This is a genomic window from Tepidimonas alkaliphilus (genome assembly GCF_007556595.1).
Taxonomy (GTDB): domain Bacteria; phylum Pseudomonadota; class Gammaproteobacteria; order Burkholderiales; family Burkholderiaceae_C; genus Tepidimonas; species Tepidimonas alkaliphila.
Genome location: NZ_VJNB01000013.1, coordinates 1 through 54,685 on the forward strand (window position 1 = coordinate 1; position 54,685 = coordinate 54,685).

At 70.4% G+C, this 54,685-nt stretch carries 44 protein-coding genes, 1 tRNA gene and 2 pseudogenes; 23 read left to right on the forward strand and 24 right to left on the reverse strand.

The annotated features are described in order from the left end of the window. Positions 1–175 precede the first annotated feature (175 nt). A complete protein-coding gene (gloB, locus tag Talka_RS10595; RefSeq protein ID WP_143891335.1) occupies positions 176–955 on the reverse strand; it encodes a hydroxyacylglutathione hydrolase in 780 nt (259 codons plus the stop codon). A 27-nt stretch (positions 956–982) separates the two neighbouring features. On the opposite strand from gloB, the gene xerD reads away from it, so the two are divergent. Then, the gene (gene xerD, locus Talka_RS10600) at positions 983–1,891 is read left to right on the forward strand and encodes a site-specific tyrosine recombinase XerD (RefSeq protein ID WP_425472679.1); all 909 of its coding nucleotides are present in this window, start codon (positions 983–985) and stop codon (positions 1,889–1,891) included. Between the two features lie 54 nt (positions 1,892–1,945). Here the strand turns inward: xerD and Talka_RS10605 are convergent, their stop codons facing one another. Further along, complete coding sequence (locus tag Talka_RS10605) at positions 1,946–4,018, reverse strand: glutamine--tRNA ligase (protein ID WP_143891299.1); 2,073 nt, start codon at positions 4,016–4,018, stop codon at positions 1,946–1,948. Positions 4,019–4,158: 140 nt separating this feature from the next. On the opposite strand from Talka_RS10605, the gene Talka_RS10610 reads away from it, so the two are divergent. Both Talka_RS10610 and Talka_RS10615 read left to right on the forward strand, forming a co-directional pair. Further along, positions 4,159–4,560, forward strand: coding sequence for a hypothetical protein (locus Talka_RS10610; RefSeq protein WP_185970137.1), 402 nt, complete (start codon positions 4,159–4,161; stop codon positions 4,558–4,560). 116 nt (positions 4,561–4,676) lie between these two features. Further along, entirely contained in the window at positions 4,677–5,504 is an 828-nt protein-coding gene (locus Talka_RS10615) for an undecaprenyl-diphosphate phosphatase (RefSeq protein WP_143891301.1), read from the forward strand. On the opposite strand, the gene Talka_RS10620 is transcribed toward Talka_RS10615, so the two are convergent. The 4 genes from Talka_RS10620 to Talka_RS10635 all read right to left on the reverse strand — a co-directional run bounded on the left by Talka_RS10620 (position 5,467) and on the right by Talka_RS10635 (position 15,675). Continuing rightward, complete coding sequence (locus Talka_RS10620; RefSeq protein ID WP_143891302.1) at positions 5,467–6,351, reverse strand: alpha/beta hydrolase; 885 nt, start codon at positions 6,349–6,351, stop codon at positions 5,467–5,469. The genes Talka_RS10615 and Talka_RS10620 overlap by 38 nt on opposite strands. A gap of 95 nt (positions 6,352–6,446) precedes the next feature. Continuing rightward, on the reverse strand, positions 6,447–8,375 hold the full coding sequence (gene recD, locus Talka_RS10625; protein ID WP_143891303.1) for an exodeoxyribonuclease V subunit alpha: 1,929 nt from the start codon (positions 8,373–8,375) through the stop codon (positions 6,447–6,449). Beyond that, positions 8,372–12,148: an exodeoxyribonuclease V subunit beta gene (gene recB / locus Talka_RS10630; protein ID WP_143891304.1), complete on the reverse strand. Its 3,777-nt coding sequence runs from the start codon at positions 12,146–12,148 to the stop codon at positions 8,372–8,374. Before recB ends, recD begins: the two co-directional genes overlap by 4 nt. After that, on the reverse strand, positions 12,145–15,675 hold the full coding sequence (locus tag Talka_RS10635; RefSeq protein ID WP_185970138.1) for an exodeoxyribonuclease V subunit gamma: 3,531 nt from the start codon (positions 15,673–15,675) through the stop codon (positions 12,145–12,147). Before Talka_RS10635 ends, recB begins: the two co-directional genes overlap by 4 nt. An 81-nt stretch (positions 15,676–15,756) precedes the next feature. Between Talka_RS10635 and greB the strand changes: the two genes are divergently transcribed. Continuing rightward, positions 15,757–16,323: a transcription elongation factor GreB gene (gene greB / locus Talka_RS10640; protein WP_143891306.1), complete on the forward strand. Its 567-nt coding sequence runs from the start codon at positions 15,757–15,759 to the stop codon at positions 16,321–16,323. Positions 16,324–16,338: 15 nt separating this feature from the next. Here greB and Talka_RS10645 read toward each other — a convergent pair whose 3' ends face one another. From Talka_RS10645 to Talka_RS10660, 4 genes are all read right to left on the reverse strand, one after another. Next, complete coding sequence (locus Talka_RS10645; protein ID WP_143891307.1) at positions 16,339–18,627, reverse strand: RelA/SpoT family protein; 2,289 nt, start codon at positions 18,625–18,627, stop codon at positions 16,339–16,341. Between the two features lie 66 nt (positions 18,628–18,693). Then, a complete protein-coding gene (gene rpoZ, locus Talka_RS10650; protein ID WP_143891308.1) occupies positions 18,694–18,897 on the reverse strand; it encodes a DNA-directed RNA polymerase subunit omega in 204 nt (67 codons plus the stop codon). Positions 18,898–18,923: 26 nt separating this feature from the next. After that, positions 18,924–19,559, reverse strand: coding sequence for a guanylate kinase (gene gmk, locus Talka_RS10655; protein WP_143891309.1), 636 nt, complete (start codon positions 19,557–19,559; stop codon positions 18,924–18,926). Positions 19,560–19,566: 7 nt separating this feature from the next. Beyond that, positions 19,567–20,478: a YicC/YloC family endoribonuclease gene (locus Talka_RS10660; protein WP_185970139.1), complete on the reverse strand. Its 912-nt coding sequence runs from the start codon at positions 20,476–20,478 to the stop codon at positions 19,567–19,569. A gap of 67 nt (positions 20,479–20,545) precedes the next feature. On the opposite strand from Talka_RS10660, the gene Talka_RS10665 reads away from it, so the two are divergent. The 6 genes from Talka_RS10665 (at position 20,546) to Talka_RS10690 (ending at position 27,495) form a co-directional block, all read left to right on the forward strand. After that, positions 20,546–21,553, forward strand: a complete 1,008-nt coding sequence (locus Talka_RS10665; RefSeq protein ID WP_143891310.1) for a serine/threonine-protein kinase — start codon at positions 20,546–20,548, stop codon at positions 21,551–21,553. Further along, positions 21,550–22,323 (forward strand): ribonuclease PH, encoded by a 774-nt coding sequence (gene rph, locus Talka_RS10670; protein WP_143891311.1) that lies wholly within the window; start codon positions 21,550–21,552, stop codon positions 22,321–22,323. The genes Talka_RS10665 and rph overlap by 4 nt, the downstream gene beginning before the upstream one ends. Continuing rightward, on the forward strand, positions 22,320–22,949 hold the full coding sequence (locus tag Talka_RS10675) for a non-canonical purine NTP pyrophosphatase (protein ID WP_143891312.1): 630 nt from the start codon (positions 22,320–22,322) through the stop codon (positions 22,947–22,949). Before rph ends, Talka_RS10675 begins: the two co-directional genes overlap by 4 nt. Further along, positions 22,946–24,184, forward strand: a complete 1,239-nt coding sequence (gene hemW, locus Talka_RS10680; protein ID WP_143891313.1) for a radical SAM family heme chaperone HemW — start codon at positions 22,946–22,948, stop codon at positions 24,182–24,184. Before Talka_RS10675 ends, hemW begins: the two co-directional genes overlap by 4 nt. Positions 24,185–24,238: 54 nt before the next feature. Then, positions 24,239–24,925: a CBS domain-containing protein gene (locus Talka_RS10685; RefSeq protein WP_143891314.1), complete on the forward strand. Its 687-nt coding sequence runs from the start codon at positions 24,239–24,241 to the stop codon at positions 24,923–24,925. Positions 24,926–25,002: 77 nt separating this feature from the next. Then, positions 25,003–27,495 (forward strand): DUF349 domain-containing protein, encoded by a 2,493-nt coding sequence (locus Talka_RS10690; protein WP_143891315.1) that lies wholly within the window; start codon positions 25,003–25,005, stop codon positions 27,493–27,495. On the opposite strand, the gene Talka_RS10695 is transcribed toward Talka_RS10690, so the two are convergent. The 4 genes from Talka_RS10695 to Talka_RS10710 form a co-directional block, all read right to left on the reverse strand. Continuing rightward, on the reverse strand, positions 27,473–28,369 hold the full coding sequence (locus tag Talka_RS10695; protein ID WP_143891316.1) for a M90 family metallopeptidase: 897 nt from the start codon (positions 28,367–28,369) through the stop codon (positions 27,473–27,475). The two genes, Talka_RS10690 and Talka_RS10695, sit on opposite strands and share 23 nt — an antisense overlap. Before the next feature lie 24 nt (positions 28,370–28,393). After that, entirely contained in the window at positions 28,394–29,209 is an 816-nt protein-coding gene (locus Talka_RS10700; protein WP_342781068.1) for a UDP-2,3-diacylglucosamine diphosphatase, read from the reverse strand. Next, complete coding sequence (locus Talka_RS10705) at positions 29,206–29,715, reverse strand: peptidylprolyl isomerase (RefSeq protein WP_246100664.1); 510 nt, start codon at positions 29,713–29,715, stop codon at positions 29,206–29,208. The genes Talka_RS10700 and Talka_RS10705 overlap by 4 nt, the downstream gene beginning before the upstream one ends. A 167-nt stretch (positions 29,716–29,882) precedes the next feature. Then, positions 29,883–30,452 carry a tetratricopeptide repeat protein gene (locus Talka_RS10710; RefSeq protein WP_143891318.1) on the reverse strand — a complete coding sequence of 190 codons (570 nt, stop codon included), beginning with the start codon at positions 30,450–30,452 and terminating at the stop codon, positions 29,883–29,885. 88 nt (positions 30,453–30,540) lie between these two features. Here Talka_RS10710 and cysS point away from each other — a divergent pair, with 88 nt between their 5' ends. The 4 genes from cysS to tilS all read left to right on the forward strand — a co-directional run bounded on the left by cysS (position 30,541) and on the right by tilS (position 34,704). Continuing rightward, the gene (gene cysS, locus Talka_RS10715) at positions 30,541–31,917 is read left to right on the forward strand and encodes a cysteine--tRNA ligase (protein ID WP_143891319.1); all 1,377 of its coding nucleotides are present in this window, start codon (positions 30,541–30,543) and stop codon (positions 31,915–31,917) included. Continuing rightward, positions 31,914–32,609, forward strand: coding sequence for a DNA-3-methyladenine glycosylase family protein (locus Talka_RS10720; protein WP_143891320.1), 696 nt, complete (start codon positions 31,914–31,916; stop codon positions 32,607–32,609). The genes cysS and Talka_RS10720 overlap by 4 nt, the downstream gene beginning before the upstream one ends. A gap of 84 nt (positions 32,610–32,693) precedes the next feature. Next, positions 32,694–33,671 carry an acetyl-CoA carboxylase carboxyltransferase subunit alpha gene (locus Talka_RS10725; RefSeq protein WP_143891321.1) on the forward strand — a complete coding sequence of 326 codons (978 nt, stop codon included), beginning with the start codon at positions 32,694–32,696 and terminating at the stop codon, positions 33,669–33,671. Then, positions 33,616–34,704 (forward strand): tRNA lysidine(34) synthetase TilS, encoded by a 1,089-nt coding sequence (gene tilS / locus Talka_RS10730; protein WP_143891322.1) that lies wholly within the window; start codon positions 33,616–33,618, stop codon positions 34,702–34,704. The genes Talka_RS10725 and tilS overlap by 56 nt, the downstream gene beginning before the upstream one ends. Here tilS and Talka_RS10735 read toward each other — a convergent pair. Further along, entirely contained in the window at positions 34,625–34,825 is a 201-nt protein-coding gene (locus tag Talka_RS10735; protein WP_143891323.1) for a DUF2905 domain-containing protein, read from the reverse strand. The two genes, tilS and Talka_RS10735, sit on opposite strands and share 80 nt — an antisense overlap. Positions 34,826–34,888: 63 nt before the next feature. Here Talka_RS10735 and Talka_RS10740 point away from each other — a divergent pair, with 63 nt between their 5' ends. Further along, the gene (locus tag Talka_RS10740; RefSeq protein WP_143891324.1) at positions 34,889–36,172 is read left to right on the forward strand and encodes an aspartate kinase; all 1,284 of its coding nucleotides are present in this window, start codon (positions 34,889–34,891) and stop codon (positions 36,170–36,172) included. A 64-nt stretch (positions 36,173–36,236) separates the two neighbouring features. Next, positions 36,237–36,330: transfer RNA gene (locus Talka_RS10745), tRNA-Ser, on the forward strand. Between the two features lie 155 nt (positions 36,331–36,485). Here Talka_RS10745 and Talka_RS10750 read toward each other — a convergent pair. The 7 genes from Talka_RS10750 to Talka_RS10780 all read right to left on the reverse strand — a co-directional run bounded on the left by Talka_RS10750 (position 36,486) and on the right by Talka_RS10780 (position 42,827). Next, entirely contained in the window at positions 36,486–37,250 is a 765-nt protein-coding gene (locus Talka_RS10750; protein WP_143891325.1) for a hypothetical protein, read from the reverse strand. Next, positions 37,247–38,590 (reverse strand): AAA family ATPase, encoded by a 1,344-nt coding sequence (locus tag Talka_RS10755; RefSeq protein ID WP_185970140.1) that lies wholly within the window; start codon positions 38,588–38,590, stop codon positions 37,247–37,249. The genes Talka_RS10750 and Talka_RS10755 overlap by 4 nt, the downstream gene beginning before the upstream one ends. Continuing rightward, positions 38,577–39,431: a DUF7146 domain-containing protein gene (locus Talka_RS10760; protein WP_246100665.1), complete on the reverse strand. Its 855-nt coding sequence runs from the start codon at positions 39,429–39,431 to the stop codon at positions 38,577–38,579. The genes Talka_RS10755 and Talka_RS10760 overlap by 14 nt, the downstream gene beginning before the upstream one ends. A 21-nt stretch (positions 39,432–39,452) precedes the next feature. Next, complete coding sequence (locus Talka_RS10765) at positions 39,453–39,719, reverse strand: helix-turn-helix transcriptional regulator (protein ID WP_143891327.1); 267 nt, start codon at positions 39,717–39,719, stop codon at positions 39,453–39,455. A 1,543-nt stretch (positions 39,720–41,262) separates the two neighbouring features. Next, complete coding sequence (locus tag Talka_RS10770) at positions 41,263–41,910, reverse strand: hypothetical protein (RefSeq protein ID WP_143891328.1); 648 nt, start codon at positions 41,908–41,910, stop codon at positions 41,263–41,265. Positions 41,911–42,002: 92 nt separating this feature from the next. Then, on the reverse strand, positions 42,003–42,278 hold the full coding sequence (locus Talka_RS10775; RefSeq protein WP_143891329.1) for a hypothetical protein: 276 nt from the start codon (positions 42,276–42,278) through the stop codon (positions 42,003–42,005). Between the two features lie 18 nt (positions 42,279–42,296). Then, complete coding sequence (locus tag Talka_RS10780) at positions 42,297–42,827, reverse strand: hypothetical protein (protein ID WP_143891330.1); 531 nt, start codon at positions 42,825–42,827, stop codon at positions 42,297–42,299. A gap of 1,076 nt (positions 42,828–43,903) precedes the next feature. Here Talka_RS10780 and Talka_RS12020 point away from each other — a divergent pair. The 6 genes from Talka_RS12020 to Talka_RS10805 all read left to right on the forward strand — a co-directional run bounded on the left by Talka_RS12020 (position 43,904) and on the right by Talka_RS10805 (position 52,464). After that, a complete protein-coding gene (locus tag Talka_RS12020) occupies positions 43,904–44,467 on the forward strand; it encodes an integrase core domain-containing protein (protein ID WP_221933885.1) in 564 nt (187 codons plus the stop codon). A gap of 33 nt (positions 44,468–44,500) precedes the next feature. After that, positions 44,501–44,851, forward strand: a complete 351-nt coding sequence (locus Talka_RS11940) for a hypothetical protein (RefSeq protein WP_185970141.1) — start codon at positions 44,501–44,503, stop codon at positions 44,849–44,851. 76 nt (positions 44,852–44,927) lie between these two features. Then, positions 44,928–47,159: a TonB-dependent receptor family protein gene (locus Talka_RS10790; protein WP_143891331.1), complete on the forward strand. Its 2,232-nt coding sequence runs from the start codon at positions 44,928–44,930 to the stop codon at positions 47,157–47,159. 17 nt (positions 47,160–47,176) lie between these two features. Beyond that, positions 47,177–51,568 (forward strand): cobaltochelatase subunit CobN, encoded by a 4,392-nt coding sequence (gene cobN, locus Talka_RS10795; RefSeq protein ID WP_143891332.1) that lies wholly within the window; start codon positions 47,177–47,179, stop codon positions 51,566–51,568. A gap of 34 nt (positions 51,569–51,602) precedes the next feature. Beyond that, positions 51,603–52,142, forward strand: a complete 540-nt coding sequence (locus Talka_RS10800) for a MotA/TolQ/ExbB proton channel family protein (RefSeq protein WP_143891333.1) — start codon at positions 51,603–51,605, stop codon at positions 52,140–52,142. A gap of 10 nt (positions 52,143–52,152) precedes the next feature. After that, positions 52,153–52,464, forward strand: coding sequence for a DUF2149 domain-containing protein (locus Talka_RS10805; RefSeq protein WP_143891334.1), 312 nt, complete (start codon positions 52,153–52,155; stop codon positions 52,462–52,464). A gap of 47 nt (positions 52,465–52,511) precedes the next feature. On the opposite strand, the pseudogene Talka_RS10810 reads toward Talka_RS10805, so the two are convergent. Further along, positions 52,512–53,583, reverse strand: a pseudogene (locus Talka_RS10810) (IS30 family transposase). A gap of 72 nt (positions 53,584–53,655) precedes the next feature. Between Talka_RS10810 and Talka_RS10815 the strand changes: the two are divergent. Further along, positions 53,656–54,339, forward strand: a pseudogene (locus tag Talka_RS10815) (transposase); the annotation flags it as partial. A 105-nt stretch (positions 54,340–54,444) separates the two neighbouring features. On the opposite strand, the gene Talka_RS11945 reads toward Talka_RS10815, so the two are convergent. Next, a partial coding sequence (locus Talka_RS11945; protein WP_221933886.1) for a hypothetical protein occupies positions 54,445–54,685 on the reverse strand: 241 nt, incomplete at its 5' end.

Below are 54,685 nucleotides of genomic sequence, written 5' to 3' on the forward strand. Positions count from 1 at the left end.
GCAGGGGGGGGCGGGGGGGGGTGAGACCGCTGGTTTCGGCGTCGGCGTGGTGGGCACAAGGGTATGCGCGCAGCCGGCCAGGCTGATCGCCGCGGTGGCCAGCAGGGCCAGAAACCAAGATCGTGGCATGGAGAAAAATCAAACGAAACGGGTTAAGAACGCGATCTCCGCGCAGCTAGCGCCAGCTGTCTTTCCAACGGCGCAGCGCCGCGAAATGATCGACGTCGGTGAGCAAGGGGGCTAACCCCTGTTTTCGGAGCGCGGCGCGCACCGAGGGTTCCCGCGTGCGCAGGAACGGGTTGACGGCGCGCTCGCGCGCCATGGTGGACGGCAGCGTCGGCTCGCCGCGCGCACGGCGCGCCTCGGCCTCGGCGCGCACGGCGGCAAGGTGCGGGTTGTCCGGCTCCACCGCCGCGGCGAAGCGCAGGTTGGCCAGCGTGTACTCGTGCGCGCAGCAGACCTGCGTGTCGTGCGGTAGTGCCGCCAGCCGGTCGAGCGAGGCCAGCATCTGCGCCGGCGTGCCCTCGAACAGGCGCCCGCAGCCGGCGGCGAACAGCGTGTCGCCGCAGAACAGCCAGCGCCGCGCGTCGTCCGCCGCCGGCTCGTTGACGTAGGCCACGTGCCCGGCCGTGTGGCCCGGCACCGCCAGCACCCGCCAGCGCCGCCCGAGCAACTCCAGCGCGTCGCCGTCATCGACCGGCTCGGTCTCGACCGGCAGCCGCTCGCGCCGCGGGCCGACCACGCGGCAGCCGCTGGCAGCCTGCAGCGCCGCCGCGCCGCCAGTGTGGTCGCCGTGGTGGTGCGTGATCAGGATGCCTTCCAGCGCGAGCCCGCGTTCGGACAGCGCCTGTTGCACCACCGCAGCGTCGCCGGGATCGACGACCCACGCCCGCGCGCCGTCGTGCAGCAGCCAGATGTAGTTGTCGGCCAGGGCCGGCAGCGGCTCGACCCGCAGCGCCGGCGCGCACGCTACCATCGTCATATGGCGATGATACCGGGCGACGAGGCGCTGGTGGACCGCTTTGCCGACGCGCTGTGGCTGGAGGAGGGGCTGGCGGAGCGCACGCTGGCGGCCTACCGCGGCGACCTGAAGGCGCTGGCGGGCTGGCTGGCGGCGCAGCGCGGGCGTGGCCTGCTGGCGGCGGAGGCGGCGGATTTGCACGCCTACCTGGCCGCGCGCCTGCCGGACAGCCGCGCCACCAGCAGCAACCGGCGCCTGAGCGCCATGCGGCGCTTCTACCGCTGGGCGCTGCGCGAGCGGCTGATCGCGCGCGACCCCACGCTGCCGTTGCCGTCGGCGCGCACCCCGCTGCGCGTGCCCAAGACCCTGACCGAGGCGCAGGTGGAAGCGCTGCTGGCCGCGCCGGACGCCGGCACGGCACTCGGCCTGCGCGACCGCGCCATGCTGGAGCTGATGTACGCCAGCGGCCTGCGCGTCAGCGAGCTGGTGGGCCTGCGGCTGTTCGAGCTGAGCCTGCCGGATCAGGTGCTGCGCGTCACCGGCAAGGGCGCCAAGGAGCGGCTGGTGCCGTTCGGCGACGTGGCGGCGGACTGGCTGCGCCGCTACCTGGCCGAGGCGCGCCCGGCGCTGCTGGCGGGCCGCGCCAGCGACGACCTGTTCGTCACCGAACGCAGCGGCGCGGCGATGACGCGCGTGATGTTCTGGAAGCTGGTCAAGCGCTACGCGGCGCAGGCCGGCATCCGCGCGCCGCTGTCGCCGCACACGCTGCGGCATGCGTTTGCCACCCACCTGCTGAACCACGGCGCCGACCTGCGCGCGGTGCAGCTGCTGCTGGGCCACGCCGACATCGGCACCACGACCATCTACACCCACGTGGCGCGCGAGCGGCTCAAGGCCCTGCACGCGCGCCACCACCCGCGCGGGGCGTGAGGCGGCGCGGCCCCGCCGTGGCCCAACGTCGTTTGCGCCGCGGCCGGGCCGCCCTCAGCGCCCGCCCCAGCCGTCCTTCAGCGTGGCGATGCGGTTGAACACCGGCCGCCCCGGCTGGTGGTCGAGGCGGTCGGCGACGAAGTAGCCGTGGCGCTCGAACTGGAAGCGCTGCTCCGGCGCGGCCTCCCCCAGGCCCGGCTCGACGTAGCCGTGCACGACGCGCAGGCTGTCGGGGTTGAGCAGCGCCTTGAAGTCCTTGCCGCCGGCGTCGGGCTGCGGGTCGGTGAACAGGCGGTCGTAGAGCCGGATCTCGGCGGCCACCGCCTCGTCCGCGCTGACCCAGGTGATCACGCCCTTGACCTTGACCGCATCCGCCCCCGGCGTGCCGCTCTTGGTGTCGGGCACCAGCCGCGCCAGCACGGCGGTGACGCGGCCGTCGGCGTCCTTCTCGCAGCCGGTGCACTCCACCACGTAGCCGTACTTCAGGCGCACGCGGTTGCCGGGGTAGAGGCGGTGGTAGCCCTTCGGCGGCTGCTCCATGAAGTCCTCGCGCTCGATCCAGACGCGCGGGCCGAGGTGAAACGCCCGCTCGCCCCAGCCGGGGTGGTGGGGGTGCACGGGAGCGCGGCACGGCTCGCGGTGGCGCTCGTCGCCGAACACCTCGGCCCAGTTGGTCAGGCGCAGCTCCAGCGGCTCCAGCACCGCCATCGCGCGCGGGGCCTGCTCCTCCAGGTCGTCGCGCAGCGCCACCTCCAGCGTGCCGTAGTCGATCCAGCCGTTGGCCTTGCTGACGCCGGTGCGCTCGCAGAACAGCCGGATCGCCGACGGCGTGTAGCCGCGGCGGCGCAGGCCGGCGATCGTCGGCAGGCGCGGGTCGTCCCAGCCGCGCACGATGCCTTCGTCCACCAGCGCCTTGAGCTTGCGCTTGCTGGTGACGACGTAGGTCAGGTTCAGGCGCGCGAATTCGTACTGGTGCGGCAGGTCGAACGGCTCCGGCTCGTAGGCGGTGAGCGCCTCGGCCAGCAGCGGCGTGAACTGGTGCAGTTCCCCCAGCAGCAGGTCGAAGAAGGCGTCCAGATCGCGCAGAACGGCGTCGCGGTCGTGCTCCCAGCGCTCGAACAGCGCGGCCATGCGGCGCTCGGCCTCGGTGTTGGGCCCCAGGCGCGCGGCGGCGTTGTGACAGCGCAGCGCGAATTCCTTGGCCGCCTCCACGCCCTGCGCGCGCAGGCCCTCGATGCGCGCGCGCGCGCGGGCAAAGTGCGGCGCGCGCAGCAGCGGCACCAGCCGCGCCAGCAGCCAGTCGTAGAACGGGCGCTGGTCCTCGAACTCCAACGTGCAGATGCTGTGGGTGATGTTTTCCAGCGCGTCCTCGATCGGGTGCGCGAAGGTGTACATCGGGTAGACGCACCAGCGCGTGCCGGTGTGGTGGTGCGCGGCGTGCTTGATGCGGTAGATGGCCGGGTCGCGCAGGTTGAGGTTGGGGCTGGCCATGTCGATCTTGGCGCGCACCACCATGGCGCCGTCGGGGTGCCGGCCGGCCAGCATCTCCTCCCAGCGGCGCAGGCTTTCCTCCACCGGGCGGTGGCGCCACGGGCTTTCGGTGCCGGGCTCGGTCAGCGTGCCGCGCGTGGCGCGCAGCTGCTCCGGCGTCTGCTCATCCACGTAGGCGTGGCCAGTCTCGATCAGGTAGCGCGCGGCGCGCGCCATCGTCTCGAAGTAGCCGCTGGCGTAGTAAAGGTGCTCGGTGCCGTGCGCGTGCCAGCTCCAGCCGAGCCAGCGCACCGCCTCCAGAATCGCATCGACATACTCCTGCTCCTCCTTCTCAGGGTTGGTGTCGTCGAAGCGCATGTGGCACACGCCGCCGTACTCCTGCGCCAGGCTGAAGTTGATCCAGATGCTCTTGGCGTGGCCGATGTGCAGGTAGCCGTTGGGCTCGGGCGGAAAGCGCGTGCGGATGCGCGCCGGGTCGGGCCCGCCGCGCGCGTGGTGGTCGGCGTCGCCCGGGCTGCCGCCCCACGGCCGGCGCTGGTGGCGGCCGGCGGCCAAATCGCGCTCGATGATCTGGCGCAGGAAATTGCTGCTGGCGGCGATGTGATGGGAGTGGAGGTGCGGGGCGTGCTCGCTCATGCGCCGATTGTAGGAGCTGGCTCGGGGCGCTTGGCGGAAATGCGCCGGGCGAGTGCGCCCGCCGTTTGGGCGTTACGGTCGGTTACAGACGTCACACCGCGGTGGCACCTGCAAGGCCCCAAGCGTGCTGCAATGCAGGCATGAAAGCTCCAACCTCTTTGTTGAAGCGCGGGCTGGCTGCGCTAGGGTGCGTGATGGCCGCGGCCTCGGCCACGGCGGGCGACTTGGTCTGGTCGGTGGGCATCCACCAGCCGGGGGTGAGCGTTCAAGTCGGCAACGCGCGCCCGGTGGTGGTGACACCGCCCGTGGTGGTGACGCCGCCGGCGGTGGTGGTGCCGCCGGCGCCGGTGGTCTGGGGGGCGCCCCCGGTGGTGTGGGCGCCCGCAGCGCCGGTGGTGATTGTCAAAGAGCCGCGTCCGCGCAAGCCGCATCCGCATCACCGGCATCCCTATGCCTACGGTTGGGGGCCGGCAGGCTCCGCCGTCGTCTGGGGCGCCGCGCCGGGTTGGCACGGCCCGCGCGCTTGGCGTGACGACGACTAAGCGGTCAAGCAACCGCCCGCTGCCAGCGCGCAGCGCCGCGCAGGCCGCATCCGGTCGCCCGGAGTTGGCGCGTGCATGCCGGCTAAACTAAATCGGTGTCAAGCGACCTGCGCGTCATGGATTTCCTTTTGCTGCTCAAAGCCGCCCTGATGGGGGTGGTGGAGGGCTTGACGGAATTTATTCCTGTTTCTTCGACGGGCCACCTGATCCTGGCGGCGGCGTTGCTAAACCTGCCAGATGAGCGCACCAAGGTGTTCGAGGTGGTGATCCAGACCGGCGCGATCTTGGCGGTCGTGGGGCTGTATTGGCAGCGGCTGCTGGCCACGCTGACCGGGTTGCCCACGCAGCGTCCGGCGCAGCGCTTCGCGGCCAACGTGCTGATTGGTTTTTTTCCGGCGGCGCTGGCGGGTTTTCTGTTCATCGGGCCGATCAAGGCGTATCTCTTCAACGCCTGGGTGGTGGCGGCGGGCTTCGTCGCCGGCGGCGTGGTGATGCTGGCCGTGGAGGCGTGGCAGCGCCGCCGCTCGCCGCGGCTGGACGACGTGGATGCGATCGGCTGGCGCGATGCGCTCGGCGTCGGGCTGATCCAGTGCCTGGCGCTGATCCCGGGGGTCAGCCGCTCCGGCGCCACCATCATCGGCGCGATGGCGCTGGGCTTCTCGCGCCGCGCCGCCACGGAGTTCAGCTTCTTTCTCGCGGTCCCGATGCTGTTCGGCGCCGCGGCCTACGATCTCTACAAGCACCGTGCGTTGCTGAGCGCCGCCGACGCGCCGTTCTTCGCGGTGGGGCTGGTGGTGTCGTTTGCCTCGGCATGGGTGTGCGTGAAGTGGCTGTTGCGCTATGTATCCACTCACACCTTCGTGCCGTTCGCGTGGTACCGCATCGGCTTTGGCGCGTTGATCGCGCTCAGCGGCTGGCTAGGCTGGGTGGACTGGACGCCATAAAATTCCGCAGTGCGCGGTCGATCGCCTCGGCGGTGGCCTGCGGCAGCTCCATCGGGAACAGGTGCGTGCCGGGCAGGAACTGCAGCCGCGGCGACGGCGTGCGGCCGCACAGCTTGTGCGTCAGCGTCAGGCCCACGCGGCGCATCTCCTCCGACTCGGTGCCGCCGATGAAGGCCACCGGGCAGCGCAGCGGGTGACGGCGCAGCAGCCGATCCAGGTGGTGCGGCAGGGTGTTGTAGATGGCGGTCTCGACGTCGCGGTCGAAGCTGAGCACCCGCTGCACGCTGCCATCCGGGCCGACCTCGTCGTGGGTGCCGTGGGCGACGTAGTCCTGCAGCACGCGCGGATCCCAGCGCGCGAACGCCCGCTTGTGGCGGAAGTGCTCCAGCGCCTCGGCGGCGCTGGCCCAGCGGTTGCGCCGCTTGCGGCTGATGCGCCCGGGCGAGACGGCGCCGATCAGCCGCGTGTGCTTGGCGGCGGCCAGCGCGCGCGCCTTCCAGCCGCCCAGCACCGGAGAGTCCAGCATTACCACGCCGCGCACCGGCGTGCCGCCCAGCTGCGGGTGCAGCGCCGCGGTCATCAGGCTGAGGAACCCGCCGAGCGAATGCCCGACGAGGAACAGCGGCTCGCCCTGGGGTTGCACCTGCTGCGTCACGAAGTCGGCCAGCTGGCGCACCAGGTGCGGCCAGTTGCTGGTGACCGGGTAGCGCGGGTCGTGGCCGAACTTCTCCAGCGCCTCGACGCGCCAGCCGCGCGCGCGCAGCGCCTCGAACAGCACGCGGTAGGTGCCGGACGGAAAGCTGTTGGCGTGCGAGAAGACGATGAGGGGCGTTGTGGCGGGAATCATCGGTGGCAGGCAGCGCAGCCGTGGCTGGGGCAACGGGCGCCGTGTGGGTGGCATGGCCAACTCACCAGCGAACGATCGTTCGCTTATTCTGCCGCTTATGGTAGCGCCCGACGTAGCGCGTCGCGCAGGGCGCTGTCGCGTTCGGTGCGCCGCCGCAGCGCCGCGCGCAGCGTCGCCTCGCCGCCCGGCAGCACGAGCGTGAGCCGCTCGCGCGCGCGCGTCAGGCCGGTGTAGAGCAGCTCCCGCGTCAGGATGGGGCTGTCGGCCTCCGGCGGCAGCACCAGCACCACGTGGTGGAATTCGCTGCCCTGCGCCTTGTGCACCGTCAGCGCCCAGGCGCTCGCGGTGTCGGCGAGTTGCCCGGCGGCAACCCACTGCACGCCGCCCGGCCGCTGCGGCGACGGCAGCGCCAGGCGCCAGCGGCGCGTGCCATCGGCGTGCGGCCGCGCCAGCAGCAGGCCCAGGTCCCCGTTCATGACGCCCAGGCGCGGCTGGTTGCGCGTGACCAGCCACGGCTGGCCGCTGCAGCCATAGGGGCCGACGGGGGCGTGCGGGGCCAGGCGCGCGGCCTCCGCCTGCAGGCGCGCGTCCAGCCCCTCCACGCCCCACGGCCCGCGCCGCAGCGCCGCCAGCACCTGCAGCCGCGCCTGGCCCTGCAGCAGGCCGGCGGCCCAGGCGTCGGGGTCGCCGTCCGCCGGCGGCTGCGCCGCCGCCTGCAGCCATGGGGCCACCGCTGCGCGCCAAGTGTCCAGCCAGCCATCGGCGGCCTGCGCGCCGAGGTGGACGCCGACGCCCTCGCCGGGGTCGCGCAGCAGCGCCTGCACGGCGTCCTCGTCGCCGTCGCGCACGGCGGCGGCCCAGCGGCCGATGGCGCCGCCGGCGTCGAAGCGGTGGCTGCGGCGCAGCATCGCCACCGCCTGGTCCAGCGCGTCGCCGCCGGCGTCGATCCATTCGGTCGGCGGGGCCTGCCCGGTGGTGGCGGTGAGCCACGCGCCCGTTTCGGGGCGCCAGCGGCCCTCGCGCGCGTGCGCGCACAGCTCTGCCAGCACCGCGCCGGCCTGCACCGAGGCGAGCTGGTCACGGTCGCCGAGCAGGACCAGCCGCGCCTGCGGCGGCAGCGCGCGCAGCAGCGCGTGCAGCAGCTCCAGATCGACCATCGACGCCTCATCGACCACCAGCGCGTCCAGCGGCAGCGGCTGGCGCTCGTCGTGGCGCGCGCCGCTGCCGTCGGGCCGCTGGCCCAGCAGCGCGTGCACGGTGACGGCGCGGCGTGGCAGGTGCGGCTGCAGCGTCGCCCACGGCAGCGGCAGCGCCCGGGTGGCGAGCTGTCGCCAGGCGTCGGCCAGCGCGGCGCTCAGGCGCGCGGCGGCCTTGCCGGTGGGGGCCGCCAGGCCCACGGCCAGCCGCACGCCGCCGCCTTGCAGCGCCAGCCCCTGCAGCAGCGCCAGCAGCCGCGCGACGGTGGTGGTCTTGCCGGTGCCGGGGCCGCCGGTGATGACCGCCAGCCGCTGCCGCAGCGCCAGCGCGCAGGCCAGCCGCTGCGCATCCGGCTCGGTGGGCGGCGGGCCGAACAGCGCCTCGATCCACGGCCGCACGGCGTCGGGGGCGGGCGCGTCGGCGGCGGTCAGCCGCTGCGCCAGCGCCTGCGCCACCTCACGCTCGCGGCGGAAGTGGCGGCCCAGGTAGAGCACGCCGCCGCTGGCCACGACCGGGGTCAGCGGCGCGCCCGCGCCGACCCAGCCGGGGCCGCTCAGCACCGCCGGCCCGTCGGCGTGCAGGCGCTGCAGCAGCCAGCGCGCGCAGGGGCCGCTGGCGTCGTCCGCACGGGCTTCGGCCCAGCGCCAGGCGACGTGACCGTCGGCGGCGCGGCGCATCAGCAGCGCGGTGGCCAGCAGCGCCTCCAGGCTTGCCTGCGGGCACAGCGCGGCGGCCTGGCGTGCCAGCGTCGCCTCCGCCGGGCGCAGCTCGCCGGCCTGCAGGCCGCGCTGCAGCCAGGCTTCCAGATCGGGGTGGGGCGTGGTCATGCCGTCACCTCCGCGCCCGTGAACAGGGCCTCGAGCCGCCGCACCAGCGGCCACGGTTCGGCCAGATGCCAGACGCCGGCGCCGGGGGCGGCCACGCCGCGCCAGAACACGCACAGCGCCCCGCCCAGATGCCGCGCCGGCTCGTAGCGCCGCCCCAGCCGCTGCGCCAGCCAGCGGTGCAGCGCCAGCAGATAGAGCGCCGCCTGCGCGTCGTAGCGCTGGCGCAGCACCTCGGCCTGCACCGCCGCGGCGTGGTAGGCGGCGTCGTCGGGCCCGAGCGCGTTGGACTTGTGGTCCAACACCCAGTAGCGCCCGTCGTGTTCGAACACCAGGTCCATGAAGCCTTTGAGCATCCCGTGCAGCGTGACGGCGGCGAGCGCCGGGCGCGGCTGGCCCGGCGCGACGCAGGCGAGCAGCAGGCGGTCGAGCGCGCGCGCCTCGGCGGCGGCGTCGATGCGCAGCCAGAACGGCACCTCCGGCTCGGCGTGCGTGAGGTCGCGCAGCCGCACGCCCGGGCTGCCGGGCAAGGTCAGCGCGGCGTCGCCGATCGCGTGCGCCCATTGGGCCAGATCCTCGGCGTCGGCCGGCAGGCGCTCCGCCGCCCAGCCGAGCCCCTGCAGCGTGCGCTGCGCCAGCGGCTGCAGGGCATCCGGGGCGCCCGCGGGCCAGCCGTGGCGGTGGCAGGCTTCCAGCAGCGCGTGCAACGCCACGCCGGGCTGCGCGCCGCGCGGCCAGCGGTGCCACGGTGCGGCGGTGGGGGCCTCACCGGGGCCGGCGATCTCAGGGCCGGTTCCGCCGGGATCGTCGTCGCCGACGTGCGCCTCGGTGGCGGCGTCGGCGCTGGCCGGGGCGTCGTGCGCAGCGCGCGCCAGCGCGCTGTAGCTGGCGATCCACCACGGCGGGCCCCCGCGCGGGCGCGCCACGTGCGCCCGGACGGCGGGGCGTGCAGGCGCCGCGGCGTGGGGGATGGCGCGGTCGGCTGGGGCCGCCTCGTCGTCGGGCAGCCGGGTGCAGGCGACCGTGCCGCCGCTGGCCTGCGCCAGCGCCTGCAGCCGCTCTGGCATCTGCTCGGCCAGCGTGGCGGCATCCGCCCCCTGCAGCCCGAGCAGGCGCGCCAGCGCGCTGGAGGCCAGGCCCGGCTCCAGCGCCACGCCGACCCAGGTCAGGTGCACCGCGCGTGTCAGCGCGACGTAGAGCTTGCGCGTGTCTTCCAGCAGGCGTTCGCGCTCGGCGCGCTCGAGCGCCCGCAGCCATGGCTCGCCTTCGTCGGGCAGCGTCACGTGCGCGCGGCCCGCGTCGTCGTGCCAGCGCAGCACGTCTGGAGGGTTGCGCTTGTCGGTCAGCGGGCGCGCGCGCCCGGCAAACGGCAGCAGCACGAGCGGAAACTGCAGCCCCTTGGCCTTGTGCACGGTGATGACGGGGATGGCCTGCGGCGTGCCGTCGAGGCGGCGCTCCACGCCGGTCAGCGTCGGGTCGTCGCCGGCGGAGGAGGGGGTGGCGCCTTCCTGCCGCGCCAGGCGCAGCAGCGCCAGCGTCGCTTCCACCCCGCCGCGGCCGCGCTGGCGCGCGGCCTGCTGCAGCCATTCGGCCATGTGCAGCAGATCCGCCAGCGCCCGCGCGCCGGGGCTCGGGTGGTCGGCGGGGCGAGCCAGCAGCCGCGCGGCGACGCCGAAGTCGTGCATCAGCGCGCGCACCGCGGCCAGCACGCCGTGGCGCTGCCACAGCGCGTGGTAGCGCGCAAAGCGCGAAAGCGTCGCGTCCCAGGCGTCCTCGTCGTGCAGCAGCGCGGCCAGTGCCGCCGCATCCAGCCCCAGGGCCGGCGTCAGCAGCGCGTGGGCGAGGGCGTCGCGGTCGTGCGGGTGGGCGCAGGCGTGCAGCCACGCCTGCAGGTCGTCGGCCTCGGGGCCGTCCCACACCGAGGTCTTCTCGGACCGGTAGGCGCTGGCGAGTCCATGCCGGCGCAGCGCGCGCGCGATCGCCTGCGCCTCCTGGCCGTCGTTGACGAGGATGGCCAGGTCCTGCGGCTGCAGCGGGCGCAGCCGCCCGTCGCGCTCGAAGCCGCAGCGCCCCGCCGCCGAGCCCTTGAGCCAACGCGCCACCGTGGCCGCGCAGGCGGCGGCGAGCCGCTCCCGCACGTCGTCGCGCGTGAGCTTCTCCGTCTCGGGCCGCCACAGCGCGAAGGTCAGCGCCGCGCCGCTTGCGTCATCGTCGTCGCGCCAGCGCTCGGGCTGGCCGTGCGGTTGCGCCGGCAGGAACGGCACCGGCTGCACGCCAGCGCGCGCAAAGCCGAACGCCCCGTCCGGCAGCGTGCGCTCGGCGTGGCTGAACAGGGCGTTGACCGCCTGCACCATCGCCGTGCTGCTGCGGTGGTTGACCGCCAGCGACCAGATGCGCCCGGCGCAGGCGGCGCGCGCCTGCAGGTAGCTGTGGATGTCGGCGTGGCGGAAGGCGTAGATGGCCTGCTTGGGGTCGCCGATCAGCAGCAGCGCGGTGCCGGGGGGGGGCTGCTCGGGCCGGTAGATGGCCTGCAGGATGCGCCACTGGCGCGGGTCGGTGTCCTGGAATTCATCGACCAGTGCCACCGGCTGCTGCTGGCGCAGGCGCTGGGCGAGCGCCGCACCCTGCGGGCCGGCGAGTGCCTCGTCCACGCGGCGCAGCATCTCGTCGAAGGTGAGCTGCTCGGCGGTGCGCAGCTGCGCGCGCATGCGCTGCGCCACCCACACCGCGGCGTGGCGCGTCAGCGCCCCGTGCGCGCCGGGCAGGGCGGCCAGGCGCGCCTCCAGTTCCGGCAGCTCGCGCAGCAGCGGCAGTGTCTCGACCTCGGAGGGGAGGGGGCCGCCCTTGGTGCGCAGGTGCTCGAGCGTGAACTTGGCGATCGCCTTCTCCGTCAGAGGGCATTTCGCATCGAGCGGGTCAGCGGCCCAGGTTCGGAGGTTGGCCAACCATGTCTTTACCCAGTGCGGCGTGCTGATGTGCTTCAGCAGGCCGTGTTGACCGAGCACCTTCTCGGCTTCGTCGATCCACGCCGGCCACGGGGCCTTCAGCGCCGCCAGCGCCTGCGCGCGCGTGGCCTCGGCCTGCTGCGCCACGTCGGGCAGGCTGCGCGTCGGCAGGCCCGGATCCTGCGCCGCCCACAGCTCGGCGTGCTCGAGCAGGTCCTTGATGGCCTGGTCCAGCTCGTCCGGCGAGTCCCAGACCTCCAGCACCGCCGCGGCGTCGGCCTCGTCCAGCGGCAGCACGTGCAGCCGCCACCAGTCGCGCACCGCCTCGCGGCGCAGCGCGGCGGTGTCCTGCAGGATGCGCGGCGCAAACGGCTCGCCGCTGAGCAGCGCCTGCTCGCGCAGGATGCGCTGGCACCAGCCGTGCAGGGTGCTGATCGGCGCCTCGTCCAGCGCGTCGGCGGCCTCGGTCAGGCGGCGCGCCAGCGCGGGCCATTGGGTTTGCGGGTAACGATCACGCAGCGCCAGCAGCCGCTGCACCGCCGCGTCGGCCGGGTCGAGCGCTTCGCCGCCAAAGACCGCGGCGGCCTGCAGCAGGCGCGCCTGGATGCGGCTGCGCAGTTCCTGCGTGGCGGCGTCGGTGAACGTGACGACCAGGATCTGCCGCGGTGACAGCGGCGGCAGCCCGGCCTCTTCCGGCGGCGCGCCCAGCACCAGCCGCACCGCCAGCAGCGCCATCGTCCAGGTCTTGCCGCTGCCGGCGCTGGCCTCGATCAGCTGGCTGCCCGCAAGCGGCAGGGTCAGCGGATCCAGTTGGGGCAGGTCGGCGCTCATGCGGCGGTCTCCTCGGCGGATGCGTCACGGTCGCCGTGGCCGCTGGCCAGGTGGGCGTGCAGCGGCGCGAGCAGCGCCTGCGTCCAGTGGGCGAACGGCCCGTCCGTGTGCGCCTCGCGCGGGCCGGCCAGCGTCTCGAACGTCGGGTAATGGCGCCGCCACAGCGGCTCCTTGGCCTGGCCGTGGTCCTTTTCATAGGCCTTGCGGGCGGCCTCCCACGCCGCGGCGGGGTTGGCGTCCTTGCCGCGCAGCTTGCCCCAGTAGACCGCGGCGGCGTGGCGCGGCAGCGGCAGCGGGGCGGGGCCGTGCAGGCCGGCGTGCCATGCCTGCCCCAGGGTCGTCCAGACCGCGGTGGCGGTCTGCGGCGCCAGCGGCCGCATCCGCCCGACGCCCTGAGGGGTGGCGATCCAGCTCGTCACGGGCCCAAGCGCGACGTTGAGCGCGATGTGCTCGACCCAGGGGCGCAGCAGCCGGTGCAGCACGTAATGTCCGGAGTCGGCCTTCTTGCCTTCCACGAGGGCGCTGCCGAGCGTCACCAGCCGCGCCAGCGCGCCGTCGTCGCCGCGCCGCAGCGCCGGCAGCACGTCGCGGATCGCAAGCGTCGGGCCGTCCGGCAGCACGAGCGTCGTCTCCAGCCGCGCCCGCTCGGCCACCGGGTGAGGGTGGCGCGCCGCCAGTTCCCGGGCGTGCTGCCAGACGCGGAGGATCGCCTCGTCCCAGTCGCGTGCGAGCCATGCTCCGACGGGCCCGGCGGGCCAGTCACCGGCCAGCTCGGCGCGGCGGCAGGCGCGCCGGGCGGCGGCCTGCGCGGCGGCTTCGTCGGCGCCGGCCAAGGCTGCGTCCACCACCGCGTTGACCCACGCCAGCCGCGTGCGCCACTGTTGCAGGCGGTCGGGTTCGAATGGTTCGGTGTCGTCGTCGGCCTCGTCGTCGTGTGGCAGCGCCAGCCCCAGGCGCTGGCGCGCGTAGGCGCGCGCCGGGTCCTGCAGCAGATCGGCCAGCGCCGTCACCGTCACCGGGATCGGCTCGTCCGGGCGCGGCAGGATGGTTGGCGCAGCGCGCGGGGTGGCGGGTTCCGGGGCGGCCCCGCCCGCGGCCAGCCACTCCCGCGCGTAGCTGAACGCGCCTGCAAGCGGCGGGGCGGCGCCGTCGGCCACCGGCGCCGGGCTGAAGTTGGCGGGGTCGAACGGGTGCAGCGGGTGCGCGCGCGTCAGCGCCGCGGCCACGTCGCCCGCCATCCCAGGCGCCAGCCGCCACTGGCGGTTCAGGTGGTGCCGCAGCTGGGCCACCGGCAGCGCCGGCTGGCGCTCGGTGTCGTCCACCGGGTGACGGCCCAGCCACGAGATGCCGAGGTGGTCGCGCGCCGACAGCACCGCCTCCAGCAGCAGGTAGAGGTCCTCGTGCCGGCGCAGGCGGTCGCCGGGGCGCGGCATCGCGGCCATCAGGTCGTGCGTGTCGCCCTGCGGCCGGCGCGGGAAGTTGCCGTCGTGCAGGCCGAGCAGGTAAATATGGCGAAACGGCACCGCGCGCATCGGCAGCAGCGTCGCAAACGTCACCCCGCCGCCGAGGAAGCGGGCGGGCGCGCCGCCGCCACCGGCCAGCGCGAGCCACGTGTCGGCCACCACGGCGGCGGGAATCAGCTCCGTGCCGGCCTCGGCGGCCTGCCGCGCCCAGCGATCTGCTGCGGCGCGCAGCCGCGCCACCGCCAGCGTCCCCTCCACGTCGTCCGCCGCCGGCTGCAGGAACTGCGCCAGCAGCGCATGCAGCCGGTCGGCCCAGCCGGTGGCGTCGGTCGGCTCGGCCAGGCGCGCGGTCCACGTCGCCACGGCGTCGATGAAGGACTGCAGCCGGTGCAGCCGCTCAGCCTGCAGCACCGCCACGCCGCGCGCCGGCAGCAGGCGGTCCTGCCACGGCTCGTCCTCGGCGCCGAGCACGGCGCCCAGCCACAGGCGCTGCAGCCCCTCGCGCCAAGTGTAGCGTTCGGCCAGCGCGGTGCCGCCCGTGGCCAGCCCCAGGCGCTGGCGGTGCGCGCCGTCCAGGCCCCAGCGGATCGCGGCCTCGCGCCGCCACGCGCGCAGCGTGTCGAGGTCGTCCGCCCCCAGGCCGAAGGCGCGCGCCACCGCCGGGATGTCGAGCCAGTCCAGCACCTCGCTGCCGCTCAGGCGCAGCGCCTCGGGGTGCAGCAGGGCGCGCAGCAGCTCGCGCAGGCGCGCGGCGGTGTCGTCCTCCACGTCGGCGATCTGGTAGGGTATGCGGCGCGCATCGTCCGGCGGCAGGCTGCCCCACACCGCGTGCACCAGTGGCGCGTAGGCGGCGATGTCGGGCGCGAAGACGGCGATGTCGCGCGGCTGCAGCGTCGGGTCGCGCTGCAGCGCGGCCAGCACCTGGTCGTGCAGCACCTCCACCTCGCGCAGCAGGGTGTGGCAGACGTGCAGCCGCAGCGAGCCGTCGCGCGCCGGATCCAGCGGCGGCCATGTGCGTTCGCCGGGCGCGCGGCCGTGGCGCAGGTCGTCCTGCAACTGCGCCAGCAGGTGCGGCGGGGCGGCCTCATCGGCGGGCTCGTCGTCCCAGGCGTCGTCCAGCGTCACCGGGGGCAGACCGGCGGGCGGTTCCTCGGCGGCCAGCGCCTGCAGCCCGGCGATGAACTCGCGCCCCTGTCGGCTCCAGGCCGCCAGCAGCGGGTGGCCGGTGCGCGCGCCGTCGCGGTCGAACCAGTCGGTGCGCGCCGGGTTCAGCACATAGACGGCTACGTCGCGCCAGCGCGCCACTGCCTGCAGCGCCTGCAGCACGTCGGGTGTCAGGGCGCTGACGCCGAACACCGTCAGCCGCGGCGGCTCGCGCGCCGGCAGCGGGCAGGCGCGCGCGTCGGCCATGCGCTGCAGCCACGCGGCGTGGATGTCGCAGCGGCTGGGCCAGCGGTGGCCCTGGGCCTCGGCGTCGGCGCGCAGCAGCCGCCACAGCGCGGGCTGCCAGCGCTCGTCCTCCGGCAGCGGTTCCACGCGGCCCTCGGCATCGCGCAGGCGGTCGTGCCCGGCGGCCCAGTCGGCCAACCAGTCGGGCCGGTAGATCTGGTATTGGTCGAACAGGTCCGCCACGCGGCGCGCCAGCTGCGCGCGCCGTAGCGGGTCGCCGTCGCCCAGGTAGTGGATCAGCGGGGCGAAGACCGCCGCGTCCGCCGCCCGCGCCAGCGTCGGCAGCAGCCGCCACAGGCGCCAGCGCAGCGGGCCGCGGTCCAGCGGCGCCTCATCCGGCACCGCCGCTTCGCCCAGCACGGCGCGGTAGGTCTGCCACAGCCACTGCGCCGGCAACAGGAACTCCAGCCCCGCGCAGACGCCGTCGCGCTGCGCCAGCGCCTGCTGCACCCACTGCGCCATGCCGTGGCTGGCCACCAGCCAGCGCTGCGGCTGCAGCGGCTGCGCCGCCTGCGCCTCGGCGGCCTCGGCCGCGGCGCGCTGCAGCAGCGTCTCGATGCGGTCGCTCTGGACGATGCGCAGCATGCTGGTCTCAGGGGAGAAAAAGGCTGTCACGGCCGCTAATCGTAGAGGATGCCACACCAATCCGTGCGGCCGTGGCGTGGTCCAATTGCCCCCTGCGCTACCATCCGCCCCATGAGCAAGGCTTTCGTGCGCGAGCAGGACCATGACGAGGACGACGAGGCGCTGCCGGCGGGGCTGCGCGTTCCGGCGGGCGGCAAGAACTACATCACGCCGCAGGGCTACGCGCGGCTGCAGCAGGAGCTCAAATGGCTGCTGGACGAGGAGCGGCCGCGCGTGGTGGAGACGGTGGCGTGGGCGGCCAGCAACGGCGACCGCTCCGAAAACGGCGACTACCTCTACGGCAAGAAGCGGCTGCGCGAGATCGACCGCCGGATTCGCTTTCTGACCAAGCGGCTGCAAATCGCCGAGGTGGTGGATCCGAGCGTGCACCACGGCAAGGATCAGGTGTTCTTCGGCGCCACCGTCACCTACGCGCGTGAGGACGGCAGCGAGGAGACGGTGACGATCCTCGGCATCGACGAGGCTGATAGCGCGCAGGGACAGATCAGCTGGATTTCGCCGGTGGCGCAGGCGCTGCTGAAGGCGCGCGAGGGCGATGAAGTGCGGCTGCGCACGCCGGCGGGGGTGCAGACGCTGGAGGTGGTGCGGGTAACGTACCCGGCCCCCGCCCGGGGCTGAACACGGGGCAGGGCCTCAGTGTCCCTCTGGCGCGCGCGGCGGGCGCACGCGCTGCGCGCGCAGCACCGAGGGGGTGCGGCGCAGCTGGCGCAGGATTTGCGCCAAGTGAACCCGGTCGTGCACGGCCACTGTAAAGCGCAGCTCGGTGGTGCTCTGCGCCGCTTCGTCGCCCATGTGGAGGTGGGTGATGTCGGCCTCCGCTGCCGCGATGGCGGCGGCCACCCGCGCCAACACGCCTTTGCCGTTGCGGACGGTGACGGCGATCGTTGATTCAAAGGTGCGGGTGCGCTCTTCCGCCCACTCCACCTCAAGGAAGCGCTCGCGATCGCGCTGCAGCAAGCGGCGGCCCACCGGGCAGTCCTCGGTGTGCACGGCCAGCCCCTCGCCCTTGCCGAGGTAGCCGACGATGCGGTCGCCTGGAATCGGCCGGCAACAGCTGGCATAAACAATGGAGCTGCCTTCGCTGCCGTCGAGCACCACCACCCCCTGGCTGGGTTGGTCTTCGGCGGGGGCGCCAAAGCGCTCCTGCGTGATCAGCAGCGCGTCGGGGCGCTGGCCGCCTTCGGCCAGCAGCGCGGCCAGCTTCTTGCCGACCATGCCGGCGATGCGCCGTCCCTGGCCGATGTCCACCAACAGCTCGTCGCGGCTGCGCGTGCCGCTTAAGCGCAGCAACTTGTCCCAGACGGACTGGCCGGAGGCGTCGTCGCCGGGCAGGTGGGCGTAGCCCTCGGCGCGCAGCGCTTGGCGCAGCAGCCGCTCGCCCAGGGCGCGCGCTTCCTCCTGCGCCAGGGTCTTGAGGTAGTGGCGGATTTTGGAGCGCGCGCGCCCGGTGCGCACGAAACCAAGCCACGCCGGGTTGGGGTGGGCGTGCGGCGAGGTGATGATCTCCACCACGTCGCCGTTGTGCAGCTCGGTGCGCAGCGGCACCTGCTCGCCGTTGATGGTGGCGCCGATGGCGCGGTGGCCGATGTCGCTGTGGATGGCGTAGGCAAAATCCACCGCGGTGGCTCCGCGCGGCAGCGCCAGGATCTTGCTCTTCGGCGTGAAGACGTAGACCGAGTCCGGGAACAGGTCGATGCGGACGTGGTCCCAAAACTCGCCGGAGTCTTTGGTTTCTTGCTGGATGTCCAGCAGCGATTGCAGCCATTGCGCGTTGAGCGCTTGCGCCGACGCTTGCGCGGCGTCTCCGGTTTTGTAGAGCCAGTGCGCGGCGATGCCGGATTCGGCCACCGCGTCCATGCTGGGGGTGCGCAGCTGAAATTCGATGGCGGTGCCAAACGGGCCGATCAGCGTGGTGTGCAGCGACTGGTAGCCGTTGACCTTGGGGATGGCGATGTAGTCGCGAAACTTGCCCGGCATCGGCTTGTAGAGCTGGTGCAGCACGCCCAAGGCGGTGTAGCAGTCCAGCACCTGCGGCACAATGATGCGAAAGCCGTAGATATCCGTCACCTGCGCAAACGACAGGTGCTTGGTGTCCATCTTGTGGTAGATGGAGTAGAGCGTCTTTTCGCGCCCGGCGATGCGCACCTGCAGGCCGCTGCGTGCGAACGCGGCCTCCACTTCGCCTTGCACGCGGGCGATCAAATCCTTGCGCCGCGCGCGCGAGCGCGCCAGCGCCTTGGACAGCGCCTGGTAGCGCCACGGGTGCAGGTGGCGAAAAGCCAGATCTTGCAGCTCGCGGTAGAGGTTGTTGAGGCCGAGGCGATAGGCGATCGGGGCGTAAATTTCCAGCGTCTCGCGCGAGATGCGCGCCCACTTGTGGCGCGGCATGTCGCCCATCGTGCGCATGTTGTGGAGTCGGTCGGCCAGCTTGATCAGCATGACGCGCACGTCGCGCGCCATGGCCAGCAGCATCTTGCGAAACGACTCGGCCTGGCCCTGTTCGCGGCTGTCAAACTGCAGCTTGTCAAGCTTGGTCAGGCCATCGACGAGCTCGGCCACCGCAGGGCCGAAGCGCTCGGTGAGCTCGGCCTTGGTGACGCCGCAGTCCTCCAACACATCGTGCAGCAGCGCGGCCATCAGCGCCTGCGCGTCCAGCTTCCACTGCGTGCAGATCTGCGCCACCGCGATCGGGTGGGTGATGTAGGGGTCGCCGTTCTTGCGCAGCTGGCCCAGGTGCGCCTGGTCGGCGAAGCGATACGCCTGGCGCACCTGCTCGATTTCGCTGGCGCCGAGGTAGTCGAGGCTGGCTTCCAGCGCGGCAAAGCTCGCCGCCGCGGCACTGGCGGCGGCCTGCGCCGGCGGCACAGCGGGCCGCACCGTCGGGACGGCGGCGCTAGGGGCGGGGGCGACGGCGACGCTCACCCCCCTAATGTAAACAAAAAAGGCGCCGCGCGCCGGCGCCTTGGGCGATCGCCTTGTGCACTGCGATCAGACTGGCACTTTTTTGAGCATTTCCAGCCCCACCAGCCCGGCGGCAATCTCACGCAGCGCCGTCACCGCAGGCTTGTTGCGGGTTTCGATCTTGGGCGCATGACCCTGGCTGAGCATGCGCGCGCGATAGGTGGCCACCAGCACGAGCTGAAAGCGGTTGGGGATTTTTTCCAGGCAGTCTTCCACCGTGATGCGGGCCATAGAACCTCCGGTTTGCTGATACTGGCTTAGATGGCGGTGTCAGAAAGCCCCAGTGCAGCGAAGATCTGGGGATGAGCGCGGCGCTGAGCAGCAACGCGAAGCCGCTGCGCATGCGTGATGGCTTTCAAATCGAACAGCGCCCGCTCAAAAATATCGTTGATTATAACGAAGTCAAAATGATCGACGTGCGCCATCTCGCGCGCGGCGTTGTGCAGCCGCAGCTCGATGGTGTCGGCGCTGTCTTCGCCGCGGCGCTGCAGGCGCGCGCGCAGTTCGTCCCAGCTTGGCGGCAAGATAAAAATCAGCACCGCGGCAGGAAACTGGCGGCGAATTTGCAGTGCGCCTTGGTAGTCGATCTCCAGCACCACGTCTTCGCCGGCGGCCATGCGCGCTTCGATGCCCAGGCGCGAGGTGCCGTAGCGGTGGCCGTGCACCTGGGCCCATTCCAGAAAGGCTCCTTCGGCCACCATGCGGTCAAACTCGGCGTCACTGACGAAATAGTATTCGCGCCCGTGCACTTCTTGGCCGCGCGGTGCGCGCGTGGTGTGCGAGATCGACAGCTTGAGCCGCGCATCCACTTCCAGCAGGGCCTTGACCAGGCTGGACTTGCCTGCCCCGCTGGGGGCGGCCACCACGAACAGGTTGCCTTGCTGCGGCTGCATCGGCGGCTTACTCCAGGTTTTGCACTTGTTCGCGGATCTGCTCGATCAGCACCTTCATGTCCACGCTCAGGCGCGTCAGCTCCAGGCTGGCGGATTTGGCGCCCAGGGTGTTGGCTTCGCGGTGCAGTTCCTGCGCCAAAAAGTCCAGCCGTTTGCCCACTTCGCCGCCTTGGCGCAGCAGCTGTTGCATCTCGTCCACATGCGCAGCCAGCCGGGTTAGCTCTTCGGCCACATCGATGCGCAGGGCAAATGCCGTGGCTTCGGCAAGCACGCGCTCTTGCAGCGCGGGGGTGTCGGCGGCGTGGGCCGCGCCGAGCGCTTCGTGCAGACGCTGCAGATAACGCTGGCGCTGCTGCTCCACGGCCAGAGGCGCCAGCGGCTGGGCCTGCTGAATCCGCTCGCGCAATTGCGCCAGGCGCTCTTGCAGCATCGCGGTGAGTTTATGGCCTTCGCGCGCGCGGGCGCTCTGCAGCGCCTGCAGCGCTTGATCGGTGAGCGACAGCAGCGCCTCATGAGCCTGCGCGGGCACAGCGGCGTGGCGCTGCGTCCACTGCAACGCATCGGCCACCGACAGCGGCGCGGCTTGCGGCAGCCACGCGCGCACCTGATCCTGCAGCGCCAGCAGGCGTTGCAGCTCGTGGCTGCTGGGCAGGCGCAGACCTGCAGGGCCGCCCAGCTCCAACGCGACGCGCAATTCCACTTTGCCGCGCCGCAGGCAGCTGGCGACACGCTCGCGCAGGGCGGGTTCGGCGGCCCGCAACTCGTCGGGCAGGCGTAACGCCAAATCCAAAAAGCGCCCATTGACCGAGCGCACTTCAACCACCAGGCTGGGCGCTGAGGATTCAGCCTCGGAATCAAGAGTTTGAGGAACGACGGGGCCACGCGCCGAGGCGTAGCCGGTCATGCTGTAAACTGGCATCGATGGGTTGGTTGACGAGGGCTGCGCGCTGAAGCGGTGTGCCGCCACACCGGGCGCGGATGCGATTATGACAAAGACCCAGCCGGCTCCCTTGCCGATGGACACCCAGGTGGGTCTGTATCGGATCGAGCAGCTGTTGGCCGTCGGCGGCTTCGGTCTGGTTTACCGCGCCCGCGATCCGCAGGGCCGCGCGGTGGCCATCAAGGAATACCTTCCCTCTACCCTTTGCACCCGCGCGCCGGGTCAGTGTCAGCCGCAGGTTCGGCCCGAATGTCAAGCGCTGTACCGGTTGGGCTTGCGCAGCTTTTTCGAAGAGGGGCGGGCGCTGGCGCGCATCGCCCACCCCGCCGTGGTGGGGGTGCAAAACTTCGTGCACGCCCACGGCACCGTGTATTTGGTGATGGACTACCTGCAGGGCGCTTCGCTGCAAGACTACATTATCTGGGCGCGTCAGCGTCGCCAGCCCCACACTTTGCGCGAAGGGGCGATCCGCACGCTGCTGGATCAGCTGCTGCGCGGACTGCGCATCGTCCATCAGCACGGCTTGCTGCATCTGGACATCAAGCCGGCCAACATCCTGATCACCGACGACGACCGTGCCGTGCTGATCGATTTCGGCGCAGCGCGCCAGGTCCTGCAGCGTGAAGGCGCGTCTTGGGTCAAGCCGATGTTCACGCCGGGGTTTGCCGCTCCGGAAATGCAGCGGCGCGACGGCGCGGCGTGGCTGGGCCCGTGGACCGATTTGTATGCGGTGGGGGCGTGCCTGTATGCGGCGATGGTGGGCAGCCCGCCGCCCGAGGCGCCGCAGCGCCAGCAAGATGACCGCGTGCCAGCCACGCTGCAAGCGTTGCGTTCGGTGTATTCTGAAGTGCTGCGCGAGGCCGCCCGCTGGTGCATGATGCTGGATCCGGCGCAGCGTCCGCCCTCAGTGTTTGCGTTGCAGCAGGCTTTGGCTTTCCGTGATGAGGCGCAGGATGCGTCGTCCGGTAAATGGGTGTCACGCTTGCTGGGTATGCTGCGCCGCCGTCGCTCTGGGGGTGGCGTCTCTGATCGCTTGTCGTCCCAATCGCCATGAATGAGCCCTCTGCTCTTCTTACGGGTGGCCCGCGCCGCCACGACGGCCGCGCCGCCGACGAGCTGCGCCCGGTGCGCATCACGCGCGGCTACACCGTGCACGCCGAAGGCTCAGTGCTGATCGAATTTGGCCGCACGCGCGTGCTGTGCACCGCCAGCGTCGAGGACAAGGTGCCGCCGCACAAGAAGGGCAGCGGCGAGGGCTGGGTGACGGCCGAATACGGCATGCTGCCGCGCGCCACGCACACGCGCAGCGAGCGCGAGGCCGCGCGCGGCAAGCAAAGCGGCCGCACGCAGGAAATCCAGCGCCTGATCGGCCGCGCCTTGCGCGCGGTGTTTGACCTTGCGGCGCTGGGCGAGCGCACCATCACGCTGGACTGCGACGTGCTGCAGGCCGACGGCGGCACGCGCACCGCCGCCATCACCGGCGCCTGGGTGGCGGCGCACGACGCCGTGCACCGGCTGCTGGCCGAGGGGCGGCTGCAGCGCAATCCGATCCTGCACCCGGTGGCGGCGGTGTCGGTCGGCATCGTCGGCGGCCGTCCGGTGCTGGACCTCGACTACGTGGAGGACTCGGCCTGCGCCACCGACATGAACGTCGTCATGAACGGCGCCGGCCACTTCGTCGAGGTGCAGGGCACGGCCGAGGGGGCGCCGTTCACGCGCGCCGAGCTGGACGCGCTGCTCGGTCTGGCGCAGCGCGGCATCCAGCAGCTGATCGCGCTGCAGCGCGCGGCGCTGGCCGGCACCGAGGCGGGAGGCGGCGCATGAGCCGCACCGAGCCGCCGCGCCGGCTGGTGCTGGCCTCCAACAACGCCGGCAAGCTGGCCGAGCTGCAGGCGCTGCTGGCGCCGCTGGAGGTGGAGCTGGTGACGCAGGGCAGCCTCGGCATCCCCGAGGCGCCGGAGCCGCACCGCACCTTCGTCGAGAACGCCCTGGCCAAGGCGCGCCACGCTGCCGCCGCCAGCGGCCTGCCGGCGCTGGCCGACGACGCCGGGCTGTGCGTGGCGGCCTTCGGCGGCGGCCCCGGGGTGGACACGGCGCACTACTGCACGCAGTTCGGCTACCCGAAGAGCGATGCCCACAACGTGCGCGCGCTGCTGGAGCAGATGCGCGACGTGGAGGACCGCCGCGCCGCAATGGTCAGCACGCTGGTGGCGCTGCGCGCCCCCGACGACCCCGAGCCGCTGATCGCCAGCGGGCGCGTGGAGGGGCTGATCGCGCGCGCGCCAGCCGGCGACGGCGGCTTCGGCTTCGACCCGGTGATGTTTTTGCCGGAGTTCGGCTGCACGTTCGCGCAGCTGCCCGCGGACGTGAAGAACGCGCACAGCCACCGTGGGCGCGCCGCACGCGCGATGCTGGCGCTGATGCGGCAGCGCTGGTGGCCGGCCGCATGAGCGCGGCGGGCACGCCGGCTGCGGGCGAGGTGGTGCTGCACTGGCAGCGGCCGGGGCAGGTGCGCCTGATGCGGCTGCCGCCGCTGGCGCTCTATGTGCACCTGCCGTGGTGCCTGAGGAAGTGCCCGTACTGCGACTTCAACTCGCACGCCTGGGGCGTGGCGCGCGGGCAGGAGGGGCCGCTGCCGCAGCGCGACTACATGCAGGCGCTGCTGGCGGATCTGGAGGCGAGCCTGCCGCTCGTGTGGGGCCGCCCGGTGGTCAGCGTCTTCTTCGGTGGCGGCACGCCCAGCCTCTTCGACCCGGAGGTGATCGGCGAGCTGATCAGCGCCGTGCGCGCGCGCCTGCCGCTGGTGCCCGATGCGGAGATCACGCTGGAGGCCAACCCCGGCACGTTCGAGCGGCAGCGCTTCGCGGCCTTCCGCGCCGCCGGCGTCACGCGCCTGAGCCTGGGCGTGCAGAGCTTCGACGACCGCATGCTCGCCGCGCTGGGCCGCGTGCATGACGCGGTGCAGGCCCAGGCGGCGGCCGAGGAGGCCGCGCGCCACTTCGACACCTTCAACCTCGACCTGATGTACGCGCTGCCCGGGCAGACGCTGCCGGACCTGGCGCGCGACCTGCAGCAGGCGCTGGCGCTCGAGCCGCCGCACCTGTCGGTGTACCACCTGACCATCGAGCCCAACACGGCGTTCGCGCACCAGCCGCCGCCGCTGCCCGACGATGACACCGCCGCTGCCATGCTGGACCTCATCACCGAGCGCACCGAAGCCGCCGGTCTCCAGCGCTACGAAGTGTCGGCCTACGCGCGGCGCGGCCACCGCTGCGTGCACAACCTGAACTACTGGACGTTCGGCGACTACCTCGGCATCGGCGCCGGCGCGCACGGCAAGCTGAGCTTTGCGGACCGTATCGTGCGCCAGGTGCGCTGGCGCGAGCCGCGGCGCTACATGGAGCAGGCGCGTGCCGGCCAGCCCGTGGCGCAGGAGCACGAGGTGGCCGCGCGCGACCTGCCGTTCGAGTTCATGCTCAATGCCCTGCGGCTGCGCGAGGGCGTGGAGCTGGCGCTGTTTAGCGAACGCACCGGCTTGCCGATATCCACGGTATCGGCGCCGATCGAGGCGGCGCGCGCGCGCGGCTGGCTGGACATGCGCGACGGGCGCATCGCGCCCACCACGCGCGGCTACGATTGGCTGAGCGACCTGCAGGCTTTGTTTTTGCCCGATGACGCGGCGTAAGGGAACGGTCGCGTCGGGTCGGCAGAGCTAGGGCCCGCCAACGGATGGCGCAGTATGCTGGCGATTTACGGACCTACGGGTTTGCTCTATCGCGGCGCTATTGAAGACTGGCGCCGCGTCTGGCCGGCCTTGGCCTCCTCGTCCGCGCAGGCGTTGTCGGTGCCCGTCAATGCCGCGGGGCGCGGCCCGCAGCGGGGCGATCGCCTGGCGCAGAGCAACTCGTCGTCGGCTCCGGCGCGCCCGCGAACGCTGGTCACCGCCTTGCACGCGTACGACGAGGCGCAACACCCTCCAACCGATCGCCATCCGCTGCAGCGCGTGCACGACGTCATGAGCCGAGCGGTCACCACCGTGAGCGACCGCCAGCCGGTGAGCGAGGCGTGGCAACGGTTGGCGCAGCACGGTTTCGGGCAGGCCCCGGTGCTGAACGCGGATGGCGCGTTGGTCGGGCTGCTGACGCGCGCGGAGCTGCTGCGCGCCGACCGACTGCCGCGTCCGGACGACCATCCGCTCGTGTGGCGCGCGTTCCTGGCGCAGCCGGTGGCGGCGGTGATGGTCTCGCCGGTGCCCGCGGTGGAGCCGCCGACGCTGCTGCGCCGGCTGGCGTTGTTGCTGCTGGAAACCGGCCTGCCGGGCGTGCCGGTGGTGCAAGCCGACGGGGCGCTCGCGGGTTTTGTGTCGCGTACCGACGTGCTGAAAGCCGTGGTGCACGATCCGCCGCTGGATCTGTGGGCTGGCTGAGCGACAATAAACGAATGGCCTGGCAAGGCTGCTCAACCCATTGAAAACGGCCCAGCCGTTCACTTCAGACGCAAGCTGTGAACACGACTGTTTCGCCCTCCATTGCGGATCTGGACGCTCTCACGGGCGGCGCGTTCGCCGCCCCCACCGCTGGCGAGCGCGCTGCTCGACTGCGCGCCTGGCTGGCCACGCAGCCGGCGGCGGAGCTGCTGCGTCACGTTTACCGCGAGTTGGCGCCACGCGACAAAGGCGCAGCCAAAATCATCAAAGAGCGGCTGGAGGAGCTCAAGCGCCAGCGCGCCCAAGAAGAAGCCGCCTCCGAGTGGGCGGCGCGCGCCCAGGCTTTGCTGGCGCAAACGCGGTTGCCGCTGGCCGATGCGCTGGCTTGGGAGCGTGATGCCGCCAAAGCCGGCGCGCCGTTGTCGCGTGAGCCGTTGGCGTCGCTGCGGCAGCAGCTTGCCCAACGCCTTCGCGCGGCTGAAGAGCTGACCACCCGCGTGCAGGTCGAGCGCGAGGCGGCCAGCCTCTTGGTGCAGCGCATCGACCTGCTGTCCACCCGCGCCATTGCCGAAGCCGAAGCCGCGCACGAGGCGCTGGCGCGCGACGTGGCGCAGTGGCAGGCCCGCGCCGAGGCGTTGGCGCAGGATCCAGCGGCGGCGGATCTGGAGCCGCGCCATGCCGGCCAACTGCAGACCGCGCGCCAGCAGGTCGCCGCGGTTTGGCAAGCGTTTGACTCGGCGCTGGCGCAAGCGCGCCGAGCCCGCGACGACGCACAGGCCGCGCTGCCCGGCGTGCCGTTGTGGGACGACGAAATTCGCGCCCTGCGGGGGGAGCCGGTTTCCAGCGCGGCGGCCCCGACAGCCAAAGCCGTGCAGGCGCTGGCGCAGGCCGAATTGCTGCCCACGCTGGAGGCGCTGGAGCGCGAGCTGGCCGAAGGCCACACCAAGGCCATGGTGCGCCTGGCTGGCGAGCTGCGTCACCGGGTCAAGCTGCATGGGCGCCATGCCGGTGCGGAATTGGAAGCGCGCGCACAGGCCGCGCTGGCCAAGGCCAAAGAGCTGGAGGATTGGGCGCGTTGGCGCGCCGACCAGTTGCGTGAGGAACTGCTCGCCAAGGCCGAGGCGCTGACGCAGGGCGAGGAGGCGCAGCGCCCCAAAGGCCGCGCGCTGCAAGAAGCCATTCGCCAACTGCGCGAGCAGTGGCGCGCCATCGACCAAGGCGGCGCGCCGCCCAACCAGGCGCTGTGGAAGCGTTTTGACGCCGCCTGCAACCGCGCGCACGAGGCGCTGCAGGCGTGGCGCGACGAGATCAAGGCGCAACACGAAGCGGCGCAACAGGCGCGTCAGGCGCTGATTGAGGAGCTGCGCGCCTGGACGGCGGCGCATGCCGAGAACGAAGACTGGAAAGCGCAGCAGCGCGACCTGCACGCTTTCGCCGAGCGCTGGCGGCAAGCCGGGCCGGTCAGCGAAAAAGTCTTTGCGACCCTGCGCGAGTCGTGGAAGGAGGCCATGGCCGCCGCGTATGCCCGGCTGGAAGCGGCACAAGCCGACAGCGTGCGGCGCCGCCAGGCGCTGATCGCCGAAGCGGAGGCGCTGGCGGCCGAGCCGCGCCTGCGCGCCGACGCGGTGCGCGCGCTGCAGCAGCGCTGGCAGCACGAGGCGCAACGCGTGCCGTTGGAGCGTCGCCAGGAGCAAAAGCTGTGGGAGGCGTTTCGCGCGCCGCTGGATGCGGCTTTTGCGCGGCGCCAGGCCGAGCGCGCCCAGCTGCAGGCTGCGCTGTCGGCGCACGATCAGGCGGTGTTGCAAGCCGCGCAAGCTTTGGAAGAGGCGTGCGCGCAGGACGATGCGGCGGCGATCCGCGCGGCGATGGACGCCTTGCGCCGTGCGGTGGAGCAGCCCCCGGCGCCTGAGGCCGCGCCGCAGCCGCCGGCTGCCGCCGCCGCTGAAAGTCCAACTCAACCGGCCTCCGCTGCTGCGCCGCGGCCTCTGGTGGCGCGCCGTGGCGATGACCGCCCTGGCGTGGCCCCGGCTGCCGCCGCTTCGGGGCGAAGCCGCCCCGCCGAGGCAGCTGGACGCCGCCCGCAGCCGCCCGAGCGCGCCCCGGCGCGCCCACGCTTGGGCGAAGCGGCGTTTCGCGCCCAGCGCCAGGCGTTGCAGGCCGCCGAGGCGCGCTTGCGAGAGCTGGCCGCGCGGGCTCACGGCGAGGCGTTGACCGCGCTGCTGCACGCTTGGGCGCAGCGGGACGCTCAGGCGTTGCCTGCTGCGGTTCAACTGGGGCGCGCAGCGGCGGCGCGCGCGGCTTGGGCGCAAGCGCTGGCCAACCCGCCTGCTGCCGACGCCGCCGCGCAGGATGAAGCGCTGCTGCGGCTGGAGATCGCCGCCGACCTGCCGACCCCGGCGGAGCACCTTGAGGCGCGGCGGCGCTTGCAGCTGCAGCTGCTGACGCGCCGTCACGAGCCCGGCCCCGCCGAGACCTGGACGCAGGATGTGGCGCGCGTGCTGGCCGGCGCGCACGACGAGGTGCGCGCGCGGCGGCTGCAGGCCGCGCTCAAGGTGTTGCTGCGTCGCTGACGGACGGCGGCGGCAACGCCGTGGCTGAGGAGGGCGCCTGCGGATGCGCAAACAGCGCATCCAACAGCGCCGTCCAGCGCGGGTGCTCTGTGGCCAGCCGCGCGCGGTCGAGGCAGTACGCCTCGCACGAGACGGCGAAAAACTCCGCCGGCGCCTGCGCGCCGTAGGCATCGAGCCACGGCGCCGGGCCGCCGAAGTGTTCGTGCATCACCACGCGGCGGCGGTGCGCCTCAAAGGCCGCCTGCAGCTCTTGCCGCCAAAGGGCCTGCGCCGCGCGCGCCTCCAGCCCCAACCAGCCGCGCGGCAGCAGCGGGCAGCCATCGGCCGGCTCGCCGAGCGGCTTGCCATGCAAATCGATCGCGTGCGCAAACTCGTGGATCACCAGGTTGTGGCCGATGCCCTCGCCGCCGGGGGCGCCGAGCACGCGCGGCCAGGCCAACACGATTGGCCCGCCCTGCATGGCCTCGCCGGCCAGCTCCTCGTCGTACTCGTGCACGATGCCGGTCTCGTCGGTGACGCGCCGCGGCGCGCGTACCTCGTGCGGATGCAAGACGATGCCGACGAAGCCGTCATACCACGCCAGTGCGGGCAGACCTCGGTAGCGCAACGGCAAGCACGCCTGCGCGGCCACCAACAACGCCTTGAAATCGTCCACCCTCAGGCCATGCGCGCCGCTGAAACGCTTGCGCGCCAAAAACGCAGCGGCCAGCGACCGCAGCTGCGCCAATTCGCCGGCGCCCAGCGCCTGCAGCGGCGGCAGCGCCGCCACCACGCGCTGCCACAGCGCCTCCGGGATGGCCGCGGCGTCGCCGCGTCGCAGACGCCAGCGCTGCCACCACGCAGTGGCCGTGCGGCGCAGCCAGCGACCGATCATGGCCCGTTGCCCTTCCCCGCGAGGTTAGGCGCCGACTGGCCCGGTGCGCCACGCCCCCTGTGGCAAGAGACTCAGCACCTGCAGCCGCGGCGGCTGCGCGTGCGCGTCCCAGTCGCTCAGCACCAGCCGCGGCGCGCCATCGGCCATGCAGTGGGCAGCGGGGCGGTGCGTATGGCCGTGGATCACGCCGTCGGCGTCGGCGGCGCGGCGCGCCTGTGCCGCCACCGCCTCATCGACGTCGGCCCACGGCAGGCCGGCTTGCAAGCGCCTGGCCTGGTGCGCCTGGCTGCGCGCGCGCAACGCGCGCGCCTGCGCCAGCCGCTCCTGAAGCGGCAGGGCGAGAAAGGCGCGCTGCCATGCCGCCTCGCGCACCTCGGCGCGGAAGCGCTGGTAATCGGTGTCGTCAAGGCACCAGGCGTCACCATGCGACAGCAGCCAGCGCCAGCCGCTCCAGTCCAGCCGCGCAGGATCCGACAGCATGGTGGCGCCGCTGGCGGCGGCGAAGCGCGTGCCGAGCAGGAAGTCGCGGTTGCCGTGCAGCAGCGCCACCGGGCGCGTGCGCGCCACGGCGTGCAGCGCGGCGGCCACCTGCCGCGCCAGCGCCCCGTCGGCGCCGGGGTCGTCCAGCAGATCATCGCCGACCCAGACCTCGAAGAGGTCGCCCAGGATCAGCAGGGCGTCGAACGGCGCCTGCGTGAGGTGGCGCAGAAACGCGCCGGCGGTGGCCGCATCCGCTGCGTGCAAGTGCAGGTCGGCGACGACGTCCACGCGCCGCACATCCTTTGGCAGCGCCAGCACCGCCGGCGCCTCGGGGGCGGGGGATGGCGCCACGGACGTCACGGCTGCACGATCACCGCCTTGGTGATGACGACATCCTCCAGCGGCACGTCGTCGTGGAAGCCGCGCCGGCCAGTGCGCACCTGGCGGATCGCATCGACCACCTCAGTGCCCTTGACGACGCGGCCGAACACCGCGTAGCCCCAGCCCTGCAGCGTCGGCGCGGTGTGGTTGAGGAAATCGTTGTCGGCAACGTTGATGAAGAACTGCGCGGTGGCCGAGTGCGGCGCCTGCGTGCGCGCCATGGCGATGGTGTAGCGCTCGTTCTTCAGGCCGTTGGCGGCCTCGTTTTCGATCGGGGCGCGCGTGGGCTTGGGCTTCATGCCGGGCTCAAAGCCCCCACCCTGGATCATGAAGCCGTCGATGACGCGGTGGAAGATCGTGCCGTCGTAGTGGCCGTCGCGCACGTAGGCGAGGAAGTTCTCCACCGTCTTCGGCGCTTTGGCGGCATCGAGCTCCAGCGTGATGACGCCGCGGCCGGCGATGTGCAATTCGACTTGGGGGTTCAAGGTGCGGGCTCCAGGTAAGAGGCCGCGCGCCGCCACGGAGGACGATCGCGCTGGCGAGGAGCTGGTCTGCGCGCGCAGGCGAGGCGCGGCGCAGGCCAGCAGCGGGGCAAGCAAAAGGTGGCGACGCGAGAGGATCCACATCGGTCAACGTCGAGGCAGCATCAGCGTTAAGGCCGCGGCGCGGATTGCAGCAGCTGGCGCAACGCGGCGGCGCGCTCGGGCAGGCCGGGCTGATCGGGCTGCAACGCCAGCGCGCGCTGCCAATGGCCCAGCGCCAATTGGGCATACACGTCGCCCAGGTTGCGGTGCGCGGTGGCGTAATCCGGACGGGCGCGCAGCGCGGCTTCTAGCGCCGCGCGGGCCTCGCCCAGGCGGCCAGCCGCGGCGTGCAGCACGGCCAAGTTGTTGTAGGGTTCGGGCAGCTCGGGGTATTGGCGCGTGAGCTCTTCGTAAGTGGCTTGCGCGGCGGCGGCATCGCCAGCGCTGGCCTGGGCCACGCCCAGCAGCAGTTGCGCCTGAACATCCGCGGGATGGGCGCGCAGCCAGTCCTGCAAGACTTCGACGGCGGCAGCGGCTTGCCCGGCGGCCAACTGGCGTTGGGCCTGCGTTAGCGCCGCGGTCCCGTCTTGCGGCTGAGCCCAGGCCAGCCAAGGCGTCAGCCAAGCCAGCAGCGCGGCGCGCCGCCAAAGGCAGGCAGCGCGGCGCGGCGGGCGAGGGCAGCAGGACAGGACTGACATGGATCGTCATAGGGGCGTGCACAATACACACCCTCCACTTTCCATTGTAGAACGAGGCCGCGGCGCGCTCGCCGCGCGAAATGCGTTCATGACTTTGCGTATCCATAACTCTTTGACGCGGCGCTTGGAGCCGCTGCAGCCCTTGCAGCCGGGCCACGTCCGCATGTATGTGTGCGGCATGACGGTGTATGACCTGTGCCACCTTGGTCACGCGCGCTCGATGGTGGCGTTCGACGTCGTGCAGCGCTGGCTCAAGGCCAGCGGCTTGCGCGTCACCTACGTGCGCAACATCACCGACATCGACGACAAGATCATCGCCCGCGCGCTGAAGAACGGCGAGACGATCCGCGCGCTGACCGACCGCATGATCGCCGCCATGCACGAGGACGCGGATGCGCTGGGCATCGAGCGGCCGACGTACGAGCCGCGCGCCACCGACTACGTGCCGCAGATGCTGGATCTGATCGCGCGGCTGGAGGCGCGCGGCCACGCCTATCGCAGCGCCGACGGCGACGTCAACTACGCGGTGCGCTCCTTCCCCGGCTACGGCAAGCTGTCCGGCAAGAGCCTGGAGGAGCTGCGCGCCGGCGAGCGCGTCGGCGTGGACGCCACCAAGCGCGACCCGCTGGACTTCGTGCTCTGGAAGGCCGCCAAGCCCGGCGAGCCGCCTGAGGCGCAGTGGGACAGCCCGTTTGGCCGCGGCCGGCCCGGCTGGCACATCGAGTGCTCGGCGATGAGCTGCGCGCTGCTGGGCGACAGCTTCGACATCCACGGCGGCGGCGCCGACCTGCAGTTTCCGCACCACGAGAACGAGATCGCGCAGAGCGAGGCCGCCACCGGCCAGCCGCTGGCGCGCATCTGGATGCACAACGGCTTCGTGCGCGTTGACGGCGAGAAGATGTCCAAGAGCCTGGGCAACTTCTTCACCATCCGCGAGGTGCTGGCGCGCTACGACGCCGAGACGGTGCGCTTCTTCATCGTGCGCGCGCACTACCGCAGCCCGCTGAACTACAGCGATCAGCATCTGGACGACGCGCGCGCGGCGCTCAAGCGCCTCTACACGGCGCTGGCGGCGGCGCCGCCGGCCGACGTCGGCGCGATCGACTGGGACGGCCCGTGGGCGGCGCGCTTCAAGGCGGCGATGGACGAGGACTTCGGCACGCCGGAGGCGGTGGCGGTGCTGTTCGAGCTGGCCGCCGAGGTCAACCGCACGCGCGATGCGCGCTTAAGCGGCCTGCTGCGCGCGCTGGGCGGGGTGCTCGGCCTGCTGCAGCAGGATCCGCAGGCCTTTCTGCGTGCTGGAGTCGGGCTGGACGAGGCCGCAATCGAGGCGCGCATCGCCGAGCGCGCGGCGGCCAAGGCGGCGCGCGACTGGGCCACCGCCGACCGCATCCGCGCCGAGCTGGCCGCCCAAGGCATCGTGCTGAAGGACGGCCCCGGCGGCACCACCTGGGAGCGCGCATGAGCGGCGTGCGCCGCAGCTTCGGCTGCCTGCCCCCGCCGGCGGCGGCACGCGCGGCCGACGGCGGCTTTGTGCCAGCATACTGGGATGACGCCTGCCGCCACCTGTGCGCGCGCGACCGGGTGCTGGCGCGCCTGATCCCGCAGTATGGCCAGGCGTGCCTGCAATCGCGCGGCGATCCGTTCACCACGCTCGCCCGCAGCGTGGTGGGGCAGCAGATCTCGGTGAAAGCGGCGCAGGCGGTGTGGGAGCGCGTGCTGGCGGCGCTTGGAGCTGCCGACACCGTGGCGCCGCAGGCGCTGCTGGCCGCCGGCCCCGTGGCGCTGCGCCAGGCGGGCTTGAGCGCGCGCAAGGTCGAATACCTGCTCGATCTGGCGCGTCACTTCGACGACGGACGGGTTGACCCTGCCGCCTGGCACGCGATGGATGATGAGGCCATTATCCGCGAGCTGGTGGCCATCCGCGGCATCGGGCGCTGGACGGCGGAGATGTTCCTGATCTTCTACCTGCTGCGCCCGGACGTGCTGCCGCTGGACGACGTCGGGCTGCTGCGCGGCATCAGCCAGTGCTATTTTTCCGGCGAGCCGGTCAGCCGCAGCGAGGCGCGCGAGGTCGCCGCCGCCTGGGCGCCGTTTCGCAGCGTGGCGACTTGGTATATTTGGCGGTCGCTGGACCCGATCCCGGTGGCCTATTGAACCCTCCCCGGGGCGCCGCGGCGCCCCCTGTGAACTCGGCGGCCGCCCCGCGGCAGGGGCGGCTTGCGACGGAGCGCGACGACCGTGGCCAAACGCAACTTCCTGGACTTCGAACAGCCGATCGCCGAACTCGAGGCCAAGATCGAAGAGCTGCGCTACGTGCAGAACGAATCGGCGGTGGACATCTCGGAAGAAATCGAGCGGCTGAGCCAGAAGAGCCTGCAGCTGACCAAAGAGATTTACGCCAAGCTCACGCCTTGGCAGGTGACCAAGATCGCGCGCCACAGCGACCGGCCCTACACGCTGGACTATGTGCGCGAGATCTTCACGCACTGGACCGAGCTGCACGGCGACCGCCACTTCGCCGACGACCCCAGCATCGTGGCAGGCCTGGCGCGCTTCAACGGTCAGCCGTGCGCGGTGGTGGGCCACCAGAAGGGCCGCGACACCAAGGAGCGCGCGCTGCGCAACTTCGGCATGACCAAGCCGGAGGGTTACCGCAAGGCGCTGCGCGTGATGAAGCTGGCCGAGAAGTTTCGCCTGCCGGTGTTCACGTTCGTGGACACCCCCGGCGCCTACCCCGGCATCGACGCCGAGGAGCGCAACCAGTCCGAGGCCATCGGGCGCAACATCTTCGAGATGGCGCAGCTGGAGGTGCCGATCATCAGCACCATCATCGGCGAGGGCGGCTCCGGCGGCGCGCTGGCCATCGCTGTGGCCGACCAGGTGCTGATGTTGCAGTATGCGGTTTATTCGGTCATCAGCCCGGAAGGTTGCGCCTCCATTCTGTGGAAAACCGCCGACAAGGCGCCAGAAGCCGCCGAAGCCTTGGGCATCACCGCGCACCGGCTCAAGGCGCTTGGCCTCGTGGACAAAATTGTCAGCGAGCCGGTGGGCGGCGCGCATCGCGACCCCAAACAAATGGCGGCGATGCTCAAACGCGCGCTGGCTGAAGCTTTGCGCCAGGTCAGCGATCTGAGCGCTGCCGCCTTGCTCGAGCGCCGCCATGCCCGGCTGCGGGCCTTCGGACGCTTCACCGACACCAAGGCCGCCGGCGCCTGAGGCCGCGCGCGCGGCGCTGGCCGCCTGGGCGCGCCGCCACGCCGACCTTGACCGCGCCGAGGCGCCGCTGCTGGTGGCCTTCAGCGGCGGGGCTGACTCCACCGCGCTGCTGCTGGCCGCCTCGGAGCGCTGGGGCGCGCGCGTGCGCGCGCTGCACGTGCACCATGGTCTGCAGCAGGCGGCGCAGGCGTTCGCGGCGCATGCGCAGCGCGTCGCGGCGCAGTGGGGGGTCTTGTTGGAGGTGCGGCGCGTCCAGGTGGGGTTGGCCCCGCGGCGCAGCCCGGAGGAGGCCGCGCGCCAGGCGCGCTACGCGGCGCTTGCGCAGGCTGCGCGGCGGCAGGGCGCCGCCGCGGTGCTGCTGGCGCACCATGCGCTGGACCAGATCGAGACGGTGCTGCTGGCGCTGACGCGCGGCGCCGGCCTGCCGGGGCTGGCGGCCATGCCCGAGCGAGCCGAGCGCGACGGCGTGACGTGGGCGCGCCCGTTGCTGGAGGCCGACGGGCGTGCGCTGCGCGCGCAACTGGCCGCCGCCGGCGTGCCATGGATCGATGACCCCACCAATGCCGATCCGCAGCGCACCCGCAACCGCCTGCGGCTGCAGGTGCTGCCGGCGCTGCTGGAGGCGTTTCCGCAGGCGCCGAAGACCTTTGCACGCAGTGCGCGCCATGCTGCCAGCGCGCAGGGGCTGCTGGAGGCGCTGGCGGCGCAGGATCTGGTGCGGCTGGGCGAGCCGCCGCGCCTAAACGCGCTGCGCGCGTTGCCGCCGCCGCGACGGCTCAACGCGCTGCGGCTGTGGCTGCGCCAGCGCTATGGCGCGCAGGCCAGCGACGCCCAGTGGCAGGCGCTGGATGCGCAGATCGAGGCGGCGCGCACGCGCGGCCAGCGCATCGAGCTGCGCCTGGGGCCGGGGCGCGTGTGCCGGGCCGGCGACGAGCTGATCTGGACGCCGCTGGTTAGCGCCGCCACCACCACAACAGCAGCGACAGCAACACCGACACCACCAGGCTCGTGCCCAGCGGGAAGTAAAAGCTAAAGCCCTCGCGCTCGATGGCGATGTCACCCGGCAGCCGACCCCACGGCAGGCGCGACAGCCACGGCCACAGCAGGCCCGCCAGCACCAGCGCGACCCCAAGCGTGATCAAGAAGCGTTGCATGGCCTTCTATAATCGCACGGTTTACCCGCTGCAGTGCGGGCCGCTATTTTTTTTGATGCTTCCATGGCACTGATTGTTCATAAATACGGCGGCACCTCGATGGGCTCCACCGAGCGCATCCGCAACGTCGCCAAGCGCGTGGCCAAATGGGTGCGCGCCGGCCACCAGCTGGTGGTGGTGCCCAGCGCGATGAGCGGCGAGACCAACCGCCTGCTGGCGCTGGCCAAGGAGGTGGCGCCGGAGAAGCCCGCCACGGCCTATTACCGCGAGCTCGACCAGCTGGCCGCCACCGGCGAGCAGGTCTCGGTGGGCCTGCTGGCCATCGCGCTGCAGGCCGAGGGGCTGGATGCGGTCTCGTACTGCGGCTGGCAGGTGCCGATCCGCACCAACAGCGCCTACACCAAGGCGCGCATCGAATCGATTGACGACGCGCGCATCCGCGCCGACCTGGCTGCCGGCAAAGTGGTCATCATCACCGGCTTCCAGGGCGTGGACGCCGGCGGCAACGTGACGACGCTGGGCCGCGGCGGCTCCGACACCTCGGCGGTGGCGGTGGCCGCGGCGATCAAGGCCGACGAGTGCCTGATCTACACCGACGTCGACGGCGTTTACACCACCGACCCGCGCGTCGTGCCGGAGGCGCGCCGCCTGAAGCGCATCAGCTTCGAAGAAATGCTGGAGATGGCCAGCATGGGCAGCAAGGTGCTGCAGATCCGCTCGGTGGAGTTCGCCGGCAAGTACCGCGTGCCGATCCGCGTGCTGTCCAGTTTCACGCCCTGGGACATCCCCATTGAGGAGGAAGCCCGCAGCGGCACCCTGATCACCTTCGAGGAAGACGCATCCATGGAACAAGCCGTCGTCTCCGGCATCGCCTTCAACCGTGACGAAGCCAAGGTCTCCGTGCTCGGCGTGCCCGACCGGCCCGGCATCGCCGCCCAGATCCTCGGCGCGGTGGCCGACGCCAACGTCGACGTCGACGTCATCATCCAGAACGTCGGCAAGGACGGCCGCACCGACTTCAGCTTCACCGTGCACCGCAACGACCTCAACCGCGCACTGGACGTGCTGCGCACGCAGGTGGTGCCCGCGCTGGGCGCCAGCGACGTGGTGGGGGATGCGCGCATCTGCAAGGTCAGCGTCGTCGGCATCGGCATGCGCAGCCACGTCGGCGTGGCCAGCCGCATGTTCCGGTGCCTCGCCGCCGAAGGCATCAACATCCAGATGATCTCGACCTCCGAGATCAAGATCTCGGTGGTCATCGACGAGAAGTATATGGAACTGGCCGTGCGCGCGCTGCACCGTGAGTTTGAGCTCGACCAGCCGGAAGATCAACTGCAGGGCGCTTAAAAAGCTCTTCGCACGGTGCCCAAGCCGGGCGATCTTAGGGTATGATGCAGACCTGATTTTTCCCGGAGTGATGACCGAGAGGCCGAAGGTGCTCCCCTGCTAAGGGAGTATACGGGCTAAAACCCGTATCGAGGGTTCGAATCCCTCTCACTCCGCCACGGATGTCTTGTAAGTTGTTGATTTGACTAGAGTTTTTCGGCAAACGCAAAAGTTGTTATCACCCCAGTTATCACCCCGCGCGTTTGCTGGAAAGCTCTCCTGGCCCCCTCTGAAGCCCTGTCAGGCCATCTCGTTGGCTGGCCCCGAGGGCCCCTCATGCGTCGTTTCCTCGCTTCGTCTCCAGCCCGCTGAACTGCGGGCAGCGATGGGGCTGCAGCACGAACCGCTCGGCCAGCGGCAGGCGCTGCGCCACGCAATGCCAGCGGCTGGCCGTGCCGGCGCGCAGATGGGCGCAGGCAAGGCACAGGCGGGTGTTGCCCAGACGATCGCTCCAATGCGCCACATCAGCTGCGCAGTCGGCCTGCTGCGGGTCAAGCCCGAACTCGACCGCGCGCGCGTGCAAGGCGGCCATGCGCTCAATCTCGGCATCGCTGGCGGGTGTCCAGGCGCGGCGCTCGCGCTCAAACGGATAGCGCGGCGGCTCGGGCGAAGCCTGCGGCTGGCGCGCGGGCTTGCTGGTCGCGGGACTGGGCTGGGCGGTGTAAGCCGCCCACAGCCGCGCACCTTGCGGACAGCGGCTGCCGTAGCCCCGGCCAGCGGATGAGCAAACGGAGCAAGCCCAGTGATGGCGTTGGTAGGCGGCATCGGCCTCGCGCCAGGCGTTGCCGCAAGGCGTTCCTGGATCGGCAGCCTGCCCGGCAGGGTCTGGCGCAACCGAAGGGCCCTCAGCATGGAGGGGATCGTCAGCCGCTTGCGCCCCCTGCCCCAGCAGCGCCAGCAGCTCGTCGCGGTGCTCGCGCAGCAGCGGCGTGAACTCCCGCACGGCCTCGGCGGGGCCAGCCACGCGCAAGCGGCCAGCCTCGGCGGCCAGCGTGATGCCGGCAGCCGCGCAGCGGGTCAGCAGTTCGCGCGGCGTCATAGCTCGATCTCCAGCCAGTCGCTGCCGGTCTGCCGGGCGCTTTCGGCAGGCGCAGCGGGTAGCGGGCTTGCGTCGAGTGCGTGCGTTGAATCCCCCGTACCCCCTATAGCGCCATTCGACGCATTCGACGCGTCGATTGGCGCGTCGAAGGAAGGGGTTGCGTCGAATGCGGGATTCGACGAGTTCGACGAATTCGACGCAGCAGGCAACAACACCTCGCGCCGGTTACGCGATGGGGTGGTGATCACGCGCGTGACCACCTTGCCGCTTGCCAGCAGCCGATCCAGCGCGGCCTCCACCTCCGCGCGCTTGTGCAGCCCGTCCAGCAGTGCGTGCAGCACCTTGCCCGCCGGGTGCGCGCCCACTCGCGCAGCACGGATCGGCTGCCCGCGCGCCGCAGCCTGCCGGATCGCGTCCAGGACGTTGACGTCAGCGGGCACCGGTGCAGTGGGCAAGCGGGGCGCATCCGGCAGCGGCACCCCGTGATCGTTGACACGTAGCACCAGCGGCGGCGGCAGGCGTCCGAAGTTCAGCTTTTCCACGCCCAGCGTCAGCACATCGCCGTCGCGCGTCAGGCTCAGCCGCGCGCGGGCCGAGTTGTGCCAGGCGGTCGAGCCCGAGTAGCTCTCGCGCCCGGTCTTGCGCGCGTCCTTCGGCGTGTGCGCCAGCAACAGCACCGCGCCATCGCCCTTGACCAGCTCGCGGCGCAGCAGTTGCATGAAAGCCCGCACGTGGCGGCGCGCGTTCTCGTCTGCCGCAAAGGTGTCGCTAGCGTTGTCAACCACCACCAGCGCGCCGTCCGGGATGCGCTGGCGCAGCGCTGCCACGGCAGCCGCGGGCTCCAGGGTGGTGACCCCGTCGCGGCGCACCTCCTCAGCCAGCGCCCCGGCCTCGACGCAGTCCAGGATGCGCAGCCGCTGCGCCAGCAGCGCAGGGTCGAAGCCGTAGGCGTCGCAAATCGCACGTAGGCGGTGCAGCAGCACCTCGCGGCCATCCTCGAAGCTCGCGAACACGGCGGGACGCGGGCGCGGCACGCGCAGGTGCGCCAGATCGCGGCCCAGCGCCACGTGGCACGCCAGCACCAGCGCCAGGAAGCTTTTGCCGCAGCCGCCATGCGCCCCCAGCAGCGTGACCTGCCCGCAAGGGATCGCCCCCTCGACCACGAACGGCGGCGCGGCCACGGGCTGCCGCGCGGCCAGCGGGTCAACCTCGACGATCACGGGCAGCCCTTCGACGGCTTCGCCTTCCAGCGGCGGCAACAGGGGCTGCAGGTCAACGAAGCGCTCGGCAAACAACCTCAGCACCGCGACCTCAGCAGCGGCAAGGTCAGGCGCACCCATGGCTTGCCCCCTTGCGCGCCACATCGGCCACGTCGCCCGCATCGGCGCTTGGCAGCACCACGCGCACATGCACCCCAGCCGCGCGCCAGCGCGCCGCGCAGCGCGCCGCAGCCTGCAGCCCCGCGCCGTCGGGGTCCGCCGCAATCGTCAGGCGCTTGACGCCAGGCAGCGGTGCCAGCGCAGCCAGATTGCCCGCATCGATCGCCGCCCAGGCTGGCACAGCAGCCCAAGCCGCAGCCAAGGCGGTCTCGATGCCTTCGGCCAGCGTCAGCGCTTCGGGCGCAGGCTCAGGCCACAGCCGGATCACTCCGCCTTTTTTGGCGTGTCCGCCCAGCAGCAGGCGCGGCGGGTCGGCTTCAGAGGCCTTCGTGCCATCGGCGCGCACCCAGGTTCGATGCAACGTCAACGGCTCGCCGCTGCTCAGGTCGGTCACCAGCGCCACGATCGCTGCGCCGCGGTAGCCGGTCACGGGATGGGGCAGGCTGGGGTGGAAGCGCAGGTGACCATCGGGCGGCGGCAGACGGCAGCCGCGCGCGCTCAGGTAGGCTTCGCCGATGGTTCCGCGCAGCGGCTGGCAGGCGTCCCACAGCGCGCGCCCGTGCTCGCTCAGGCGTTCGTGACGCACGGGCATCGGCGGCGCAGCAGGCGGCGCAGCGCTGCGGCGCGGGATCGCCCCAGCCCAGCCGCAGCGGTGGCACCTCCAGACCGCGCGGTCGGGCAGCGCCTCAACCGACAAGGCGGTATCGCGGCGCTTTTGGCTGCCACAGTGCGGGCAGCCGAGGCGGTGGCGGCCCAGCGGCAGGCTCAAAAGCGCTTCAGCTCTGGCATTCCGGGTCAGCATGATCGTGCCCTCCCGGGGGTGTCAGCGCGGCAGCCGATCGAGCCACGCCTGCAGGTCGCTTGCGCGCCAGCGCACGGCGCGCGCGCCCACGCGCAGCGGGCGCGGGGCCTGGCCCGTGCGCACCAGCTCATACCAGGTCGAGCGCGACAGCCGCACCAGCGCCAGCACGTCGCGCACCGACAGCAGCCGCTCGCCGCTGCACGGCGCTGCGGCATGGGCCACGGGATGGACCTGCGCCGCAGCGCAGGCTTCAAAGCGGGGCTCGCCCCCATGACGTCGGACGTTCATCGAAAACTCCTCTCAGCGTTCCGGTTGCGAACACGGCGGGCCCAACAGCCCGCCAGCCAACAGAGAACCGCTCGCTGCAGCGCCTGCCAGCGGTCTCTCGCCGATGGAGAAACGCTCGCTGCAGCGCTTGCCAGCAGCCTCACGCCGATGGAGAAACGCTCGCTGCGGACGCCAGCGCAGGCACCGACGGGCTCATCAGCCGGGGCTCAGGCGGCACGCGCTTCAAGGAGCAGATGGGGCGATGACGCCCTTGCAGGCCAAAGGGGGCGCTTGCCGCGCGAACGCCAAGGCAAGGCAGGGCGCACGACGGCGCGGCAGCGCGCCTTCGGCACCCCATCGATAGCTGCACACTATCCTGTAGAACACAGCGATCGATGTGATCTTGGCGACACTTGGCGACGGTTGCGGCGACAGGGCAGCGGCCACAGAAGCAAAACTCTCGCTTTGACAGACACTTGGGAGCGAACACCAAGTCAAGGCGTCGCCAGTCGCCAATGAGGCTGGCGACAGTCATTTCTATCGCAAAAACAATCACTTGGGCTTGCTCAGAGGGGGCTTTTGAGGCGCTGTCGCCAATCTGGACTTCGACCGTCGCACCGCCGGCGATGGCACCGCTTGCCCCTCTTGCCGCATGGCTGCGCGCCTCTTTCCAAGCGTCCACGTCGGCAGCCAGCGGTTCAGTGTCGCCTGCGGTCTTGCCAGCAGGCGGCAGGGCGTGACCAGGCGCCGCGACACTCCAAACCGTGCACATTGGCGACACCCCCGTAAAAGACGGGGTTGGTCGCTTGCAACACGTTGTTTTATATACGGGTTTGGGGTGTCGCCAACCCACCCCGGCGCTGGGCGACAGGCATCCCGAGGGACTTCGCCAAGATGTTGTTTTTTCGGGTGTTATGGGTTTTGCCGTGCTGGCAACAAGGGCGGGCTGTCGCCATGTGTCGCCACGATGGTATTGATCGTGCTGCACCTTGCGATCGTGCTTTCCCATCGCATGAGCAGCGCGGTTGGGATGACGACAGTCCTGGCGACGCTGACGGCGACGCCGGTGACGGCAGAGGTGGCGACCGCGGCCAGGCGACCCGAGAGAGCGCGTCGGATACCGTATTCAGCGCATTCGGCGCAGCGACACGCCAGCCTTGCCCCTTGCCCGCCACGCGCGCTCAGCGCGCCCCTCATGCCATGAGGGAGTCCATGCAGGGTAAGTGGGGGCGCCCCGGTAACCGCACGGGGGGCTTCGAACAGGGGCGGTCGGCAAGCTGTGCTAGGGCACCAGCAGTATCGACCTGAGCCGCCTTGCCCGATGCGCAAGCGTGGTCGCGGGGGCGCCGTGGGAGCATCGCGCCTCGATGCTGGCCGTGCCACTGCCATCGGGGACCTGGGGTCACGCCGCTCCAAAACCAGAAGGGGCAGCATGAGCCCCTTCTGTCGCTGTTCAGAGCGCTGCGGCTGCTGCAGGCTGTGGCGGCTTGCCGCGCATCGGATCGTTCCCCAGCCCTTCAAGCGCACGGCTGGCCCGCTGCAGCCATCCCGACAGCCGCGCGCGCTAAATGAACGTCTCCAGCGCCTGCGGGTGGCCTTTCGTGCACAGCAGGCTCAGCGGCACGTCGGGTTTTTCCATGACTGCCGAATAGGTGTAGCTTGCCAATTTCGGAAAAATCGCAACCTCCGGACAAATGGTTTTCAGTCGCTCCACCAAGTTACTGTTGCCGTCGTCCAGGAATTCCTGTGCCAGCAGCATGGTTTTTTCTGCATACGACGCAAGCCCGTTTTTAAATGATTCGGCGACGGTTGCCATGCCGCTGGGGTTTGATGATGCGGAATAGATGACGCGCAGATCGGCCCCTAGGCCAGATACAGCCTCGCCGAGCGTCTCAACATCACGATCGATGGTACCGGTCGCGGTCGCCGGCAGGTTCACCACCGCGACATCGATGCATTCCATGTTGTGCTCGAGATATTCCAGCATCTTGCTGACCGCGTCCTCATAATGCGTCTGGTCAGCCAGGTTGAATTGAGCTGCTTTTACAACATGCCGGTGATATCGGTTATACACATCATCGATCTTCACGTCGCCTTCAATAAGCATGACCCGTTTGCGGGCGCCAAAACTCAGCGCGTCCACCAGTACGCTGGCGACCGTGGACTTGCCCACGCCGCCTTTTTCACCGTGGGAGAAGATGATTGCTTTCATGTCAACTCCTAATCAGATAAGTTGGGTTGCAGATGCATGGATTGAAATCAGAGATTTGTTTTATCGATCGCTGTATTCGCTCGATCCTCCTTTCATAAGTTCTTTTCGCGTATCAGCGTCATGATTTGGCTCGCAGCCGTCCCGGAAAACCCCCTGCTTTCCATCGTTGCCTTCGGATTGATCCGGTGAACCAGGGTCAGAATAAATTCGCCGTATGGGCGGCGTGCGCGAGCAAAGTCAGCAACAATCGGCCCCCACCGCCCAACATCGGTTCGCATCTGTATCAATGCCATGTCCATTGACTCATAAATCGGGAAAATCCGATCGAAGCAATACTGCGCAAATTCCCGGGCCGCCAGCTTCAGCATGCCTCTGTTTTCGAGGTCCTAAGCCAGCGCCAGCGCCTCTTCCGCACTCATCACCGGATACTTCAACATATCGCTGTCTGCCTCGAGCGCATGCAGTATGTCCTCGATTTTCCGCGCCACCGTTCGTGGCGTCTGCGGGGTCTTGTTCAATAGAGAACCTGCTGCTGCAGCCGCCTTTTCCTGCGCGTGCAATTGCCGGACGCGCGCCACTGCCGATTCGCCAGACTGGACGGGTGCGGGCGCTGGATCGGACGGCGGCGGCGCCATGGGCGCAACCGACACGGGCTGCGAAATGGGCATTGGAACAGGGGTCGCTGCAGCCAAATCCGGACGCTTGGCAAGCAGTCGTTTGTATCGGTAGCGGATGTTTTTTATGGCGCCGATTGACAGACTGGGCTCGCCTAACATTTCGCGAGCAAGCTCAACAATATCTCCCCAGCGCCAGCCGTTTTGCAGGGCCTGTTCCAGCACTGGCAGCGCTTCTTTGAGTTTTTCTCGGCGGGCTTGTCTGGAGCCCGGTCGCACGGTGGCATACAGATCACGCTTCATAAGCTCTCCTTTGGCGCGGTTTGCGGCCGCTACCGTATAGAGAATGGGCCGCTGCAAAGCGTGATTCAAGCGTGATTCAAGCGTGATTCAAGCGTGATTCAAGCGTGATTCACCTGTGACGGCGCGTGATTCTTGTGAGACTTGAGCGTGACCGAAGTGTGATTCTGGTGTGATCGGAGCGTGATTCAAGCGTGACGATGTGTGACGGCGCGTGACCCAAGCGTGATCCATCCGTGACGGCGCGTGACGGTGTGTGATTCAAGCGTGATTCACCCGTGACGGCGCGTGATTCTTGTGAGACTTGAGCGTGACTGAAGCGTGATTCTGGTGTGATCGGAGCGTGATTCAAGCGTGACGATGTGTGACGGCGCGTGACCCGAGCGTGATCCATCCGTGACGGTTTTGAGTGCAAGGTAGGCTACCCCCCGCCCGCCGCGGCCGCGCCGGCTCGGGTGCGCAGCGATGCCTCCGCCTGCCGCGTCGGCAGTCAGGGCTTGCGCCCCGACACCCCGCTTGCCCCACAGTGGCAGCTGCGGATGCCTCGACGCCCCTGTTGCGAAGACGCCGCAGTGCCGCCCGTACCCCCTGCATGAGCTCAGACACCTTTGGCACTCCTTCGACGAAGGAGCAAGGCCATGCAGGTTCATCGCATCGGATACGGCATCCGGGGCTTTGACCGGGTAGCGCACTTGGGGCATCTTTGGGAGATGACCCCCACAAGGATGCCCAACAAAGGCTGCGTATCCTGCATTTCTGGGATCGGCACGGGCTGGCGGCCACCATCGATGCCTTTGGCGTGTCCGAGCGCACGCTGTATCGCTGGTGCCAAAGGCTGCACCAGGCCGGCGGCAACCCCGCAGCGCTAGCGGCCAAGTCCTGCCGGCCCCATCAGGTGCGCCAGAGCCACCATGATCCGCGCCTGGTGCACAGAATCCGCCATCTGCGCAGGCTCTACCCCAATCTCGGCTTGGGCCTTGCCTGCACGCGTTGCTTGAGCCCTGGTGCCGCCAGCATGGCCTGCAGCTGCCGTCGGTCTCCACCATCGGGCGCATCATCGCCTCAGCCGCCCCAAGCCCGTGCGCCGCCAGCGCAAACCGCGCAAGCCCCGCGGGGCGCGCCCCGCGCCGCTGCAGTGCCTGGCGGTGGACACCGTCGAGCGCGTGCACGATGGCCTGCGCCGCTCTATCCTGACTTGCATCGATCCAGCCAGCGCCTTCGGCCTGGCCGTGGCCTTGCCCAGCAAGGCCGCCTGCCACACCGAGGCGGCCATGGCCGCCATCCTGTCGCTGCTGCCCGCCAAACCCAAGGTGGTGCTGTCAGACAACGGCTCCGAGTTCGAAGCCGGCTTTGCCAAGCTGCTCAAGCAGCATGGCATCCAGCGCTGCTACACCTACCCCAACTCCCCCAAGATGAAGGCGCACGTCGAGCGCTTCAACCGCACCGTGCAGGAGTCCTTCGTCGACGACCACGAGGACCTGCTCTTGACGGATTTGGCCCTCTTCAACCAGAAACTGGCCAACTGGCTCGTCTTCTACAACGCCCAGCGTCCACACCATCGCCTCGGACACAAACCCCCACTATCATGCCTGCTCCAACACCACCCCGAGTGCCAAAGGTGGTGGACTCATACAAATTATTGACTCCGCCCCTTCCCTTGGCTACAGTTAAGGATCATGCAAAGTCTGCGCAACACCCGCCGACTCGCCCGCCTAGTGCTGGTGTGGTTTGCGCTGACGCTGGGCGCAGCGGTGGTCTCGCCGCTGGTCAAGCCCGAGGGATTGCATTTGGTGTGCTCGGGCTCCGCGGTCAAGCTGGTGGCAGGCAGCAGCGATGATGACGACGTCCCGATCCCTTCGAAGCTAGATTGCCCTCTGTGCGGCGGCGGTGCGGTGCCGCTGCTGGCGGTGCCGGATCTGCCTCGGGTCGCGGCGGATACCGCCCGGCCGCAGCATCTGGCGTCCCACGGCCGTACGGCGTATTGCCGGCCGGTGCTGCCGGCGCGCGGGCCGCCCATCCTCTCCTGAAACCCATCTTTTTCTCCATAGCCGTTCGCCAAGCCCTCTAGCGGCTTGCGGACGGTGTTGGCCTGTCCTTCAGGAGATGTCCGTGCGCCTCTATTGCCCATTGCGTCCGCTGGCTGCCGCCGTGCTGGCCGCTTTTCCGCTGGCTGGCTGGAGTCAGCCGGACCTTGCCCCTTCACTTCCAGCCAACCAGCCAACGGCCGAACAGGCGCTGGATGAGATCCGCGTCATCGCCGACCCGGTTGCCGACGATGTGCCGTCGTTCCACCAGCAGCGCGAGCGCTTTTTGCGCCGGCCCGGCGCCGAAACTGTGGTGGACACCCGCCACTGGCAAGACAAGCGTTTGTCCAACTTCGAGGATGCCTTCGCGCTGACACCGGGTATCCACGCCTTCGCCCGCACCGATTCCACCGGGGGGTTGTACTCCATTCGTGGCAGCGACATCGCCACCGAGGGGCCGCGCAACGGCCGTGGCATCCGCGCCTACCAGGATGGCGTGCCGCTGGGCCGCACGGAGGCGGGCATCACCAATGCCCTGATGGACATGCTGGCGGCCGACTACGTGGAGGTCTACCGCGGCCCCAACAGCCTGCGCTTTGGCGCGCTGGCCACGGGCGGCGCGCTCAACTTTGTCTCCCGCACCGGCCGCAGCTTCGAGGGTCACGGCCTGCGCGCGACGGTCGGCTCCTATGGTTATCGTCAGGTGCAATACGAGTATGGCTTCGGTGCCGAGCGTGACGATGTCTATGTTTCAGTCAGCAGCAGCCGCAGCGACGGCTACCGCCGGCACGACGTGTCCGAGTACTTCCGCGTCACCGGCAACTGGGGCCGCGACCTGGGCGGCGGCTTGAACAACCGGCTGTACCTGCACCTGGGTCGCACCCGCGACGAGACGTCCAGCACCCTGCCGTTGGCCACCTACTGGCGCGACCCGCGCAACCCGGGCCAGTACGCGGTGGAATTCGATCTGGATGCGAACTTTGAATACGCGCGGCTGGCCAACCGCCTCGTGCAGCGGCTGGACAACCGCCGCCGCATCGAGGCCGATGCTTACCTGATTTGGATTCGCTTCGACCATCTGCCGTCGCCGTTCACTGGCATCGTGGACCGCACCTGGCGGGAGCATGGGCTGGGTGTGCGCTACAGCGGCCTGCACGACTTGGGTGGTCTTGAGGCGGAGCTGGTCGGCGGCCTGCGCTACAACGGCTCGCACGGCGACTTTTTCAACTGGCAGCACCGCAACAACGGCCAGGACAAAGGACCCAAGACCATGGAGGCGGATTTCCGCAGTCGGCTCATTGAGGCCCACGGCGAGCTGGCGCTGCGGCTGCGGTCCGATTTGCGTGCCTTCTTTGGCCTGCAGCTGGCCCGGGGCCAGCGCGACTATGCCGAAAAGCCCGTCCCACCGGTGCCGGCTTGCGGCCCGGTCGTCGGCACGCCACCGCCGTTTTGCCAGGCCCTGGGCAATCAGCGCCCGCAGCCTGGCAGCGCGGCCAGCCCGGCCAGTCGGAGCACCGACTTCGACACCGTCAACCCCAAGCTGGGCATCAACTGGGAGTTCAGCCCGCGCTGGTTCGCCTTCGGCTCCATCGCCCGCAGCTTCGAGGCGCCGACCGACTCGGACGTGGCCAACGCCGCTGGCGTCGGGCGCAGGGTGGACCCTCAGCGAGCCTGGACCATCGAGGGCGGCGTGCGTGGCGGGGATGAGGTGCTGTCGGCCGACGTGACGCTCTACCACATGCGCATCCGCGGCGAGATCCTCTCGGAATGCCGGCCGGGTATTCCCAACTGTGCGCAGAACGTCGCCTTCAATGCGGATCGGACCATTCACAACGGCATCGAGGCCGGCTTCGGTGCGCGACTTGCCCGAGGGCTGTTGGCCGACGGCGACAGCCTGCGCATCGACGGGGTGTGGAACTGGACCGACATGCGCTTCGATGGCGACCGCCGCTACGGCAACAACCGGCTGCCGGTGATCCCGCGCCACACGCTGCATGTGGAGCTGACGCACCGGCTACCCACTGGCTGGCACTGGGGTCTCAACGCCCATCATGTGGGTAGCCGCACCGCCACTTATGATGGTTCCGGCGGCGCCGCGTTCGTGGTGCCGGGCTACACGCTGTGGGGCCTGCGGCTGGGCTACGCGCCCAAGGGGGCGAACTGGCGCGTGGCGCTGGATGCGAAGAACCTGGCCGACAAGGCCTATGTCGCGCAGTTCACACCGGTACCGACGGCCGGCACCCGCAGCAGCCCGGACATCAGGCCTGGCGTGGGCCGAGCGCTGTACCTGAGCTTGAGCGCCAGCTTCTGACCGCCAAGGGGGGCATCATGTCGCCTCACCGTCACCCTTCGCGGCGCGCCGGTCAGGCCAGCCTACTCGGCTGCGGGCTGCTGTCGGCCTTGCTGGCGCTGCTGGCTGTACTGGTGATGTTGCTGGTACCGGCCGCTGGCGTGGCTGCGACGTCGCCAGCGGTCGGCAAGGTGGCCATCCTGTCCACCAGCTTTGTGCTGGAGCGCAAGTTCACGCTGATGGAACAGGCCGCGCGCGGCCAGGGCGTCGAGCTCGACTGGGTGCAGGTGGACCGGGCCGAAGCCGCCCGCATCGCCCGCGCGCTGGACGGGGCGCGGCTGGTGATCCTGGATGCACCGCGGCAGGAAGACCAGGCGCAGGTCGAGCGCGCTGCCGGCGAAGCGCTGCGCCGCACCGGCATCCGCGGCGTGTCCATCAACGTGATGAGCCCGCCAGTACGGCTGCGGCCGCTGGGCCTGGCACGCGAGCAGGCCCAGCGCATTTACGACTACTACACGCTGGGCATGCCGGTCAACCGCGAACGGCTGTTCGCCTACCTGGCCGATCTGATGCGCGGTGGCGATGGCGCGGCCGTGCCGGCGCCGCAGACCCTGCCGGACGGCGGCATCTACCACCCGGCGCACCGGGAGCTGGTGCATGAGGACCTGCCGGGCTATCTGGCTTGGTGGTCGCAGGCGCGGGGACAGGACTGGCGTGGCCGACCGGTGATCGGTATCGAGATGTCCTCCTCGTACATTTCGGATGCGCAGACCCGGCTGATCGATACGCTGATCGAGGACATCGAGCGCCGCGGCGGCGTGCCGCTGGCCTTCTACCGCAACCTGCGCGGTACTGCCCCGTCCGGCAGCAGCGGCTCACCCGCTTCCGGCGGATCGGCTGCTTCTTCCGACGGCCCACAGGCGGGGGGTGGGGCTGCGGCCACGAGCGGGTCGGCTTGGCCGCGTGGCGGCGGCGATGCCACCTCCCGTGATGGGGCCTCTTTCGCCGCGCCCACATCGGGCCCGTGGGCCATGGGGGCTTCCGATCGCGCCCCTGGTGGCGCAACGCCTGACGGCACTGGCATGCCGCTGGCGCAGATACTGCGCGACCCTCTGGCCACCGAATCCTTCCCCAATCCGCGCGAACGCGCCGCACCGCCGCCGGAGCCGCTGATCACGCTGCAGGGACGCACCCTGCCCAACGTGCTGCTGGTCTACACCTTCCTCGGGATGGACCCGGACGGCCGACGCGCCTGGCTGCAGTCGCTGGACATTCCGGCCGTCAACTTGCTGGTCTATCGCACCGGCTCCATCGCCGACTACCGTCGCGACCTCGCGGGCGTGCCGACCTTCTTCGTGCCCTTCAACCTGACCACGGCGGAATACATCGGCTTGATCGACCCGGTGGTGGTCGGCGCCAACGAGGGCGGCGAGATCGTGCCCATACCTGAGCAGGTGGACCTGCTGCTGGGCAAGGCCTTCAACCTGGTGCGGCTTCAGACCACCCCCAATGCCGAAAAGCGGCTGGCGCTGTTCTTCTGGAACCACCCGCCGGGGCAGAACAACCAGGGGGCTTCCAACCTGAACGTGCCGCGCTCCATCGAACGGCTGACGGCCCGGCTGCGCGAGGCAGGCTACCGGGTCGAGCCGGCGCAGGAGTCGGCCATCATCGCCGCCGTGCGGCAGATGCAGGAGCCGGCCTACCGGCGCGGCACGCTGGCGCGGCTGATGCAGACGCCGCACTGGGACTTCCTGCCGCTCGCGCGGTACCGCGCCTACTTCGACGGTCTGCCGGCCGATGTGCGCCAGCGCATCACGGACTTCTGGGGCGCGCCGGAGAAAAGTCCCTGGTTCACCCGGGTGGGCGGTCAGCCGGGCTTCGTCGTGCCGCGGCTGCAGCTGGGGCAGCTGGTGGTCCTGCCGCAACCGTGGCGGGGCGAAACCGCCTGGGGTGCCCATGACGAAAAGAAAAGCTTTCACGACACCAAGATGCCGCTGTCGCACCACTACATCGCGGTTTACCTGTGGGCGCGCGAGCAGTTCGGCGCGCATGCCATCGTGCACCTCGGCACCCACGGCACCCAGGAATGGACGCCGGGCAAGGAGCGCGGGCTGTGGGCTTGGGACGACCCCAACCTGTTGGTGCGCAACACCCCGGTGGTCTACCCCTACATCGTCGACAACATCGGCGAGGCGTTGCATGTCAAGCGTCGTGGCCGTGGTGTCATCGTCAGCCACCAGACCCCGCCGTTCACCCCTGCCGGGCTGTCCGAGGATTTCGTGCGGTTGGCAGATCTGGTGCGCGAATACGAGGCCGCCGACGAGGGGCTGGTGCGCGAGGGCAGCCGCAAGCTCATCATCGAGCAGGCGGTGCGCATGAATGTGCACCGGGATCTGAAATGGAAGCTGGCCGAGGTCGAGCGCGATTTCGACCGCCATCTGCGCGAATTGCAGGACTGGCTGGAATCGCTGGGTGAGGCGCAGCAGCCGCTGGGCCTGCACACCCTGGGCGAGACCGCGCCGCGCGAGCACCTGGTCGTCAACGTGATGCAGATGCTGGGCGAGCCGCTGTACCGCGCCACCGGTGTGACCAACCCGCGCAAGGCTTTCGCGGTGGACTTCCGGCAGCTGCGGCAGCTGGCGCCGTACCGCTTCGTCGACGAATGGGTGTTCTCCGGCCGGCCGCTGGCCGAGCTGGCCGACCCGACCCTGCGCGCGCTGGCCGAACGTGGCCGGCGTTTCGCCGCCGACCTGCGCGCGGAGCAGGAAACCGAGGCCGTGCTGCGCGCGCTGGCGGCCCGCTGGGTGATGCCGTCCTACGGCGGTGACCCTATCCGTAACCCTGACGCGCTACCTACCGGGCGTAATGTGTACGGCTTTGATCCGTCGCGGGTGCCTACTCGCTCGGCCTACGAGGCTGGGAAGAAGGCGTTGGATGCGCTAATCACAGAATATAGGGTCAAGACTGGTCAGCCACCAACCAAGCTGGCTTTCACGATGTGGAGCACTGAGACATTGCGCCACTTGGGCATCCTGGAGGCGCAGGCACTTTATGCCTTGGGGGTACGCCCACGCTGGGACGCCGGCGGACGCGTAATCGGTATGGAGGTTATACCGATTACGGAACTGGGCCGCCCACGCATCGACGTCGTGATCTCAATGACCGGCCTTTGGCGTGACCAGTTTCCTAATGTGATGGAGCGTTTAAACGAAGCCATCGCACTGGTGGAAGCGCTACCGGAGGAGGCTGTGGTCAACCCTGTGCGGGCCAACACCGCACGCGTCGAGCAGGCCCTGCGCGCCCGCGGCATCCCTGCGGCCGAGGCGAGGGAGTTTGCGCTCACGCGACTGTTCGGCAACGAATCGGGCGACTACGGCACCGGCTTGCCTGAGGCCACGCTGGCTTCGGACCAGTGGAACGAGGGCGACGGCCGGCTGGAAAACCTATACCTGGCCCGCATGTCCTGGGGCTACGGGCCCAACCAGGCGAACTGGAGCCGCAAGCTGCGCGACGCCGCCGGTCAAGAGGTCAACGTCTATGCCGAGCATCTGCGCGGTACCAGCGCCGCGGTGTTTTCGCGCTCATCCAACCTGCGTGGGCTGCTGGACACCGACCATCCGTTCGAATACCTGGGCGGCATCTCGCTGGCGGTGCGGCATCTGGACGGCAAGAGCCCCCAGCTGTTCATCAGCAACCTGCGGGACCCCAACCGCGCGCGGCTGCAGGGTGCCGACAACTTCCTGGCCATGGAACTGCGCAGCGTCTACCACCATCCGAACTGGGTCCGGGAGATGCAGGCAGAGGGCTACAGCGGCGCTCAGCAGCTGCTCAACATCGTCAACAACTTTTGGGGTTGGCAGGTCATGGACCGCAGCGTCGTGCGCAACGACCAGTGGCAGGACTTCAAAGCCATCTATGTCGATGACCGATACAAGCTCGGCTTGCGGGCTTGGTTCGAGAAGCATCACCCAGCGGCTCTGGCCCAGATCACCGAACGTATGCTCGAGGCTATCCGCAAGGGTTACTGGCAGGCCGACGAGGCGACTCAGCGTGACCTCGCCCGAACTTGGCTCGACATCGCGCGCCGGCACGACGTGCAGACGCTCAACGAAACCTTCAAGGCCTATGTGGCCGAGCTGACCGGCGGCGGTTTCGGGCTGGGTGCGGCGCTGGCCCGGCCGGCCGAAGCCCGCCCCGCGGCGGCCGCGCAGCCGGCGCGGGCCGACGATGTACCGCCACCGGCGCCGCAGCCCCCCGTTGTGCGCGGTCAGCAGCTGGTGGAGCAGCCGCGCAGCCCCGAGGCCGTGCAGCGCTTGATCTGGACTTACGCGCTGCTAATGCTGGCGGTGCTGGCCGCTGGGGCCGTCTGGCAGGCTTGGCTGGCCCGACACACCCGGCAGCGCCGCCCCGCCATGACGACGCAGCCGTAATCTTCCCTGTACCTCCAACCGGAGCGCCTTCGGCATGAACGCCATCGAAACCCTGCTGTACGAGATCTCCAAGTTCTTTCTGACCCCGGTGCTGCTGCTACTGGTGGCCATGTTCGCCTACGCACTGTTCGCGCTGGGTCAGCTGCTGGTGGAGGCGGCACTGCGCACCCGGCGGCCGCACGGCTCGGCGCCGCTGCATGGCTGGCGGGCGCGCCATCCGCAGGCCGGCGTGGACGCGCTGGAGCTGCATGTGCTGCGCCAGCTCGAATGGCAGCGTATCACCAGCCGCGTAGCACCCATGCTGGGGCTGGTGGCCACGATGATCCCGATGGGGCCGGCGCTGGTGGCCGTGGCCCAGGGCAACACCCAAGGCATGGCACAGAACCTGGTAGTGGCCTTCTCCGCGGTGATCATCGCGCTGCTGGCTGCGGCCATGACCTTCGTGGTGCAGAACCTGCGCCGGCGTTGGTTACTGGAGGAGCTCAACGCCATCTTGGCCGCCAGCGCGTCCGACCACGACCCGCTGGCGGCACGCGCCGCGCAGCACACCGGGGCCGGGGTGTCCCATGGCTGAGCCTCGCCGCATGGGCATCGACATCTTGGCCGATGCCGAGGACGACGACCCCATCCTGTCGGTGGTCAACATTGTCGACGTGTTCCTTGTGGTCATCGCGGTGCTGCTGATTGCCATTGCCGAAAACCCCATCAACCCCTTCGTCACGCACAACGCCGTAGTCATCAAGAACCCGGGCGAAGCCAACATGGAGCTGGTGGTGAAGAAAGGCAACGAACTGCGCCAGTACAAAGCCAGCGGCCAGATCGGCGAAGGTGAAGGCGCCAAAGCCGGCACTGCCTACCGGCTCAAGGACGGCACTTTGATCTACGTTCCCGAATGAATCCAATGAGTCGCCGGCGGTGTCAAGCACCAAGTGCAACAGTGGAATCACTGAAGGGAGTGGCTGGCTTGGGTGAGCTTTTCCAGCATGGCCTGATCGACGGCGATCGGGGGGTAGAAGCCGTGGATGGCGCGGGGTCGATTGTTGAGCCTGTCGGCGATCGCATCGAGTTCCTCCTGGCTGCAGACCGACAGGTCCGTGCCCTTGGGCAGGACCTGGCGCAGCAGGCCGTTGATGTTCGGATGAAACCGCAAGCGGTTTTCGCAACTGCCCCGCTGCCACGGACTGCGCGGGTCGCAGAAGTCGACGCGGATGCCGGTGGCCTCGGTCAGCTCGGGATGACGCGCCATTTCCTTGCCGCGGTCGTAGGTCAGGGTCTTGCGCATCGGCTTGGGCATCTTGCGCGGCTTGGCCGTGAAGTCCTCCAGGGCCGAGGCCGCTGTGGCGTCCTTGAGCTTGGGGCTGCACACCAGACGCGAGCTACGCTCGACCAACACCCCAACGGCCGAGCGGTTGGCCGCCCCCTTGAGCAGGTCGCCTTCCCAGTGCCCGGGGAACGCCCGCTCGTTGGCTTCGGGCGGACGCAGGTGGATGCTGACCGCCTCGGGCAGCTGGCCCCTTCGGTCTTGGCCACGCGAGCACGGCATGCGCTTGCTTTGCGCACGCCTCAGGCTGGCGATGATTTCCTTGCGCAGCTCACCGCGCGGCATCGCATCGATGCCGTTGTCGATGGTCTCGTGCGAGACGCGGCGATCCAGATCGTCGGGCCCCATGCGCCTCAAGTGTGCCGGCCATCTGCCCTGGCGACCAGCCCTCCAGCAGGAAGTGATGCACCACGCCGAAGAGCACGCCGTCTTCGGAGAGCTTACGGCTGCGTCGGCGCTTCAGGCGCATCGCGCATGCACGCGCGCCGGCCGCGCGCGCGTCATAAGTGCTGCTGCCCGCCGGCACGAAGGCCAAGCGCTGCGGCCAGTCCAGCGCGCGCCGGATCTCGCGCGTCACCGTCGAAGGCAAGCGCTGCAGCGTGCGGGCCATGCTGCGTGCCGAGCAGCCCTGCTGCAGCAGGATCATGATGGTGGCGCGCGCTGTAGCGCTCAGGTGCTGGTAGTGGGTTCCCATAAAGCGGCGGCAGGGTCAGGTGCAAGGCAGATCAGGGGTGTTGCACTTGATTATTGACTCTGCCCCCCCAGCAAGGCGGCGCGTCTGGTGGCGCAGACCGCCCAGCGCAAGACTGCCGAGGGCACGCCCAAGCTCTACGCCTGGCACGCGCCGGAAGTGGAGTGCATCAACAAGGGCAAGGCCCGATGCCCTTACGAGTTCGGCGTCAAGGTCGGCATCGCCAGCACCTTGAAGCACGGCCTCATCGTCGGCGCGCGGGCCTTCCATGGCAACCCGTACGACGGGCACACGCTGCAGGCGCAGCTGGAACAAGCCACGATCCTGATGCAGGACACGGGCGTCAAGCCCAGCACGGCCTATGCCGACTTGGGCTACTGCGGCGTGCAGGCCGACGTGCCTGATGTGCGCCTGGTGCACCGCGGCAAGATCAAGCGCCTCACCCGGCAGGAACGCAAGCTGCTCAAACGCCGCCAAGCCATCGAGCCGCTCATCGGGCATCTCAAGGCGGATCACCGCATGGACCGCTGTCATCTCAAGGGCGAGCAGGGCGACCGGCTGCACGCGGTGCTGTGTGCGGCAGGCTACAACATCCGCTGGCTGCTGCGCATGATCGCGAAGAAGGGCGTGCCCTTCTTGAAGCAAGCTTTTTTGCGCCTCGTCGCGGCCGTGCGGCTGCTTGCCCGCTGGCTTGCTTGGCAGCACCAAACCGTGACCGGCGGCGTCCATGCGGCCTGGCTGCGGCTGCGGGGGGCCTGAGAATGAATATTTCAGGGACGACTAACGGATGTGGCGCACGCCAAGTGCCATCCTCGTTTCAGGCTGCATGGGCGATCGGCTGCATCGTGAGGTGCTCCCCGCTCTCTACCACTTGCGCGGCTTGAAGCCCTTGGGCGTGGTCAGCTCAAACATCTCATCACGGATGCGCGCGGTGTAGAGACCTGCCGCTTGGGCTTCTTCTTCCACCCCGGCGTCCCAGTCGATGCCGGCCAGAATCCCGATGCGCGCTTTTCCTTTGAGTTCCGGCAGGAACTCAAACAGCGTCTGCAGCTGCTCGATCAGCTGGCCGATCGCCTCGCGCTTGACGCGGCTTTTGACCTCCACC

Coding starts and splice junctions, on each gene's coding strand:
- xerD (WP_425472679.1), top strand. CDS start 983: ATGGCGATGATACCGGGCGACGAGGCGCTGGTGGACCGCTTTGCCGAC.
- Talka_RS10605 (WP_143891299.1), bottom strand. CDS start 4,018: ATGAGCGAGCACGCCCCGCACCTCCACTCCCATCACATCGCCGCCAGC.
- Talka_RS10610 (WP_185970137.1), top strand. CDS start 4,159: ATGAAAGCTCCAACCTCTTTGTTGAAGCGCGGGCTGGCTGCGCTAGGG.
- Talka_RS10615 (WP_143891301.1), top strand. CDS start 4,677: ATGGATTTCCTTTTGCTGCTCAAAGCCGCCCTGATGGGGGTGGTGGAG.
- Talka_RS10620 (WP_143891302.1), bottom strand. CDS start 6,351: ATGATTCCCGCCACAACGCCCCTCATCGTCTTCTCGCACGCCAACAGC.
- recD (WP_143891303.1), bottom strand. CDS start 8,375: ATGACCACGCCCCACCCCGATCTGGAAGCCTGGCTGCAGCGCGGCCTG.
- recB (WP_143891304.1), bottom strand. CDS start 12,148: ATGAGCGCCGACCTGCCCCAACTGGATCCGCTGACCCTGCCGCTTGCG.
- greB (WP_143891306.1), top strand. CDS start 15,757: ATGAGCAAGGCTTTCGTGCGCGAGCAGGACCATGACGAGGACGACGAG.
- rpoZ (WP_143891308.1), bottom strand. CDS start 18,897: ATGGCCCGCATCACGGTGGAAGACTGCCTGGAAAAAATCCCCAACCGC.
- gmk (WP_143891309.1), bottom strand. CDS start 19,559: ATGCAGCCGCAGCAAGGCAACCTGTTCGTGGTGGCCGCCCCCAGCGGG.
- Talka_RS10660 (WP_185970139.1), bottom strand. CDS start 20,478: ATGCCAGTTTACAGCATGACCGGCTACGCCTCGGCGCGTGGCCCCGTC.
- Talka_RS10665 (WP_143891310.1), top strand. CDS start 20,546: ATGACAAAGACCCAGCCGGCTCCCTTGCCGATGGACACCCAGGTGGGT.
- rph (WP_143891311.1), top strand. CDS start 21,550: ATGAATGAGCCCTCTGCTCTTCTTACGGGTGGCCCGCGCCGCCACGAC.
- Talka_RS10675 (WP_143891312.1), top strand. CDS start 22,320: ATGAGCCGCACCGAGCCGCCGCGCCGGCTGGTGCTGGCCTCCAACAAC.
- hemW (WP_143891313.1), top strand. CDS start 22,946: ATGAGCGCGGCGGGCACGCCGGCTGCGGGCGAGGTGGTGCTGCACTGG.
- Talka_RS10685 (WP_143891314.1), top strand. CDS start 24,239: ATGCTGGCGATTTACGGACCTACGGGTTTGCTCTATCGCGGCGCTATT.
- Talka_RS10695 (WP_143891316.1), bottom strand. CDS start 28,369: ATGATCGGTCGCTGGCTGCGCCGCACGGCCACTGCGTGGTGGCAGCGC.
- Talka_RS10710 (WP_143891318.1), bottom strand. CDS start 30,452: ATGTCAGTCCTGTCCTGCTGCCCTCGCCCGCCGCGCCGCGCTGCCTGC.
- cysS (WP_143891319.1), top strand. CDS start 30,541: ATGACTTTGCGTATCCATAACTCTTTGACGCGGCGCTTGGAGCCGCTG.
- Talka_RS10720 (WP_143891320.1), top strand. CDS start 31,914: ATGAGCGGCGTGCGCCGCAGCTTCGGCTGCCTGCCCCCGCCGGCGGCG.
- tilS (WP_143891322.1), top strand. CDS start 33,616: ATGCCCGGCTGCGGGCCTTCGGACGCTTCACCGACACCAAGGCCGCCG.
- Talka_RS10735 (WP_143891323.1), bottom strand. CDS start 34,825: ATGCAACGCTTCTTGATCACGCTTGGGGTCGCGCTGGTGCTGGCGGGC.
- Talka_RS10740 (WP_143891324.1), top strand. CDS start 34,889: ATGGCACTGATTGTTCATAAATACGGCGGCACCTCGATGGGCTCCACC.
- Talka_RS10750 (WP_143891325.1), bottom strand. CDS start 37,250: ATGACGCCGCGCGAACTGCTGACCCGCTGCGCGGCTGCCGGCATCACG.
- Talka_RS10755 (WP_185970140.1), bottom strand. CDS start 38,590: ATGGGTGCGCCTGACCTTGCCGCTGCTGAGGTCGCGGTGCTGAGGTTG.
- Talka_RS10760 (WP_246100665.1), bottom strand. CDS start 39,431: ATGCTGACCCGGAATGCCAGAGCTGAAGCGCTTTTGAGCCTGCCGCTG.
- Talka_RS10765 (WP_143891327.1), bottom strand. CDS start 39,719: ATGAACGTCCGACGTCATGGGGGCGAGCCCCGCTTTGAAGCCTGCGCT.
- Talka_RS10770 (WP_143891328.1), bottom strand. CDS start 41,910: ATGAAAGCAATCATCTTCTCCCACGGTGAAAAAGGCGGCGTGGGCAAG.
- Talka_RS10775 (WP_143891329.1), bottom strand. CDS start 42,278: ATGCTGAAGCTGGCGGCCCGGGAATTTGCGCAGTATTGCTTCGATCGG.
- Talka_RS10780 (WP_143891330.1), bottom strand. CDS start 42,827: ATGAAGCGTGATCTGTATGCCACCGTGCGACCGGGCTCCAGACAAGCC.
- Talka_RS11940 (WP_185970141.1), top strand. CDS start 44,501: ATGCAAAGTCTGCGCAACACCCGCCGACTCGCCCGCCTAGTGCTGGTG.
- Talka_RS10790 (WP_143891331.1), top strand. CDS start 44,928: ATGTCCGTGCGCCTCTATTGCCCATTGCGTCCGCTGGCTGCCGCCGTG.
- cobN (WP_143891332.1), top strand. CDS start 47,177: ATGTCGCCTCACCGTCACCCTTCGCGGCGCGCCGGTCAGGCCAGCCTA.
- Talka_RS10800 (WP_143891333.1), top strand. CDS start 51,603: ATGAACGCCATCGAAACCCTGCTGTACGAGATCTCCAAGTTCTTTCTG.
- Talka_RS10805 (WP_143891334.1), top strand. CDS start 52,153: ATGGGCATCGACATCTTGGCCGATGCCGAGGACGACGACCCCATCCTG.